Raw genomic sequence first — 57,671 nt, 5'->3', positions numbered from 1 at the left:
GCTAGAGCAGTCACCAATTAATGAGCGATGGGCTGTACTGGTAAACGAGTTCGGTGACATTGGCTTAGATGGGGCATTTTACTCGGACTTAGGCGTTGCCATTACAGAGGTGGCTGGTGGTTGTGTGTGTTGCACAACGTCGGCTGCGTTTCAGCAGGGGTTGAACCAATTAATTCGCCAACATAACCCTGACCGTATTTTTATCGAGCCGTCCGGCCTTGGTCATCCTAAGCAAATCATTCAACAACTGCGCGGTGATATTTATCGTGATGTGTTGTTGCTTAGTGGCGTATTTTGCGTCCTAGATGCTCGCACTCTTCATGATGAACGTTATACCAAACACGCTATTTTTAAAGATCAAATCGAGTCTGCACATGGCGTTGTATTAAGTCATGTGGACCGTTATCAGTCGCAGGATTTTGATGCTGTAGATCAATATTTAAGTCATTTGTTTGTGTCATCATCGCTCCCTGTGGTTTTTCAATCTGATCCAATGGAATTAGAGGCTGAAAAGTTAGATGTTGGTTTAAAGGACGTTGTGACTTCCCCCCGTTTTACCAATCACTCTTATATACGCGGTAGAGGTTTAAGCCAGAGTCATTTGCCTAGTTCCGATTTAGACAAAGAAACAAAAAAAGCGCTGAATTTTAGCGGACGCCATTACTATCAAAAACAACAAGATTCTATGCAGGTTTTGGGTTGGCATTGGGCCCTTGGTGAATACACTGACAGTGAAACGCTGTTGTCGATGATTCGTCTAATTGCATTGCAAGAGGGTGTTTACCGAGTGAAAGGTGTGTTTGCCCTCAATTCGCATGAGGCTGTTTTTGTCAATGTTGCGCGTGGCGAAGTTGTCTCGACTGTCGCCCCGTGGCGGGAAGTTAGTAAGATGGAAGTAATCGGTAGTATTGATGAAAAATGGCCTGATCAGGTAAAACTAAGCTGTGAGGCGTTAATTTAGCGTCATGATGCTGTTTTTTTTAGGTTCGCCTTATTGATTGCCTTTACTCAAAAAAAACTCAGTTTGAAACAAATAAATGCGGTCTTGGTTTATTTTGTCATTAACTTTGGCACCTTTTGTTATTGAGAGAATGTCTCTTATAGAGGAACCTTTCTAACATAAGAGGTTCCAATTGGGACAGATGGATAAAAACAATAAGAGGTCATAGGCCATGCCTGAATATAAAGCTCCGTTACGCGACATTAAATTCGTCACAGAAGAAGTTCTCGACTTTCATGGACACTACGCAAAATTGCCCGGTGCCGAAGAAGCGACGCCGGATATGGTGGCAGCGATTCTTGAAGAGGGTGCTAAATTTGCCGAGCGAGTGCTTTCTCCTCTAAACCGTGTTGGTGATCAACAAGGTTGTCAGTTTAAAGATGGTGTTGTAACAACACCTGAAGGTTTTAAAGAAGCCTATCAGCAGTATGTTGAAGGTGGCTGGCCTTCGTTGTCTCATCCTGAAGAAGTCGGTGGACAAGGTTTACCAGATTCTCTTGGTATGATGGTGACAGAAATGATCGCCACATCAAACTGGTCGTGGGGCATGTACCCAGGATTAAGCCATGGCGCGATGAATACCATCGAGCTACATGGTACGGATGAGCAAAAACAAACCTACTTAACAAAACTTGTTTCTGGTGAGTGGACAGGCACCATGTGTCTGACTGAACCTCATTGTGGTACTGATCTTGGTATGTTGAAAACCAAAGCAGAGCCACAAGATGACGGTAGCTACGCCATTACAGGTACTAAAATCTTTATCTCCGCAGGTGAACACGATATGGCTGACAATATTGTCCATATCGTATTGGCTCGCTTGCCTGACGCCCCTGCTGGCACGAAAGGTATTTCCCTGTTCATTGTGCCAAAACACAATGTTGACGACGCTGGAGAAGTGGCAGATCGCAACCAAGTGTCTTGTGGTTCTATTGAACACAAAATGGGTATTCATGGTAACGCGACTTGCGTCATGAATTTTGATGGTGCGAAAGGCTTTCTAATTGGCGAGCCTAACCGTGGCTTAAATTGCATGTTCACTTTCATGAACGCCGCTCGTCTTGGTACAGCGTTACAAGGTTTGGCGCATGCAGAGTGGGCGTTACAAAATTCTGTTGCTTACGCTAAAGACCGTCTGCAAATGCGTGCTTTATCTGGGCCAAAAGCACCAGAAAAAGCAGCGGACCCTATTATTGTTCACCCTGACGTACGCCGTATGCTACTGACCCAAAAAGCTTTTGCGGAAGGTGGTCGTGCTCTGATTCATTATTGTTCTATGCTTGTAGATACTATGAAAAGAGGCACAGCGGATGAAAAAGCTGAAGCCGACGAGCTTATGTCGTTGCTGACTCCTATTGCCAAAGCGTTTTTAACAGAAACCGGTTTTGAAGCGGCAAACCATGGTCTTCAGGTGTTTGGTGGTCATGGCTTTATTGCCGAGTGGGGCATGGAGCAGAACGTCCGTGATTGTCGTATTTCTATGTTGTATGAGGGAACAACAGGGATTCAAGCATTGGACCTTTTAGGTCGTAAAGTATTAATGACTCAAGGTGCAACACTGCGTCGCTTTACCAAAATCATTCACAAATTCTGTAAAGAACACAAAGGCGATAAACGCGTTAAATCGTACATCACAGCGCTCGATAAATTAAACGGCGAATGGGGCGATGTAACGATGAAGATCGGCATGAAAGCCATGCGTAACAAAGATGAAGTAGGTGCAGCATCCGTCGATTACCTAATGTTCTCAGGCTATGTTGTATTGGCTTATTTCTGGGCACGTATGGCGGTTACCGCACAAAATAAATTGGACGAAGGTACAGACGAAGTTGGTTTTTATACGGCCAAACTGCAAACAGCGACTTTCTACTACGATCGCTTGTTGCCACGTACTCGCGCCCATGCAGAAGCGATGTTGTCAGGTGCTGATAATTTGTTGGCAATGGAAGAAGATAACTTCTTATTCCTGAATGCCTAATTAGCGTAATAAATAACCATCCATGCATTTTTTAAGTGCATGGATAAGAAAGTTTTTGAAAGATTGAAGAGGTTGATATTATGAGTGAAGCAAAAGCAGTTTTTGAGGCTATGCTAGAGCGTTTCGATGCGGACGAAGCCGATGATATGGAAGCGGTGTTTCAATTTGACTTAGATGATGCTGACAGCTATCACTTAAGTATCGAGGACGGTAAATGCTCGATGGGAGAAGGTGAGCATGACGATCCGACGGTAACATTGAGTATGGATCTAGCCACTCTCAAAGACGTTATGAGTGGGGAATTAGATGGCATGGCAGCGTTTATGCAAGGTAAAATCCGAGCTGATGGTGACATTATGCTGGCGACTAAGCTGACTCAAATCTTCCCGCAATAGGGCGATTAAGTTTAGCGACCGCTTTAAAGCTCAACTGCCATCTGTGCGGTTGGGCTTTTGTTACTTCCCAACTCCTAAATAAAAAAAACAAATGGAGCTTTTTATGACAATGGATACTTCTTCTAATAGCAACGTAAATATTGGAAAAGCGCCAGGCAGCTACTTACCCGAATCGCTTAACCCCAATGGTTATGAGTCTTTAACTGATGTTCTTGCGTTAGCATCGAAAAAATATGCTGACTTACCTGCTTTTACCAGTGTGGGTAGAACCATCACTTATGGTGAATTGAATGAAAAGTCCGATCAATTTGCGGCTTATCTTCAACATGAAACCGATTTAGTCCCAGGCGATCGAATCGCCGTTCAACTTCCTAATGTTATTCAATACCCAGTTGTGCTGTTTGGTGCAATGAAAGCAGGTTTGATTGTAGTAAATACGAATCCACTCTATACACCGAAAGAGCTGGAGCATCAGTTTAATGATGCGGGTGTAAAAGCGCTGGTCGTGTTTGCAAATATGGCGCACAACGTCGGTAAAATACTGGCAAAAACCTCTATAAAACATGTGATTATTACCGAAATCGCTGACTTCCATTCTCCTGTAAAACGCTTACTTGTTAACTCTATTGTTAAGTATGTGAAGAAAATGGTGCCTGATTACCATATTCCTAATGCTCTTATGTTGAATGATGTACTGGCAAAAGGAAAAGGTAAATCGGTCTCTAAAGTATCAGTGTCGTCGGAGCAGATTGCTGTCTTACAATATACTGGCGGAACAACCGGTGTGGCAAAAGGAGCCATGCTGACTCATGCAAATCTAATCTCCAATATGTACCAGTTGGGTTCAAGACTGGGCTCTATTGTGGGTGAACGAACTGAGCTCTATATTGCTCCGCTTCCTCTGTACCATATTTATGCCTTTCTCATTCATGGTTTGACCTTATTAGAAAAAGGCGCACACAGCGTATTGATTCCAAACCCAAGGGATCTGCCAGGCTTCGTGAAAGAGCTTAAAAAATGGCGCTTCACAGGCTTTGTTGGATTAAACACATTGTTTGTTGGTCTATGTAACAATGCTGGCTTTAAAGAGCTTGATTTCTCCAGTCTTAAATTAACCTGTTCAGGTGGTATGCCGCTAACTCATGCCGCTGCAGATGAGTGGAAAAAGGTAACCGGCTGCCAAGTAGTAGAAGGTTATGGTTTAACAGAGACATCCCCAGTTGTTTCTTTTAACCCGATTGGCAAAGAGCGCATTGGTACCATTGGACTTGCTGTAGCTGAAACCGATATCAAGATTCAAAACACAGAAGGTGAAGCTTTGCCACAAGGTGAAGCTGGCATGTTGTGTGTGCGTGGCCCTCAGGTAATGAAAGGGTATTGGAACCGAGAAGAAGCGACTCGTGACGTGATGACGGAAGACGGCTTTTTAATCACGGGCGATATTGCGATGCAGCACCCTGATGGCTACTTGCAGATAGTAGACCGTGCTAAAGACATGATTATTGTTTCTGGGTTTAATGTTTACCCTACAGAAGTAGAAGATTGCCTATCTTCGTACCCAGATATTTTGGAATCGGCAGCCATTGGTGTGCCGGATGATAAGACCGGTGAAGCGGTTAAAGCCTTTGTTGTTTTGAGAGCCAATGTTGAGTCATTGGATACCAAAGAACTGCGCCTTTACTGTAAGGAAAATTTAGCCGCTTATAAAGTGCCTAAGTTCTTTGAAGTACGTAAAGAACTACCGAAAACCAATGTGGGTAAAGTGTTGCGTCGTGCTTTACGTGAAGAACAAGCCTAACCTTTGGTTAGGCAGATCACTAAAGTAGGAGTGCAGCATGCCGCCGGATAAGCGCAAGTTAATGCATCGCCGCACCATCGAGTCCTATGGCTATTTACGAGATGATGGTTTGTGGGACATCGAAGCGACGATGCAAGATATCAAGCCGTATGATGTTAACCGTGAATTTGATGGGACTTTGGTGCCAGAAGGCAGCCCTTTCCATGATATTACGGTTTGTTTAACGGTAGACGACACCTTTTTAATTAAAGAGGTGTCTGTTTCAATGGATTCTTTTCCCTTTCCCAGTTGCGGTGGTGCCGCACCCAGCTTCGAAGCTTTGAAAGGAACTCGTATAAAGGCTGGGTGGAGCCGTTGGATAAAGCAGACTTTTAGTGGGAAAGTAGGTTGCACCCATGTATTGGAATTATTACCTGTAGTCGCAACCACTGCTTTTCAAACCATGTGGCAGCCTTTGGGAAAAAAATACCCTCAGCATGTCCCCGCAACGCTTACCAAGTTAGTTAACAGTTGTCATGGTTGGTCAGAAGATGGCCCTATGGTACGTAAATTAGTCGAAGAGCAAGTATTGCATTTACCTTCAAAGGAGAGTCAGTAATGAGTGATTTTGTTACTGAAAATATTGAGTCTGGTGTGCAGATTCTGTGTTTCAATCGAGTCGAAAAGAAAAATGCGATTACCTTGGCTATGTATCAGGCGTTAACTAACGCCTTGCGCCGCGCAGAAGCAAACCCGGAAATAAAAGCCACCTTGATCCACGGTGCAGGGAATGATTTTTCGTCGGGTAACGACATTAATGAATTTGTGCAGATTGCTCAAACACCTGAGAAAATGGAAGCGATTATGGCTTTCTTGCAGGTATTGACCAGTTATAAAAAACCGCTCATCGCAGGTGTAGAAGGCAGAGCAGTAGGCGTTGGTGCGACTATGTTACTGCATTGTGATTTGGTGCTTGCCTCCCGTGAAGCGCGATTGCAGTTTCCTTTTGTGCAACTGGGCTTGGTACCAGAAGCAGCATCGAGCCATTTATTGCCTTTATTGGCAGGTCATCAAAGAGCCTTTGAAATATTGATACTTGGAGAAGTGGTGGATGCGACACAAGCTCATGAAATGGGTTTGGTTAATCACCTTTGTGAAGAGGGTGAGGCATATCGCGTTGCTCTACATTACGCCAATAAAGTGGCAGGGTTGCCTGTCGAGGCGGTGGCTTTGAGTAAAGACTTATTGAAGTACAGAGCCCAAGACGATGTACAAATGGCTTTGATGCGTGAGGGAAGAATTTTCAAAGACCGGTTGCGTTCAACTGAAGCGCATCAAGCTTTCATGGCATTTTTGTCCCGTAATAAATAGCATTTTTTGTTGTCTTAAGAGAAGCCACTAACAGGCAGAAGGTGACCTTGCCCTAGGGGAGGTCATTTTCATTGTTAACATAGTGGTCCTATACTTCTTAATCAGCGCCTTGTTACTCTTTCATATCTGCTCCTCTTTTTTGTCCCTTTTTACTTTCAATCTTTTTTCCAATTCATACTAAACTCAAGAAGCATCTTGTCTGTTACTGTTGTTTTTTGAAACCTCTATGCTTTAACGGATTAATGTGTGATTATTTTTGTCAGTTAACTGGCGCTTTTTTGTTATTGATGAAAAGCATTCTCAAACTACTATAGAGGTTAAATAAAGAGTTCTATTGATAAGGAATATCTGCATGATCTCGGCCAAATAAATATCCTTGGTTGAATGCATCAAACAGGATCGAAAAATAAATACGAGGGGCTTATGAAAATCTTAGTATCTGTAAAGCGAGTCATAGACTACAACGTCAAAGTTCGCGTCAAACCCGACCAATCAGCGGTCGATCTTACCAACGTCAAAATGTCCATGAACCCTTTCTGTGAAATCGCTGTGGAAGAAGCTATACGCCTAAAAGAAAAAGGGGTGGCATCTGAAGTCGTGGTTGTGTCTGTTGGTTCAAAATCTTGCCAAGAAACATTGCGCACAGCGATGGCGCTTGGTGCTGACCGCGCGATTCAAGTTGAAGCCGAAGATGGTTTGGATTCGTTATCGGTTGCAAAACTTATCGCTAAAGTGGCACAAGAAGAAGCTGCGGACTTGGTGATTATGGGTAAGCAAGCGATCGATTCTGATAATAATCAGACGGGTCAAATGGTGGCCGCGCTACTGGATTATCCTCAAGCAACATTTGCCTCAGAAGTTGTGATTGAAAACGGGGAAGCTCAAGTTACTCGTGAAATTGATGGTGGTCTGCAAACTCTAGCGATTACCTTGCCAGCGGTTGTTACGACAGACCTTCGTCTAAACGAACCGCGTTTTGCTTCTTTGCCAAATATTATGAAAGCGAAGAAGAAACCATTGGATGTTAAAACACCTGCCGACCTAGGTGTGGAAGTGGGTTCTAATGTCAGCATCGTTTCTGTTACACCACCACCGCAGCGTGCTGGTGGTATTAAAGTTGGCTCTGTTGCTGAATTAGTAGACAAACTTAAAAACGAAGCGAAGGTGGTGTCATGAGCGTTTTAATCATTGCAGAACACGATAATAAATCTCTAAAGCCTGCGACGTTAAACACGGTAACCGCAGCCACACAAATTAACGCGGACGTGCATTTATTGGTTGCTGGTTTTGAATGTCAAACCGTTGTTGAGCAAGCATCACAAGTGGCTGGGGTAACTAAAGTGTTAGTTGCTGATAATGCCGCCTATGAACATCAGTTGGCTGAAAATGTTTCTAAATTAATCGTTGAGGTTGCTGACGGCTATGAACATATTTTGGCTCCAGCAACAACAACAGGCAAAAATACGTTACCGCGTGTGGCTGCATTATTGAACGTAGCTCAGCTCTCTGACGTGATCAAAGTTGAATCTGCAGATACGTTTGTTCGTCCAATTTACGCGGGCAATGCTATTGCGACGGTAAAAACAACGGATGCTGTCAAAGTATTGACCGTTCGAGCTACGGGTTTTGATGCCGCTGCGAGTACGGGCGGTAGTGCTGAGCGTCAGGTGCTTTCGCAAGTAATTGCATCGGATCGTAGCCGTTTTGTGAAAGAGCAATTGGCTGAATCCGATCGACCTGAATTGACCGCAGCGAATGTGATTATCTCTGGTGGTCGAGGGATGGGCAACGGCGATAACTTCAAGTTATTGGAAGGGATTGCAGACAAGCTGGGTGCAGCTATTGGTGCTTCACGTGCGGCGGTGGATGCAGGCTATGTACCGAATGATTTACAAGTAGGCCAAACGGGTAAAACGGTTGCGCCAGATCTGTACATCGCGGTTGGCATCTCTGGTGCGATCCAACATTTGGCTGGCATGAAAGATTCTAAGGTGATTGTTGCCATCAACAAAGATGAAGAGGCGCCAATTTTCCAAGTTGCGGATTATGGCTTAGTGGCCGACTTGTTCGATGCCGTGCCTGAGCTAGAAAAAAGCCTATAACAGTTCGTAGAAACTAGTTTGTTTGTATTGCTTGAAAAAGAAGCAAAAACAGCGTGTAAATATCAGGTGACGATGGGAAAAAAACCACCGTCATCATAATAAAAATAATTGGAGACCAGCATGATTTTCGAAGGACAAGCAATCAAGGTTGCAGCCGATGATGCCGGCGTGGCAACTGTCACTCTGGACTTGGTCGGTGAGTCGGTTAATAAATTCAACAGTCTAACCTTGAATGAATTGGCTGAAGCCGTTAATGCCCTTAAACATATTGATGATTTGCAAGGCGTTATTTTTGCCAGCGCAAAAGACGTGTTTGTCGTCGGCGCAGACATTACGGAATTTACTTCTTGGTTCAAACTCGAAGAAGAGGATTTAACCGATAAACTTCGTCATGCTCATAATATCTTTAACGACATTTCTAACTTATGTTGCCCGACAGTTGCGGCTATTAACGGCATTGCACTTGGTGGCGGTATGGAGTTGGCCTTGGCCTGTGATTATCGTGTTATGGCGACGACAGCAAAAATTGGTTTGCCAGAAACTCAGCTAGGCATCTATCCAGGCTGGGGCGGTACAGTTCGTCTTCCTCGTTTAATCGGTGCAGACAATGCCTGTGAGTGGATTTGTGGTGGTGCCCAGAAGCGCAGTGAAGATGCTTTTAAAGATGGTGCTGTCGATGCCGTGGTTGCAGCAGATAAAGTGAATGAATCGGCTCGTCACCTCATTCAACAAGTGATGGATGGCAAGCTGGATTATCATGCACGTCGTAATGAATTACGCGCGCCAATGGTATTCACTCCTATTGAAAAAATGATGGTCTTTGAATCCGTTCGTGGTGTTGTCGGAGCGAAAGCGGGTAAACATTATCCTGCGCCAATGGCAGCGATTAAGACCATTGAAAAAGGCATTAGCCAAGAGATGGAAAAGGCCCTTGATACTGAAATCAAAGGCTTTGTAAAGCTAGCTAAAGGTCCAGTGGCGAAATCCTTGGTTAACTTATTCCTAAGTGATCAACAAATTAAGAAGACAGCGGGTAAATACTCGAAAGGTGCGACGCCTGTTAAGCAAGCCGCTGTATTGGGTGCGGGCATTATGGGTGGTGGTGTTGCCTATCAATCAGCCTCCAAAGGTACGCCGATTATCATGAAAGACATTCGCCCAGAAGCCCTAGAACTAGGCTTGAGTGAAGCGAATAAACTTTTCAATGGTCAAGTAGAGCGCGGACGTTTAACGACTGAAAAAGCGTTTAAAGCGATGAACGCAATTGTTCCTGCGCTGAGTTATGGCGAATTTGAACACGTTGACCTTGTGGTTGAAGCGGTTGTTGAAAATGTCAAAATCAAGAAGTCAGTATTGGCTGAAGTAGAAAGTAAAATCGCCGATGACGCTATTTTGACTTCTAACACGTCAACGATCTCCATTACGGAATTGGCAAAAGATTTGAAACGCCCAGAAAACTTCTGTGGTATGCACTTTTTTAACCCAGTACATCGTATGCCTTTAGTAGAAGTTATTCGCGGCGAGAAAACTAGTGATGCGGCTATCGCTAAAACCGTTGCTTATGCCCAAGCCATGGGTAAAACACCTGTTGTGGTAAATGACTGTCCTGGATTCTTAGTAAACCGTGTATTGTTTCCTTATTTCGCTGGTTTTTCTTTGATGATGCAGGAAGGGGCGGATTTCCAAGTGGTTGATAAGACCATGGAGAAATTTGGCTGGCCGATGGGGCCTGCGTATTTGCTTGACGTGGTGGGTGTTGATACGGCATTCCATGCGGATCAAGTAATGGCGGAAGGTTTCCCTGATCGCATGAAGCATGAAGGCAAAAATGCAGTAGATCGCTTGTTCGAGCTAGAACGTTTTGGTCAGAAAAATGGTAAAGGTTTTTATACCTACGAGGCAGATCGCAAAGGCAAACCGAAGAAGATTTTTGATGCCGAAATTAACGATTTGCTAGCACCTGTTATCACGTCTAATTCTGAGTTAACAGAAGACGATATTGTCGCTCGAATGATGATTCCTTTATGCATTGAAACGGTTCGCTGTTTAGAAGAAAACATTGTTTCTTCTGCTGCAGAAGCGGATATGGGATTGATTTACGGTATTGGTTTCCCTCCATACCTTGGTGGTGCTTTGCACTACTTAGACCAAATGGGACTGCAGGCATTTTGTGACCTTGCAGACAAATACAGCCACTTAGGTAAGTTGTACGAGCCAACCGCAAAAATGCGTGAAATGGCGAAGAACAACGACACTTATTACGGCGCATAATTTCCCATAGGCTAGAGGAGAATTTCCATGAAACTGAATCCAAATGATGTCGTCATTATCGACGCTGTTCGCTCACCAATGGGTAAAACGAAAAACGGTGTCTTTCGTAATGTGCGAGCCGAAAATTTATCAGCAGCATTGGTAAAAGAGTTGTTTAAGCGTAATCCGAATGTGGATCAAAAAGACGTAGAAGACTTGATCTGGGGGTGTGTAAACCAAACACTAGAGCAAGGCTTTAACATGGCCCGTGCTGTGTCTTTGTTGGCTGGTTTACCAATAACCACGGCGGCACAAACCGTTAACCGTCTATGTGGTTCGTCTATGTCTGCGATCCATACGGCAGCTCAGGCTATTATGACAGGCCAAGGAGATGTGTTTGTTGTTGGTGGTGTCGAGCACATGGGACACGTCAATATGATGCACGGCGTAGATGTTAACCCTGCATTGTCTAAACATATGGCGAAAGCCTCCATGATGATGGGGGTGACAGCGGAAATGCTAGGCAAAATGCATGGCGTGAGCCGAGAAGACCAAGATGCCTTTGCCGTGCGTTCACATCGTCTTGCTCATGAAGCGACTTTGCAAGGTCGTTTTAATAATGAAATCGTATCAATTGAAGGGCACGATGCGGATGGCAATAAGATCCTAGTGGAAGTGGATGAAGTCATTCGCCCTGAAACCTCTATGGAATCTTTGGCAGGGTTGAAGCCTGTTTTCATGCCAAAAGTTGGTACAGTAACAGCGGGTACGTCTTCGGCTTTGTCGGATGGTGCATCGGCCATGTTGATGATGTCTGCGAAGAAAGCCGAAGAACTGGGTTTAACGCCAATCGCTAAAGTGCGTAGCATGGCGGTAGCGGGTTGTGATCCTGCGATTATGGGTTATGGACCGGTACCTGCAACTAAGAAAGCATTGAAGCGTGCAGGTTTGACGATCGATGATATTGAGGTCGTTGAGCTAAACGAGGCATTTGCAGCCCAGTCTATCCCTGTACTGAAAGATTTGGGTCTACTAGATCTTGTCGATGATAAAGTGAACTTGAATGGTGGTGCGATTGCTCTTGGTCATCCGCTTGGCTGTTCAGGTACACGTATCTCAACGACATTGCTAAATGTAATGCGTGATAAAGACGCGACGGTTGGCCTTGCTACCATGTGTATTGGTATGGGGCAGGGTATTGCGACTGTCTTTGAGCGCGTATAAATAGACGACTATTGTGCTTGTCTGTTTTGCCTCGTCTCGGCTTCATTCATGACGTCGAGGAAGGGCTTTAATTAGTCTGAAATGGTAATTTCTGTCTTTAGCCCCGCCATGTGCGGGGCTTTTTTTGCTCTGGTGTTTTGTACGATACTGGTTGATGATAAGTGCCAATAACCAAGCGGTTTCGTGTGACTGAACGAGGAATGTTTTGTGAAAGTAGCAATATTAGATGATTATCAAAATAGCGTTAAAGACTTGGCATGTTTTGATGTTTTAAAAGGCCATGATGTGCATGTTTTTAATGAAACCTTTCTTAGCGTCAGTGATTTGGTTGCCAATTTAAAAGATTTCGATGCGTTGGTTTTGATACGTGAACGTACGGTCATTTCTGAAGAGTTGCTGGCTAACTTGCCTAATTTGAAACTGATTAGTCAAACAGGGAAGATTAGCAATCACATTGATGTCAAGCTGTGCCACAAATACGGTGTGGCTGTGGCAGAAGGTATTGGTTCACCGGTTGCTCCGTCTGAGTTATGTTGGGGTTTGATTATGTCGGCAAGTCGACATATTCCCGAATATGTTTCTCAGTTTTCACAAGGTCATTGGCAGCAGTCTGGCTCCTTGGGATTGGGACGAGTATTAAACGGGTCTGTTCTGGGGATTTGGGGGTATGGCAAAATAGGTCAACGTATCGCGCAATACGCGAATGCCTTTGGAATGAAAGTGCTTGTATGGGGAAGTGAAAGCTCAAGATCCTTGGCTAAGGAGCATGGTTTCCTTGCTGCTGAATCGAAAGCGGCTTTCTTTCAAACGGCAGATATTATTACCTTGCATTTGCGACTCAATGAGGCAACTAAAGGCATTGTGACGCAGGCGGATTTGGCTTTGATGAAGTCTGACTCTTTGTTAGTAAATACCAGCCGAGCAGAACTAATTGAAAGCGGTGCCTTGTATGCAGAAATGCTGGCTAACCCGAGTAAACGAGCGGCTGTCGACGTATTTGAAAGTGAGCCTGCCACGTTAGAAAATGAACCTTTGTTGTCTTTACCAAATGTGCTTTGCACTCCGCATATTGGTTATGTTGAAAAAGCCAGTTACGAGCTTTACTTCAAGATTGCGTTTGAAAATGTTGTGGCTTTTGCCAATGTTAAAGCAGAAAATTTGGTCGCTACTTCATAAAGTTAAGTTCGATTAATGCTATTATCTAAGCTGTCATTAGCCTGTTCGGCAAATGTTTTTAATCAACTGAAGTCATGAGTCATCATGACTTCAATGGATATTTTAAATCACATAGGATGTTTCATATGAAAGCTCTTCCATCAGCGCTGCTGTTAGCCGTGCCAGCTGTACTTTTTTCTAACTTGCTCGTTGCTCAAGATGTTTCTGAAGAACCTGTATGCGATGTCAAAGATATAACGTCTTTTTCTTATATGGAAAATCTTCAGCCTAATGCGGATGTAGATGTTGGCGCAATCTATAAAGCAAAAACCGAGGAGTTAATTGCTTTTGGTAAAGACAATAATCTAGAAGGCTTTCAAGTCATCAGCCAAGATGCATCTGTAAGCCCTAACTGTTGCGGTAATTATGGCTCGCAAATAAACATGAATTATACTGTGAGCTACAAACCTAGCTACGACGCTTTTAACGCGTTCCGTAAATTTTCTGGGATGGGCTCTGTCTCGACTTATCGTGTCGGTATGGAAAACTGTCCAATAGAGAAATAGGTTTACCGTCTTGCTCTTTAAGGGGAATTAAAGAGCAAGAGGCGATTTAGTATCTTATCTACTCTCGCGCTAGACTTTAAAATTACCAACTTCACTGTTAAGGGTTTTATACAAATCTGTTATCTGTGTGGACTGTGTTTTTATTAGAGCAGAGACATCTTTAACACCATCTGTTTGTTCCTTTAGTTGGACAAGGCTTTGGTTAATGCCGTCTGATAATGCGGCCTGTTCAAGTGTCGCTTGCGCTGTTTTTGAAGCCATTTGTTGTACTTTTTCGAATGATGTATTCAGCGAGTCAAATATGCTGATTACTTGTTCAAAGTTTGATGCAGTGTGGTCTGCATTACTGCGGCTATTTTGAGTCGCAATAGAAGATTCTTTCACGTTCATTTTAAGTTGTTCGATAATAGTTTCTATTTCATCAGTGCTGTTTTGAGTACGTGTTGCTAGGGTTCGAACTTCATCGGCAACAACCGCAAATCCTCGACCTTGTTCGCCTGCTCGCGCTGCTTCAATGGCGGCGTTTAATGCAAGCAAGTTGGTTTGTTCAGCAATGTTTCTAATGACTTCAAGAACGGATGAAATATTTTCTGAGCTTTTTTCAAGCTGATCGGCTCGTTTTAAGGATTCCTCAATATCACTAATAAGGCTAGAGATGGCGGTATGGGAAGTATTTACAGCTTGAATTCCTTTTGCTGTTAATTGGCTAGACGTTGTGGCTTCTGTTTCTGTGTCTTTTGCTACTTCTGCCATTTGTTGGTTTGCTATATTCATTTCTTGCCCTGCGCTTATCATAGAGGTTGAGGCATTCACTAGCGCATGAGTAATGTTGTTGGTCGTGTCTGAGGCGTTTTTTAATTCGGTCGTCATGCTGCCAAGAGCGGATGATTGTTTATGAATGTTGCTAATGATTGAGCGAAGTTGTTCTACAAAGCCATCAAACTCTTTGGCTAAATCTCCGAGTTCATCTTTAGATGTAGAGTCGATTCGTTGTGTTAAATCACCGTCACCTTCCGCAATTTCGCGTATGCGTAGGGCCATATTTTCAACGTTTTTGGTTATTTTTAGAGGGATAAAGTAACCAAGTAGCAATGCAATGACAAAAGCAATAGCGGTAATTATCATGGCAATTCTTTGGTTATTGGAAATCGCTTTTGCGTTCTTAGCTTCTATTTCTCTAGAGTGCTTTCTTACAGCGTTTCCTGCGCTATCTAGTAGGCTACGAATTGCCTCGAATTTTGTGTCTGCATCAATAATCTCTTGAGGGAGTTTGTTAGAAATTTGAGCTTCAGGTGAATCTAAATGAACAAGACTTTCTTGAAACCATTCATCAAATAATACATCAAACTTGCTATAAGCTTGTGTTAATTGTGGTTCATCCACTAGATGTCCACGGTAGGCTCTAAATCTTTCTAAAGCCTGGCTCGCATTTATATTAAACTCATCTTTATTTTCTTTACTATTTCCAACATGGTTGACGATTTTTTGTTGGGCTAAGCGTGCTTGATACAAGTCTCTGTCTGCATTTAATACTTCTGTTATCGCTTCTACATAAGTATTAAGTTCTTCGGCTGAGTCAATTTCATCTTTCGAATCTTGAATGTGCTCTCTTAATCGTTCGCCTGCTTCATCAAGCATATTACGAATAACGGCGAATTTTTTATCTAAACTCATCATCTTCTCTGAAAATTGCATGCTGCCTTTGGAGGTTGAAATGAGTTTTTCACTTGAATTTAGCCATTCATTGTAAAGTGTGTTGAATGACTCGAAAGGCGTGAGGAGGTCTTTTGGCTCATTTTCCAGATATTGTTTGTATAGTTGAAAGCGATCAAATACTTGTTGGGCGTTCTCTCTAAAATCTGCTTCGTCTGTTTCTTTTGGGCCTTCACCATCAAGCATTTTTTCCTGAGCTAATCTGGCTTGGTAAATATCTCTATCTGCGTTTAATACCTCTGAGATCGCCTCAAAATAATGCTCTGCTTGCTGCTTCATATTATTTTTTTGCATGCTACTCATTAGCATCATAAAAACAAAAAGAGATATTAGAATAATGGAAAGAAAGACGATGGGGAGCATCATCTTGATTCGAATAGAGTGGATGCGCATTTGTAATCCTTTATCAATCCTTAAGATGATTGAAGTCTAGGAAAGGAAGTTGATTAGCGCAAAAAAATAATGGTTACTTTTTGAACTAAATGAACATATTTATTCATTATGGTTTTTTAGGCTGAAAAAAGTTTGAATGAAGTAAAATAGGTGGCTATGAAGGCCTTTGCCACCTATTTTCAATTTGATTGATTTTTTTAATTAATGACGCACTTTTACTCTGTAAGCCAAGGTTGAGTGATTACCTCAGACGGTTTGCGTTCCATAATAACATTGCCATGGCGCACAGAAAGTAATACCTCACCTTGACGGCGCAGTACACTGTAATCGTCATGTCCTTCCAGTAAAATAAAGTTTGCGGCATTACCCACTTCAATACCATAACCTTGTAAGCACATGGTTTTGGCGCTGTTGTCTGTGATCATGTCCAGAGCGCGGGCGTAGTCTTGGTAACCCATCATTTGGCAGATGTGCATGGCGTAATCTAAGGTTCTAAGCAGCTTGCCATTACCCAGTGAATACCAAGGGTCGAAGATCGAGTCTTGCCCTAGACAGACGTTAATGTCGGCTTCACGTAATTCTTTGACTCTCGTTACGCCTCGGCGTTTCGGGTAGGTATCAAAACGCCCCTGCAAGTGAATGCTTTCGGTTGGGCAAGAGATAAAGTTAATGCCGGAGTTCTTCAATAATCTAAAAAGCTTCGAACAGTAGGCGTTGTCGTAAGAGTGCATGGCTGTTGTATGGCTTGCTGTGACTTTTGATCCCATATCATGGAATAGGGCCTCAAAAGCCAAGAACTCTAAGAAGCGAGAATTTGGATCATCGATTTCATCACAATGCACATCAACCAAGCGGTCGTATTTTTTCGCCAGCTCAATGATGATTTTGACGGACTTCTCTCCCAATTCACGAGTGTATTCAAAATGAGGAATACCACCGACCACATCGGCGCCAATCTCTAACGCTTCTTCCATTAGCTTTAGACCATTTGGGTACGACAGCATGCCATCTTGGGGAAAGGCAACCACTTGCAAATCGATTTTGTCTTTTAGCTCATCACGAATCTCACAAAGAGTACGAACGCCTATCAAGGTCGGGTCGGTCGTATCTGCATGAGTTCGAATCGCCTGCACCCCGTTTTGCACCAGAAGCTCAATAGTTGATAACGCTCGGCGACGTATATCGGCTTTGTTTAGCATTGGCTTACGTTGGCTCCAGCGTTCAATACCTTCGAATAAAGTACCGCTTTGATTCCATTCTGGTTCACCTGCTGTTAATGCTGCATCCAGATGAATATGTGGCTCAACAAAAGGCGCACAGACTAGATTTCCACTAGCGTCGATGGTATCTCCTGATGCTACTAATGTGTCCTGTTGAGTTTCAATTTTACTGAACTGGCCCTGATCAATATGAATAGAAAAGAGTTCTGGACGCTGGCGTAAGCGGGCATTAATGATGTGCATAAAAGGCCTCAGTGATTACTTAGTGCAAAGAAGATAAGTTGTAATATTACCCATTTAAGCTGTTATTGTTATGGGTAAATTGTATTCCTCAGCTATAAATTAGGCTGCAGATGATGGTCTAGACTATTATCTCCTTAGTTTTTATTTATTAGTTACTTACTATTTTTAAGTTTATAACTATAGTCAATCAAGCGTTATTGAAAAATAAAATGTTCTAAGCAGCAAGCAGGAGAGAGCGTTATGTCTAATGAAGGTAAGTGTCCTTTTAATCATGGTGCCGCAGGCGCAAATCAGTCATCCGGCCGTGGTACATCCAATAAAGACTGGTGGCCGAATCAGCTAAATTTGAATATTTTGCATCAGCATTCCCCGAAATCTAACCCAATGGGCGAAGATTTCGATTATGCCAAAGAATTTAATAGTTTAGACCTTGAAGCCTTGCGCCAAGATTTGTATGCCCTGATGACAGACTCCCAAGACTGGTGGCCTGCAGATTACGGACATTATGGTCCATTTTTCATTCGTATGGCTTGGCACAGCGCGGGTACATATCGTACTGCAGATGGCCGTGGCGGAGCGACGTCAGGCACTCAACGTTTTGCCCCCTTAAATAGCTGGCCAGATAACGTTAACTTAGATAAAGCACGCCGCTTACTTTGGCCTATTAAACAGAAATACGGCCGTAAGATTTCTTGGGCAGATTTGATGATATTAGCAGGTAACTGTGCTTTAGAATCCATGGGTTTTAAAACCTTCGGTTTTGCTGGTGGTCGCGTTGACGTATGGCAACCAGAAGAAGACATTTACTGGGGAACAGAAAAAACTTGGTTGGATGACGAGCGTTATACTGGCGACCGAGAGCTAGAAAATCCATTGGCTGCCGTACAAATGGGTCTAATTTATGTTAACCCAGAAGGTCCAGATGGTAAGCCTGATACATTAGCTTCAGCTCGTGATATTCGTGACACTTTTGGTCGTATGGCGATGAACGATGAAGAAACAGTTGCTTTGATCGCTGGTGGTCATACTTTTGGTAAAGCACACGGTGCAGGTGATGCCGCTCAAGTGGGTGCTGACCCAGAAGCTGCAGGTATCGCGGAGCAAGGTTTTGGTTGGAATAATTCTATGGGTACAGGTAAAGGTGCCGATACGATTTCAAGTGGTCTTGAAGGGGCTTGGACGAAGAGCCCAATTGCTTGGGACAACGGTTACTTTGAAAACTTGTTTGAATACGATTGGGAATTAACTAAGAGCCCTGCTGGCGCTTGGCAGTGGACACCAAAAGACGGTGCGGCAGCGAACTCTGTTCCAGATGCTCATGATTCCTCTAAACGCCATGCGCCCGTGATGTTTACATCGGATTTGGCATTACGTGATGATCCAATTTACGCGCCAATTTCGAAACGCTTTTATGAGAACCCTGATCAGCTAGCTGATGCCTTTGCACGAGCTTGGTACAAATTGACTCATCGTGATATGGGGCCTGTGTCTCGTTACCTTGGGCCTTTAGTACCACAAGAAGAGTTAGTCTGGCAGGATCCGATTCCGGCGGTGACTTACGAAAGTGTTAACGATCAGGATATTGCTGATCTGAAAGCAAAAATCCAAGCATCAGGCTTGAGCGTTGCTCAATTGGTATCAACGGCTTGGGCGTCTGCATCGACTTACCGTGGTTCAGATATGCGTGGCGGTGCCAATGGTGCTCGTATTCGTTTAGCACCGCAAAAAGATTGGGCTGTAAACCAGCCGGAAGAGCTTGCTAAAGTCTTGTCTGTATTAGAAGGAATTCAAGCACAGTTCAATAGCCAAAATTCAACTAAACAAGTGTCTATTGCTGATTTAATTGTTTTAGGTGGTTCGGTTGGGGTTGAGCAAGCGGCAAAAGCAGCGGGTCATAATGTGACTGTACCATTTACAGCAGGCCGAGCAGATGCGTCTCAAGAACAAACTGATGTGGATTCTTTTGCTTTCCTTGAGCCTGTTGCGGATGGTTTCCGTAATTACTTGAAAGGCAAGTACACGGTATCTGCCGAAGAAATGCTGGTAGATAGAGCGCAATTGTTAACGCTTTCAGCGCCAGAGATGACAGTTCTGTTAGGTGGTCTACGTGTCTTGAATGCCAATACTGGTCAATCCCAGCATGGTGTGTTGACGAAGCAACCAGAAGTTCTAAGCAATGATTTCTTTGTGAATTTGTTGGATATGGGAACCAAATGGTTTGCTACTTCTGAAGAAGAGCAAGAGTTCCAAGGCCGTGACCGTACAACTGGTAAGATACTATGGACTGCAACACGTGCGGATCTTGTGTTTGGTTCTAACTCTCAGCTTCGTGCTATTGCCGAGGTGTATGCTTGCTCTGATTCACAAGAACGTTTTGTGAAAGACTTTATTGCAGCATGGACCAAAGTAATGGAGTTGGATCGTTTCGATCTAGCTTAATCTCTTAGTTTCATTTATTGGTGTTACCAACACCCACCCCCGCTTCTTGACAACAGGATTGCGGGGTTTTTTTATTGCAAAGAGACTTGTCTGTTATTGAGCTTAAGCAAAATACATAAAGTAATCACTTTTTTGTCATTCAATTCTAGTACTCTGATTATTTTCGAGAGACGTTTTTATGAAGTTTGAAGGCTTAAAAGCAATTGCGGTGGTCGATGGCGTAAAAGGTCTGCTGGCTCTATGTTTAGCGCTAAGTGTCAATGTTATCGCTAAGCAGGACCTTCATCATCTTGCGGCCCAGCTAATGCAAAACTGGCCCATATCACCAAACAATTACTATGTGAATTTATCCTTAAACTTTATCGAAAAATTGACTCAGCAAGATCAAGTGTTAGTGATCACCGTAGCCCTTATGTATTCCTGTTTTCGTTTTGTTATTGCCTATGGGTTATGGCATAAGCTGAGATGGACGGAATGGTTCGCTTTCGTTAGCGGCTCACTCTATCTGCCTTTTGAATTACATGCTATCTACCAAAACCCTAGCCATGTTAACTTTGCGATATTGTTGTTTAATTTAATCGTTGTGGCTTACTTGTATTGGGTCCTAAAGCGAGGTGAGAAGGCATTATCGATCATGACTAAATAGAAGGTCTTTGAATGTTATGAATATTCGCCCATATGAAGAACAAGACAGAAAAGTAGTGATTGCTCTATGGAATCAATGTGGTTTAGTGGCTCCTCAGAACGATCCTAATAAAGATATTGATCGCAAGTTGAAGGTAGATGCCGATTTGTTTCTCGTAGGTGTCGTCGGCAATGAAGTGGTTGCTACAGTAATGGGAGGTTATGAAGGTCATCGTGGCTGGATTAATTATTTGGCCGTTAGTCCAGATCATCAAAGAAAAGGCTATGGACAAACCATTATGAAAGCAGTTGAAGGGTTAATCTTAGCCAAAGGTTGTCCTAAAATTAATTTGCAAGTGCGTAATACGAATCAAACCGTCATCGCATTTTACAACGCGATTGGTTACGGCAATGACCAAGTTGTCAGCTTAGGAAAGCGCTTCGAAAACGACAATTAATGTTGCCACTCAATTGGTTTGGTGTCTCCCATTTTGCCATCGCTGTTTAGTCTATACGCCAAAGCGACGAGTAAGGTTTGCGCCAATGTCATAGAGGAAGTGAGGGAACGAAATCCCAATACTTCTGCTTCTTTTACATCAAAACAAACGTCTGAAAGGGCGGCTAATGGACTGATTTTGCTGTCAGTAATGGCGATCACTTGAGCGCCAGCTTTAAAAGCGTATTCGCTGACATTAACGGTTTCTTTGGCGTAAGGGCTAAATGCCGTCGCAATGATTACGTCGTTTTCTCGAATATTGCTAGCTTGCTCAATGAGCATTCCGCCACCGCCATCAATAAGGTGGGTCGTTTTATTTAAGTGTCTTAAGCTGTAAGCAAAGTAGCTTGAAATTGGGAATGCACGGCGTAAACCTATGAGATAAATATTTTGAGCGTTTTCAAGTAGGTCGACCGCTTTATTGAGCATTTCTTGTGAGAAGTGGTGGTTCATGTGGTTCATGGAAAACGCATTGCTGCTGCTGAACTCTTCTAGAATGTGAGAAGCATCAATCGTGGTGCTGACAGTGCTTTTGCTCAATTTAACTCGCTCACTATAGCTGGATGTTTGTTCAACGAGAGCTTGTCTAAAAAGGTTTTGCATCTCACTAAAGCCATTGTATTCAAAAGCCGCTGCAAAACGAACGAGGGTCGAAGGAGGCACATCACATTGTTCTGCGAGACTTGCCACCGTTTCTAAAGCGACAGTATTGGGGTGCTCTAGTAAAAAGCGTGCTACTTGTTGTAAGCGTTTGCTTAAATCATCGTAGTTCCGACTAATGGCTTGCTGTAATTGGTCAAGAGAAGTTGGTGCGCCCAAACAGTGGCTCCTAAAATTGTGATCTAACTATGTATTCAATGATTCGCATTATAGCGATTTTTTATGATAAATACTTGCCGAGAGGCGATGCTGAGGTCGTTCACGACCCCAGCTTTTGTCAATAAATTATATTAACGGAATTCCCCAGCATATTTTTCAACGAGTTCTATGTTGTCTTTGGTAATGAAGCCAGGACCTGAGTTTACATCGTTACTCGGAATCAAACCGTAACGAGTGTAAAGCGTTAAGAAGCTGATAGGTAAGTAACCTTGTAAGTACGGCTGTTGGTCAATAGCAAAGTTAATTTTACCATCTTTGATCGCTGCCGAAATTTGCCCGCTTAAATCAAACGTTCCGAAGTAAATGTTTTTGATATTGCGATTTTTTTCTAGTGCTCGCAATGTCGGGTGAGCTGATGTTGGCCCTAAGGTAAGGATTGCTTCGGTATTTGGGTTCTTACGGAGGTAAGCTGATACTTTGGTTTCCACGTTGGTTGGATCGGATCCAGCGTCAATCATCTGGTTACCAAGCTCAACGCCTAAGCCTTTAGCAAAGCCCATGCAGCGCTCAACAGACGCAGGGTTGGTAATGTAGTGGTTAACACATAAGAAGGATTTCACTCCTTGCTTTTTCGCGCGTTGGCCTGCCCCGAATCCAGCGGCAAACTCAGGTTGCCCTACATGGAGCAACGCGCCTAATGCCTTAGATTGTTCCAGTGTACCGGAGTTCATGGTAATGAAAGGAATGCCTTTTTTAGAGGCCTTTTCTAGAGGTCCTTCCAAGGTATCGAAATCTGCAATAGAAAGCACAATACCATCAGGGTTAGTCGCAACGGCTTGTTCGACGATTCTTGCCATATCGGCTAAATCGCCGGTTGGCGGGTTACGGTATTCAACGGTGACATTCATGTCGGAAGCGGCTTGCTTCACTGCATTCTTGATCACGTTCCACCAAGAATCAGAATCAGGTGCATGGGAAATGAACACATAACGTTCACCTTCAGCGTGAGCCGCTGTGGGCATGGACATAACGCCTAGAGTCGCAGCGCCAGCGACGAGTATGGCTGTACCTTTCTTCAGGAATTTCTTCATTACGACTATCTCCGTTTCGTTTAATTATTTTTGTTATTACTTATTTTTGGATTTAGCAAATTCTAACTCTGATCTATTTTTGAGCAGAATTGGAATGATTTTAGAATGAATGTTTCATAATTGCAATATTTCGAAATTTTTTATTCTACAATGAATGTTTTTAGATAGTTAATTGTTTTTTATGGTTTTATTTTCATTTTATAAAGACTTTCTGATGTTTTTTGGGCAATTTATTTTGTATTTAATGTAAATTTTTATTTTGTCTATTGAATAGAATGAAATAAATATTCTATTATGGTTCCATTGTTGAAATGAAAAGACATTAAGCTCTATCGTGTTACTGAGTACGCTACTAAAGAGCAATTTGTACGAGAAGTAAGAGACGTAACGAGTTGTTAGGCAAGTAAGCTGCTCGCTAAACATGTTTAGAAATCACAAAAAAATAACTATAAAAAGTAAGGTGTGACGCTATGACTGATCAAACTCAATCGGTTGATTTATCTAAAATGGCAGAAGATAAATCAAGAGAAGAAAAATCAGCTGGAGATGAACGAGTTCGCAAGGTTCCCACGTGGAAGCGGTTGTTGCATCGGCCTGAATTTGGGGCGATTTCTGGTGCAATATTGGTATTTGTTTTCTTTTTCGTCACCGACGGAGACTCCGGTATGTTTGCCTCAGATGGCATTATGAATTGGACAACAGTTTCTGCGCAATTAGGCCTGATAGCTATTAGCGCTTGTTTATTAATGATTGCGGGTGAGTTTGATTTGTCGATTGGTTCGATGATTGGTTTTGCTGGCATGATGATGACGATTCCGGCTGTTTATTGGGGGTGGCCAATCTGGGGAGCGATTCTTTTTGCTTTTGCTGGTGCCATGCTAATTGGTTTTCTGAATGGCTACATAGTTGTTAAGACTGGTTTGCCTTCTTTTATTGTGAGTCTTGCATTCCTTTTCATGTTGCGTGGTTTGACCATCGCGCTTTCTATTCTATTCACTAATCGCACCATCGTGGGCGGTATCGACAAATACGCCGATGGAGATTGGCTCGCCGCGGTGTTTGGCGGTGTCATTGGTAAAAGCCTGTTTGCCTGGTTCGCCAATATTGGCTTGATTAGTTCTTACGATGATGGCACTCCAGTGGTTGAAGGTATTCCAATGGTGATTGTCTGGTGTGTATTCCTAGCCGTCGTTGCAAGTTGGGTTCTATTGCGTACGAAATACGGTAACTGGATTTTTGCGACGGGTGGCGATGACAAAGCGGCGCGAAACGTTGGCGTGCCAGTTGATAAGGTCAAAATCTCTTTGTTCATGTTTACGGCATTCACCGCAACGGTTTACGCGGCTTGTCAGGTGTTTGAATTTGGTTCCGCATCCGCTGACCGCGGTGTTTTAAAAGAGTTCGAAGCCATTATTGCTGTGGTCATCGGTGGTGCGTTACTGACCGGTGGTTATGGTTCAGTCATTGGTGCGTGTTTTGGCGCCTTGATCTTTGGTGTCGTACAAATGGGCATCTTCTTCACCGGTATCGATTCAGATTGGTTCCGCGTGTTTTTGGGAGCCATGTTGTTAATCGCGGTTTTGTTCAATAACTACATTCGTAAAAAGGTAACAGAGGCCCGACATTAGCGGCGAGCCCGTACTCGAGTTGACTTTTTAGAATCAGAATTTAGGAGAACAAAATGAGCGAATTTATTATTGAATTAAAAAAAGTGAGCCGCTACTTCGGTTCAGTTATTGCCATCAAAGACATCGACATGAAGGTGAAACTGGGTGAAGTTCACTGTTTGCTAGGTGATAACGGCGCAGGTAAATCCACCTTGATCAAAACTCTAGCAGGTGTTCACGCACCAAGCGATGGTGAGTATTTGTTTGAAGGCAAACCAGTGGTGTTCGAATCACCAGTAGAAGCCCTTGATTCAGGTATTGCGACCGTTTATCAAGATCTTGCATTAGTGCCTTTAATGAGTGTGACACGTAACTTTTTTATGGGGCGAGAAATCACCAAAGGGCGCGGGATTTTTAAGCGTTTTGATATTGAAACCGCTAATCAAATTGCTCAAAAAGGCATGGCCGAAATGGGCATTAATGTCCGTGACCCTTCCCAAGCGATTGGCACTATGTCAGGGGGGGAAAGGCAGTGTTTAGCGATTGCTCGTGCGATTCACTTTGGTGCCAAGGTTTTGATCCTAGATGAACCCACTGCGGCCCTTGGTGTGAAGCAATCTGCCAATGTTTTGAAAGTTGTCGCGAAAGCCAAAGCCCGAGGCTTAGCGGTGATTTTGATTACTCACAACGTTCATCATGCTTATCCCATTGCCGATCGTTTTACATTATTGAATCGTGGGCAGAGCCTAGGTTCCTTTATGAAATCTGAAGTGAGCCGCGAAGACGTACTGGAAATGATGGCAGGCGGCCAAGAGTTGGATGAACTTACGGCGGAGCTGGAAGAATTTAGCCGTTTGGATGCCACCGCATAAGGGACGACATCATGACAAAAAAACAAATGCGTGTTGGTTTGGTGGGTTCAGGGTACATGGGCAAAGCTCATGCGATTGCTTATCGAAATGCAATGGCGGCTTTTGCCATTCCCCACAGTCAATTGCACTGCGAAATGTTAGCCGATGCCACGGCTGAATTAGCTAAAGCGAAGGCTTTGGAGTTAGGTTTTAACCGCTCAACAGGGGATTGGAAGGCCTTAATTAACGATGTTGACATTGATGTGGTCGATATCTGCGCGCCGAACTTTCTGCATAAAGAAATTGCCTTGGCTGCTATCTCTGCTGGCAAGCATGTTTACAGTGAAAAGCCTCTCGCACTTAATGCTGCGGATGCCAAAGAAATGACCGAAGCGGCTCAAAAAGCCGGTGTGAAAACACTGGTTGGCTTTAATTATATTAAGAATCCAACAGTGCAATTTGCTAAGCAATTAATTGCTCGTGGAGATATCGGCGAGGTAGTGCATTTTCGAGGTGTGTTCAACGAAGATTATCTTGCTGACGCCAATTTGCCCTTTAGCTGGCGTTTACAAAAGCAATTTGCGGGAACTGGAGCGCTGAATGATTTAGCCTCACATCTTGTGCAATTGGCCACTCATCTCGTCGCTCCGATCACGTCATTGTGTGCCGATTTAAAAATCGTGCATCAACAGCGTCCATTGGCTCCAACGCTCGATGATTCGAAACCCGGTGTTGGCGAAGTCGAAAACGACGACCAAGCGCATATGATGGTGCGTTTTGCCAATGGTGCCCAAGGTACATTAGAAGCATCACGTATCGCATGGGGTCGAAAAAATGGTTTGTCATTCGAAATTACAGGCACCAAAGGAAGTTTAATTTTTGACCAAGAAACCTTGTCTGAATTGTCTTTGTACATTGCTGAAGGTAATCCTCAGACTCAAGGATTTAAACGTATTTTAGTGGGACCGGAGCATCCGGATTATCAAGCTTTTTGCGTGTCTGCAGGCCATGGTTTGGGCTTCAACGATATGAAAGCCGTTGAAATTCGAGACTTGTTTCAAGGTATTGTTAACGATGCGCCTTTATGGCCAGATTTTCGTGCTGCGACCCAGGTTAATATCATTCTCGACAGCGTGGTGGAATCCGTTGATAAAAAAGCTTGGGTCGAGGTAGAGCAATACGATGGAGATCAAAAATGAATAATAAAAAATTGGATGTTATTTGCTTAGGGCGTGCCGCGGTTGACCTATATTCGGAACAGATTGGTGCGCCATTAGAAGACGTGAGCAGTTTTAAAAAATACCTTGGTGGTTCGTCTTGTAATATCGCCTTTGGTACTTCTCGAATGGGGTTGAAGTCGGCCATGCTAACCCGTGTCGGTGACGAGCACATGGGGCGATTTGTGCGTCAAGAGCTTGCGCGAGCGGGTGTGGATGTTTCTCATGTGGTGACTGACAAAGAACGCTTAACCGGTTTGGTGTTGCTTGGTATTAAAGATAAAGACACCTTTCCATTAATCTTTTATCGTGAAAACTGCGCGGACATGGCGATCAGTGAAAGCGACTTTAACGAAGCCTATATTGCTTCAGCAAAAGCCTTATTAATTACTGGTACGCATTTTTCTACCAAAGGTACAGATCAAGCGGCTAGGACAGCGATCAAGTACGCCAAAGCCAATAATACAAAAGTGGTGGTCGATATCGATTATCGACCTGTGTTGTGGGGGTTGACGGGGAAAGGTGAAGGCGAAAATCGTTTTGTATCAAACGACTCTGTTACCCAGCATTTGCTGTCTATTATGCCTTTGTGCGATTTGGTGGTTGGAACTGAAGAGGAGTTTCACATTGCTGGTGGCTGTGAAGATACCATTGAATGTTTAAAGCGTATTCGTAAGGTTTCAACTGCAGAGTTTGTTGTGAAACGTGGTGCCTTGGGGTGTTCTGTTTTTAAAGGCGAGATACCTGATACGTTAGACGAAGGTATCACTCGTTACGGTGTCACTGTGGATGTTCTGAACGTACTGGGTGCTGGCGATGCTTTTATGAGTGGTTATTTGCGTGGCTGGATTCCGGGTGAAGCGACGGAAAAAGCCTGTGACTACGCCAATGCGTGTGGTGCGATTGTGGTTTCTCGCCATGGATGTTCGCCTGCCATGCCTAGTCTTGAAGAGCTGGATTATTACTTGGCTAATCGCAATGACATTCCAAGACCCGACCTTGATCCCGTGTTGAACTATTTGCATCGGGTCACCACTCAGCGCATGTTGCGTGAAGACCCTACAAAAGCATGGCAAGACATGTGTATTTTGGCTTTCGATCACCGACGCCAATTTGTCGATATGTGTCGTGAAGCGGGCGCGCCTTTGTCGCAAATCTCGAAAGCAAAGCAATTGATTCTACAAGCAGCTTATCAAGGATCTTCAGCTTTAGAAGGCAAGGTTGGTGGTACGGGAATCTTGGCGGATGGTACCTTTGCCCAAGATGTTTTAAATGATATCACTGGTAAAGATTTTTGGATCGCTCGACCAGTGGAGTTACCAAGTAGCCGCCCATTGCGTTTCGAATTAGGCAATAACGTCGGACAAGCGATTGCAACATGGCCGGCCAATCATATTGTGAAATGCTTGGTGTTTTATCATCCAGATGATGAAGTCAGTTTGCGTAATGAGCAGGAGCAAAAGGTTATGGATCTGTATCGCGCTTGCTGCACAACGGGCCATGAGTTACTAGTGGAAATCATTCCGCCTGTGGGGTCCGAGGTAAAAGACGATACTTTGTCACGGTCAATCGAACGTTTCTATAACTTGGGCATATTCCCTGATTGGTGGAAATTACCTTCTCCGAGTAAAGCGGCTTGGCAAAATATTAGTGACTTAATCAAGGCCAGAGCGCCGTATTGTCGCGGTGTCGTGTTGTTAGGCTTGGACGCGCCAGTAGATGTATTAAAAGCAGGCTTCGAAGCGGCTGCAGGACAAGACATTTGTAAGGGTTTTGCTATTGGCCGAACATTATTTTCTGAACCGGTTAAAGCTTGGTTAAGAAAAGACATTGATGATGCGATGCTTGTTGAGCGTGTAACGCAAAACTATTTAGAAATGAGTGCATTGTGGCAGCAGCGAAACGACAGCCAGATGATGAAAAGGAAGGAGGCATAATGGACACAATACGTCTAACAATGGCGCAAGCTTTGGTCAAACATTTGCAGGCGCAATTCAATGTGGTGGATGGTGTGGAAGTGCCTTTGTTTGGTGGAGCCTGGGCAATTTTTGGTCACGGCAACGTGGCAGGAATTGGTGAAGCTTTGGCTCAAGTCAAAGACGAGTTTACGACCTTTCGAGCTCATAATGAACAAGGCATGGCCCTAGCGGCTAGTGCCTACGCTAAGCAACATCGTCGCCAACGTATTATGGCCTGTACTTCTTCTATCGGTCCTGGTGCTCTTAACATGGTGACGGCTGCTGGCATGGCGATGGCGAATCGTTTACCTGTGCTGTTTTTACCGGGGGATGTCTTTGCCACGAGAACGCCTGATCCGGTATTACAACAGGTCGAGCATTTTAATGATCCTACCATGTCTGTAAACGATTGTTTTCGTCCCGTGTCGCGTTATTTTGATCGGATCAATCGACCAGAACAGTTGATTACTAGCTTGCCTGTGGCGATCAATACCATGTTAGATCCCACTACTTGTGGGCCTGCCACCTTGGCATTGCCGCAAGATGTGCAGACCATGGCGTTTGATTACCCTGTTAGTTTCTTTGCGAAAAAAGTTCATAAACTTCGTCGAAATCGTGCTGATGTTGATCAGTTGGCTGAGGCAGTTGCTGCGATTAAACAGGCGAAAAAACCACTAGTTTTAATTGGTGGTGGTGTGCATTACAGCTTGGCACTCGAAGAAGTAACGGCCTTGATTGAGCGATGTCATATTCCCGCTTGTGAAACGCAAGCAGGTAAAGGGGCTTTGCCTTGGGATCACGAATTGAATCTAGGAGCGGTAGGTGTAACGGGTTCTAGTGCGGCGAATGCTGCTGCGCAAGAAGCAGACTTAATCATCGCGATTGGTACGCGTCTGCAAGATTTTACTTCGGCATCGCGTACCTTGTTTGCCAACCCAGATCACATTTTATTAAGCATCAATGTCACTTCTTTTGATGCAGAAAAGCACAATTCCGTGCCTTTAATTGGCGATGCAAAAGTCACGTTGCAAGAGTTATTGGCCGAGGTTGAAGATTATCAAACGCCAGCGACTTGGAGTGATAAGGTGAAAGCCTTGAATCTTGATTGGCTCGCGGCAGTGGAGCAAGTGACCGCCTTGCCAAAACAAGCGAGCGATCATGATTATTTGCCAACCGATGCGAATGTGATTGGTGTGATTAATCGCACAGCAAGCGCCAACAGCACTTTAGTGCAAGCAGCGGGTGGTTTGCCTGGCGAATTGCACAAATTGTGGCGTACATCTTCAGACCTTGGTTATCACGTGGAATATGGTTTTTCCTGCATGGGTTACGAGCTAGCGGGAGGGTTGGGTGTGAAAATGGCAACACCTGATCGTGAAGTGATTGTGATGGTGGGGGATGGCAGTTATTTGATGCTGAACTCTGAAATCGCCACATCGGTGATGCTGGGCTTGAAGCTGATCATTGTTGTTTTAGATAACCGTGGTTATGCGTGTATTAATCGTCTGCAACAAGCATGTGGTGGCGAGTCATTCAATAATTTATTGCAGCACTGCCATACAGTAGAAGCAGGGGCACCAAAAACTGACTTTGCTGCTCATGCTAAAGCGTTAGGAGCGAACTCCGAGCAAGTTTCTTGTCTTGCTGATTTAGAAGAAGCGTTAGTTCGAGCTAAAGCCAGTGATAAAACTTATGTGATTGCTATCGATACGGACCCAATTTCAAGCACTCAAGAAGGAGGGGCTTGGTGGGATGTTGCTGTCCCAGAAGTGTCAAACCGTGAGCAAGTGATTGATGCCGAGCGTCAATACAAAATAGCGAAACAACAGCAACCTTATTAATTTTTCAGATCAGATTGTGGAGTGATCTCATGAACAGCACGAATAAAAATAATAATGCGACAACGGAATCAAAGATCAGAATTGGCATTAATCCTCTTACTTGGACCAATGATGATTTGCCATCTTTGGGGGCTGATACGCCTTTGGAAGTATGTTTGAGTGAAGCGCGTCAAGCTGGCTTTAGCGGTATTGAATTAGGCAATAAATTCCCTCGTGATGCTGATGTGCTTGGGCCTATCCTCAAGAAACATGATCTATCTTTAGTGTCCGGTTGGTACAGTGCTCGTTTGTTAGAGCGTAGTGTGGAAGAAGAAATTGAGGCCATGCAGGACCATCTTAACTTATTGAAAGCGTTGGGATCGAACGTCATGGTATTTGCTGAAGTCAGTGGATGTGTTCATGGGGACCAGTCAGTGCCTTTGTCACAACGTCCTCGCATGACCCAGAGTCAATGGCAGGAATACGCTAAACGTATGACGGCAGTCGCAGACTATATGGCGTCGGAAGGCGTAAAAATGGCTTATCACCATCATATGGGAACCGTGATCGAAACCGCTGAAGAAGTCGATAAGCTTATGCAAATGACCGGTGATAATGTGGGTTTATTGTTGGATACCGGACACATTACTTTTGCGGGCGGTGATGCTTTAGAAATGGCGAAAAAACACGCTAGACGTATCGTGCATGTGCATTGTAAAGACATTCGCCCAGCTGTTTTGAAGGACAACCTTAATCGCGATAGCGCGTTTTTGAACGCTGTTCTAGAGGGGGTTTATACCGTGCCGGGAGATGGCAGTATTGATTATTTTCCTATTTTTGAAGTACTGAAAGAAGCAGGTTATCGCGGCTGGATTGTAGTGGAAGCAGAGCAAGATCCGGCTATTGCGCATCCATTAACCTATGCGACAAAAGGCTACGAGTATTTGTCTGCGAATTTAGATAAGGCAGGTTTTCACTTTTAATTTGCCACTTGTCATTCATGTACTTTAAAAAAACAAAGAAGAGAGAAGAAAATGTCTAATAACGTTATGGGTAACTTCATCAATAACCAAATTGTAGAAAGTACTTCCTCACGACAAGCAAACGTTTTTAATCCCGCAACGGGTGAAGTGTCATTACAGGTTTCCTTGAGTACGGTTGAAGAAACGCAAGGTGCGATTGCAGCGGCACAGACGGCTTTTGAAACGTGGTCTCAGGTGACACCATTAAATCGCGCTCGTGTGTTGTTTAAGTTCAAAGCTTTAGTAGAGCAACATAGTCATGAGCTGGCGGAGTTGATTTCTAGCGAACACGGCAAGGTGTATTCGGATGCAATGGGTGAGTTGACTCGTGGTCTGGAAGTTGTTGAATTTGCATGTGGTATTCCTCATCTACAAAAAGGTGAGCACAGTTTGAATGTTGGTCGTGGTGTCGATAGCTATAGCCTGATGCAGCCACTAGGCGTTTGTGCGGGTATCAGCCCATTTAATTTCCCTGCCATGGTGCCAATGTGGATGTTTCCTGTGTCCATCGCTTGTGGAAATACCTTCGTGATGAAGCCGTCTGAAAAAGACCCAAGTACCATTATGCGTCTTGCTGAGTTGTTAAAAGAAGCCGGTTTGCCGGACGGTGTGTTTAATGTCGTTAATGGCGATAAAGAGTCGGTTGATGTCTTGCTGACCGATGAACGCATTCAAGCGGTGAGCTTTGTTGGTTCTACCCCAATCGCTGAATACATTTATGCTACTGCCAGTGCTCACGGCAAACGTGTTCAAGCGCTGGGCGGTGCAAAGAATCATATGTTGGTGATGCCAGATGCTGATCCTAGTCAAGTAGTGAATTCGCTAATGGGGGCCGCTTATGGCTCAGCTGGTGAGCGCTGTATGGCTATTTCGGTTGCGGTGTGTGTTGGTGATGATGTTGCTGATAATCTGATTTCCAGCTTGAAAACAGAAATTTCAAGCATGGCGGTAGGGCCAGGTTTGTATAAGCAATTTGGCATGGAAGAAGAGCCGCACATGGGGCCACTCATCAGCAAAGAACATGCGCAAAAAGTACGAGATTACATTACTTCAGGTGTTGAAGAGGGCGCAACTTTGGTGGTGGATGGCCGTGATTTTGTCCGTAAAAATCACGAACAAGGCTATTTTGTCGGACCAACCTTATTTGATCAGGTTAAAGCGGGCATGCGCATTTATGACGAAGAGATCTTTGGCCCAGTTTTGTGTGTAGTCCGAGTGGATTCGTATGAAGAAGGTTTGGCGCTCATTAATCAACATGAATATGGCAATGGCACAGCGATTTTTACTCGCGACGGCGACACAGCGCGTCAGTTTACCGAGAAAGTTCAAGTTGGCATGGTAGGTGTAAACGTGCCTATTCCTGTGCCAATGGCGTTCCATAGTTTTGGTGGTTGGAAGCGTTCTTTGTTTGGACCTTTACATATGCATGGTCCAGACGGTGTTCGTTTTTATACTCGTATGAAAACCATTACAGCGCGTTGGCCAACTGGTCTGCGTGCAGGCGCTGAGTTTTCCATGCCAACCATGAAATAAGCAATGTCGAGGTTTTGACCATGTCCTTATTAAGTAAAAAACGCCAGCTAGAAGGTGAAACACAAACTCAATTAGTGACGCCAGAAAGTGCTAATTGGCAGTATGTTGGCTTTGAAGCCCATCAACTGAAAGCGGGCGAATCCGTTACGATTCAAACCGAAACCGATGAAGTATGCGCTGTGATTTTATCAGGCAAAGCGAACGCCAGTACCAAGCAGGAAGCGTGGAAAAACATTGGAGATCGTATGAGTGTGTTCGAGCAAAAAGCACCTTATTCGGTGTATTCGCCAGCACAAGACGAGATTCGTATTGAAGCCATAACCGATGTGGAAGTGGCTTTTTGTAAGGCGCCAGGCAAAGGCGGATTCCAAGCGAAATTGATCACACCGGAGCAATGCCAATACGAAACGCGGGGCGTCACCAGCAACACTCGCCATGTGTGTAATATCTTATTCGGCAACGAACCAGCTGATAGCTTATTAGTGTGTGAAGTGATTACGCCTAGCGGAGGCTGGTCAAGCTATCCACCACACAAACATGATACCGATGCGGCTCCTGCTGAAACTCAGCTGGAGGAAACCTATTATCACAAGATTGATCCGCCACAAGGCTTTGCTTTTCAGCGAGTTTATACGGATGACAGAAGTATTGATGAAACTATGGCTGTGGAAGACGGAGATCTCGTGATGGTGCCAGAAGGCTATCATCCTGTAGGTGTGCCACATGGTTATCAATCCTACTACCTGAACGTTATGGCAGGACCAAGTCGTAATTGGATTTTTCATAATGATCCGGATCATGAGTGGATTATTGAGCGTGACAAGAAAGTTTAAAGCACACACATTATTAAATAAAAATAACAGCTGCTATCGAAACTATTGTTGGTAACTTAAGAAATAACCCCACCCTAACCCTCCCCTTGAAGATAAGGGGAGGGGACAAAAGTACCAAGTTAGTACCAAGTTCTGCCCCCTTTAAAGGCATAAGGGAGGAGGCAAAAGTGCTAAGCTCCTCCCCCTGCTAAGGGGGAGGTTGGGAGGGGGTATTCGGTGATGCCAATATTGTTTTAGAGAGCAGTAAAAATAACATTGAAGGGATAATAAAATGCTTAATTTTGCTTTGTTTGGTGCTGGTCGAATCGGAAAGATGCACGCCCAAAATATTCAGGCGTTTGCTCAATCGAACTTAAAATATGTGTTTGATGTCTATGCGCCAGCGGCGGAAGCGGTAGCAAAAGCAACCGGTGCTCAGGTAGCGGATAGTGTAGAAGTGGCCTTGGCTGATCCTGACGTGGATGCGGTTTTGATCGCAACCAGTACGGATACTCATGTGGACTTGATCATAAAGGCAGCTAAAGCCGGTAAAGCGATTTTGTGTGAAAAGCCCATTGATTTGGATACGGCTACGGTTAATGCGTGTTTAGAGCAAATTAAAGATTGCCACGTGCCGATTCAAATTGGTTTTAACCGTCGTTATGACCCAAGCCATGCGGCTGTGGTAAAAGCGGCGCAAGATGGCAGTATTGGTAAGTTAGAGCAGATTATCATTACCAGTCGAGATCCAGGCATGGCGCCAGTAGAGTATCTGAAATCGTCTGGCGGCATTTTTCGCGATATGATCATTCATGACTTTGATATGGCACGTTTTGTCTTAGGTGAAGAGATTGTGGAGCTGCAAGCCTTTGGTAGTGCCATGGTGGATGAAAAAATCACTGAAATCGGTGATGTCGACAGCGTAATGGTCATCATGAAAAGCCAATCTGGTCGCTTGATACATATTAATGGCTCTCGTCGTGCAATTTACGGTTACGATCAACGTTTGGAAGCATTTGGCTCCGAAGGCATGGTGATTTCAAATAACCAAACGCCAACCTCGGTAACGCGCTTCACCAAAGACACAACGCAAGTAAAAGACCCGCTTTATAATTTCTTTATTGATCGTTATGTGGATGCCTATAACCTGCAGCTAACCTCTTTCATCGAAAACGTATTGGCCAAGAAACCTGTCTCTCCAAGCTTCGAAGATGGACGTCGTGCGCAAATGCTTGCTGATGCAGCGCAAACATCATTGGAAACAGGGCAGAAAATCACACTGACCTGGTAATGGTTTAGGTAAATCTATTAGAAAGGGTAGACTTGCCCTTTCTAATATTTAAGATGAACTGTGTTGAGCGTCTATTTATTCTAAAGAAGCAATAGATTGCTCGACTTTTTGTCTGATGTCATCGGGAAAAGGGATTGCTGATTTAGCGGCTTTGGAGAAGCAAACATAAGTGACATCCGCTTCAACAACAATTTCATTGGCAGGAAGTTTGACGATGGTCTGTTTCATGGTGATGCTGCGATTACCAATCTTGGTATAGTGGGTCTGTACTTCGAGTAGGTCACCGAAATTGGCTTCAGATTTGAAGTTGATATTGATATTAACAACAGGCCAAACAAAATCTTCTTGCATCCAGTCGTCGCGCTCGAAAAACTCATCGAAAAAAGCCCAGCGTCCTTCTTCTATAAACTCCAAATAACGTGCATTGTTAACGTGCTGAAAAAGGTCTAAGTGATAGCCGCGTACTTTGATTTGTGTTTTGTTGAGCATGGTTACTCCCTATTAAAAAAAGCTCGATTGGAAAAGGTTACGATGCTTTAAAAGGGAAACAAATAACAAAATCGCTCGACTTTACTAACAGAGAAAAGGGGCGATGCGGTTAGCTTGGTCGAACTGAGTGTCTCCAAACGGGTGGCGCATGGAAGGTCAGGTGCTGTTTTTTGTGGGTTTTGTCAGGTGTATGTTCCAGTAGTTCTGAAATAGCATCGGCCATGGCGGTTAGCGGTTGTGCAAAGGTGGTAAGCTGGTAGCCAAGCCAACTTGACTGTTCGATATCATCAAATCCGACTATACAGATGTCTTCTGGAATGCGTAAGCCAAATTCATTTCTTGCGACATCCATAAAACCACAAGCGATCAAATCGGTAACGCAAAATACGCCGTCCGGTCTGTCGCGCGAGGCTAATAAACGTCTAGCAGCTTCGACACCTGTTTGATAGCTGGTAGGCCCAGCTCGAAGCAAAGTACAAGCTTGTTCGGCGTTGTTTGCAGCTTGAATAAACAGGGTTTCCCGCGTCAATATGCTTGGTGATTGAATAGTCGATGAGACCACGGCAAGGTTATTACATCCGGCTCGAAACAGCATGTGATGGGCATCGGCCATAGCGGATTGATAGTCGATACTGATGTGATCTGTTCCTTCAAACTGGCCTGCACGGTTAACAAGAATAACGTGTTGACCGCTTTGTACGCAGGTTTCGATCAAGGTAGTTTGTGGTGTGCCAGATAAGACAATGGTTGCCGAAGCGCGATAATTTAATGTTTGTCGTAATGCGGCATCTGCGCTGGCCTCGCCACCAGATGTATTGATTACCATCACAGCTCGACCTGCCAATTGCAAACGCTGGGTGAGAGCATCGAGTAAGCTAGCTTGATAAGGGGCGTTTAAGTTAGCACCAAGAATACACACGGGGCGGCTTTTCTCGTTGGACAAACCACGGGCAAGATGATTAACGTGATAATTTAACTCCGCAGCAGCGGCCAGTACACGTTCACGAGTGTCTTTGGAAACACTCGCACCCGGAGTAAAGGTGCGAGAAACAGCAGACCGAGAAACGCCAGCGAGTTTGGCGACTTCTGCGGCGCTGGCGATATTTTTCGGTTGTGTTTTTTTCATGCTTTTCTCATGTCCTGACCAAAGCCTGCGTCACGTAGCATCTTTTCCATGCTGGCGGCACGTTCTGCTAGATGAATTAGCGCCGGTTTTGGGGTTTCATACCATTCATCTGGATGAAGCTCGCGTTTTTCGCGAATATGGGCAATAGCAGAGTCCAGCGTCGGATATCGATCAGGGTATTCTAAATGCAAAAACAAGGCGACTATAGTCACTGAACGGCTGCGTCCACCACGGCAGTTCACCAAGATATTGCCTTTTTCACGAACTTTGTAAGAGGCTTTTTCAGGCAGTACCTGATCCAGTGCTGAGCGCATTAAGTGGTAACCTGCCAAGACCATGGATTCTGGGTTTCCTGGGCCATCGATCATGCCAATTTTGTAATAGCGAACCGGCGCCCAACCATGTTTTAGTAGGTGCTCTGGTGGATTAGGCTCTTGCGAACTTACTAGGTCAATGTCTAGGTTTATCGCGCAGTTAAGCACCACTTTTATATTGTGTTTCTCAAGCAATTCTGCGTCAGCCACACTTGTCGAGCCGCCAATGTAGATATCCACTTCCCAACCAGGAATCTTGCTTTCAATAAGGCTCATTGGCGGCCGAGGATAGCGTTTTTTTACTTTTTCTGTCGTCATACTTGTCTCTTTCATTGTTTAGGGCCAACAAACTAGGCGATCAGGCCAAGCTGATTTGATTTTTGTCTATTTGTTTCAGGGGCCAGAGTTATCATGGTGGCACTGGAAAATTGTTCCGAGACACCGGGTGCCACAGCGAGAATTTCACCGCCCTGAGCTATTTCTTCATGGTTCTGGGGGTAAAGCCCTGTGCGTCCGCCAGCTTCACGGACCATGAGTAAACCGGCTAAGCAGTCCCATGCATTCATATGTGATTCAGCGTAGCCATCAGTTCTGCCTTCCGCTACCCAAGCCAATGCCAACGCGCCAGATGCGCCACGACGAATATTGGTGCCACTTTCCAATAATGAAGAAACAATTGCCAAGTAGGTTTCTTGGGGGACTCGTGTAGACCATCCTAATTCAAAGGAGGAGCTATGGGTATTCGTTATACTAGAAACTCGCAGTGGTTGGCCGTTTTTTCTGACGTAGTGTCCTTTACGCGCTAAATACATTTCGTTTGTCGCAGGGTTATAAATCGCCCCAAGCAGGGTTTCGCCATTGTGAACAAAAGCTATGGAGACACAGAAATGGTCTATGCCACGAGCGAAGTTGGCTGTGCCATCAATAGGGTCAACGACCCAGAGAGACGGATTGCTCACTGAGCCTCCGGTTTCTTCGCCAAGTAACCCATCTTCAGGAAAAAGGCGATAAATGGACTGGCGAATGTGTGCTTCCACTAGCGTATCGGCTTCCGTCAAAAAGTCTTGTTGGCCCTTCATGGTGAAGTCACCCGGGGTTCTAGCACGATAGCGTTCCAGAGCTAATGCGCCTGCGCTAAGAGCAATGTCATGCAGGGCGGCCTCGCGGTATTCTAATTCGCTTTCTTTGATGTTGTTGAGGGTCAAGGAGGAATCCTTTTCGATTTGTTATATATAAATCAGTTGGGAAAAAGTCGTCCCAACTGATTTCATTGTTAGTGATTGCCAAAGTAAGTAGGCTATCGCTTAGTTTTTGAAGCTTAGGCTCCACAGATCTTGCCAATCTTGACGGCTTTCCCAATCCGATTTTGCTGTGGATGCGTCGTAGCCCATGATTTGGTTACGCACTTTGTCTATCCCTGATGGCTCATTATCCGGTAATTTTATCGTCTGGTTGGTGGACATTTTTCCATCAACGCCCTGTGGCGCGATGCCTTCCGCTGTCATCATGTAATGAATAAAGAGTTTCGCGGCATTAGGGCTTTTTGTCCCTGTGGTGATAAAGCCTAAGCCTGGGTAGCTCCAGCCACTAAATGGCACCATGTCGGCACACAGTCCAAGCTTCATGCCATTTTTATTGTTTCTGAATTTAGCAGCGCTGACCATGCCCACAAAACTGTCTTTCACGTCTGGCGCGCCAACCGCGTTGGCGGCTTCGGTATCTGAACTTGTGACCAAGGGGCGGTTTTCAGCCAGAGCTTTAACAAACTCGGCAGTGGCGCTGTCTTCATTGGTTTGTAATGGCTTGCCAAATTCAGCTTGGTAGGCGTCGGCCATGGCTTTGTCGTGGTGTGTGGCGAGCTGGTTAAACCAGTCGGTATAAGAGGGTTTACCAAGAGGGTCCTGCATGGCTACTTTGCCGCGCCACTCTGGTTTGGTCAGTTGCCAGATATTGCTGATTGGGCATGAGTCATAAAGGCCTGTGTTGTAAGCCCAAATATTCGGTGCTAAAACCACCGTAAGTGGATTTTGGTAGGTCGCAGGAATGTGTTTTGCTAGATCGCTCGGCACCCAGCTGGTGACATAACCTTTTGATAAAAGTTGCTCCATGCCAGCTGGCGCATCGGCCAGAATAGCAACATCGGCTTTCACATTTCCGGCTTTGGCTTCACGGCTAACAATCTCAAGTATCTGTGAGGCTTTGGCTTTTATTCCTGTCGCTTGAATGCCGTATTTTTGGCTGAAGGATTTTGCTTGTTTGACGATTTTACCTGTGGAGTCATAAACGGTCAGTGGTGCTTCTTGTTTCGCTGCTGCGATTAATGCTTGAAGATCAAACGAGTCTGCTGCTGAGACAGAAGCTGACCCAAGTGTGGCTAGGCTAACGGTTAATGTGATAAGGCTTTTTTTCATGGTGAAAGTCATAACATTGTCCTTAGAGTGTCGTTTAGTTTGAGTCTTCTATGCTTGTTTTGCGTATGGCTGATTAGTGTGTGTAGGGTTAGACCTGAGCAGTAAATGGCTGTAATCAAGATCCGACTCGGGCAGAACAAGTCGTTTTCCGTTGTGATCAAAAAAATGCAGTGATTGCATGGGTAAAAGGACGTTTACAGGTTCGCCTTCACGCCAAGCCGGGCGAGACTGAGTGGAATGAAATAATCTGTCCTCGCCAAAACTCAGTTCAATAACCCAACTGCCACCAGTGGGCATGATGTTTTCAATGATCATTGGCAGAGTATGAGGTGTGGCGGTGTTGTTCAGCACGATTTCCTCAGGGCGAATCGCACAGACGCTTGTAAATTCGTTGGCAGAAATTCTGCTTTGAATATGATTGGCAAGACTGACGTGTTCTGTGGTTGCTGCTTTTAAATCAACAATATTGATCTTCGGATTACCAATAAACTCTGCAACAAATCGATTGCTCGGTTCGGCGTAAATTTCATCGGGTGTGCCTATTTGTTGTAGTTGTCCTTTATTCATGACTGCAATGGTGTTTGCCAGCGTCATGGCTTCCCATTGGTCGTGACTAACAAAAATGATCGTGGTGCCAAAGGTTTGGTGTAAACGGCGTAGTTCGGCGCGCATTTCTAGGCGTAGAGTGGCATCAAGATTTGATAACGGCTCATCCAATAGCAAAACACCCGGGTTCACCGCCAGCATGCGAGCTAAGGCAACGCGTTGTTGTTGACCGCCAGACAATTGGGACGGATAACGATCTGCGTATTCGAGAATGCGTAACTTGCTCATCACATCCAAGCAGCGTGCTTTGCGTTCTTGGGCTGGGACGTTTTGTAAGCGTAGGCCAAAGTCGACATTGCGCTCTACGGTCATGTGAGGCCAAAGGGCGTAGTTCTGAAAGACTAAACCGATACGGCGCTGCTCCGGTGGAATAAAGCAGGACTGGTGAACCGAATCGACCACCAAATTGTCTACGGCAATTTCGCCACTCGTGGAATGTTCGATCCCCGCAATCATGCGCAATATTGTTGTTTTTCCGCAACCAGAGGGACCAAGCAAACACATGAATTCGCCGTCTTCCACGGTCAGTGATACTTGGTCAACGGAAGGTTCAGTATTGCCGTCGTAGCATTTCGTTAGATTAGTTAATGTGATTGTAGGCATATTAATTCTCCAGACCTTGTGCCAAACCTGTACCAGAGATCTTTTGGATCAATACGGTGCCAAGCCAAGCGATAAGCGCAATCATCAAGACCACCGCATTGGCGGCTTGGTCGTAGTTGTAATCGAGTAAACGCAGTGAATAAGTGGTGAGAACATCCGTAGATGGAATCGCCAAAATAATGAATAGGCTGACGCCTTTAATACCGGAAATGAATGGCAGTAGAATTCCTGTTGCCAATGGCCCAGCTTGTATTGGAATAATGATTTTGGTCATGCGGCTAAACCAGTTAGCGCCAGCAATACGCGCCGCTTCTTCCGGTTCTTTGCCTAGCTGAGTCATGGCGGCGATGCCAGATCGACTTGCAAAGGGCATTTTGGAAGCCACTAGAGCAATAATTAATATGGCTGGCGTGCCGTACAGTGCTGGAATCGGGCCACGAGCCACGGCGAACAAAGATAAAAACGCCGCCGCAAAGGCAATACCGGGAACTAAATAAGGTAAGAAGGTAATTTGGCGTAAGAACGAGCCAACGCCTTTGAACGAGCAACGTAACACCGCATAACCGACTAACAAGCCTAAGACGCCTGAGATCATTGAAGAGGAACCGACAATCACGATGGTATTCCACGCGGCTTGCCAGAACTCTGGTGTCAGCAATATGCCATTGCGTAGGGCAACCGTGTCTAAATTACTGCCAATCCAATAGTCAAAGGTGAAGTTTTCTAGGTTGAAGCGGCCAGGCAAAATCATGATAGTCGATAAGAACAGCGTCAGTAATGGCAGCACCACACCAATGAATACAAATGCACCAGCAAGACCAGATGCCGGTAAACGCATGCGACCAAGTTTGCGCAGTCTATCCATGTTGCCTTTACCGCCAACAGTGACGAAGCGTCGAGCCTCTTTCATCATCCGTACATCAATTAGCAAGGTAATCACGCCGATGATCATAATGACGCCAGCAATGACCGCAGCTACGCCGTTTTGTCTAGTGTCTAAGGCGCGATAAAGTCCAGTTGCTAAGGTGTCGTAGCGCACTGGTAAACCTAAAATATAAGGTACCGCGAACTCGCCAATACAATCGGCAAATATCAATAAAGCGGCAGACATCAAGGCTGGGCGAATTAAGGGTAATACGATAGAGAAGGCGATGACTCGTGATGGCGCACCGAGCACGCGAGCACTGTCTTCCATTTGTGAATCAAGTCGACGTAACGCATTGCCGACAATCAAGATGACCAAAGGCGTGTAATGCAAAACCAAGATAAAAACGATGGGGAAATAACCGTAAGCCACACTGTTTGAAGTGGTAATGCCCAAGGACTCTAGCCAGCCAGGCTGTCCGCCAACAGTGCGGTTTTTAAAAATCGTCGTCCAAGCGAGAGCGAACGTCCACGTCGGTAACATAAAAGGCACAATCAGCGCCGTGGCGAACCAAGCGCGTCCTGCCATATTGGTGCGGTTCACTAACCATGCTAGAGCGACGCCTATTGTCATTGAAAACACCACAGTGCCAGCCGCAATGGCTAACGTGTTATACAACGGTTGCCATAACAATATTTCAGAAATGCGTGAAAACAGGGTGCGAACGATATAATAAAGAGTGAAACTGCCTTCGTCTTGGTGGGTTCTGGCTTCGTCTCCGGATTGCACAATAAAAGAATCCACCAGAATGGAGAGCACAGGTGCAAGAATCAAATAGGCAAAGAAAATAGCCAGAACTAGACCAATCAAATTGGCTGGCTCATGTCGGGCAACAGCAAATGAATGCCTTGCGCGTCGCCAAAGGTTTGGCTTCTTTTGCTCTGCAGCGTTGAGCAAGGTGGTCATAAGTTATTCCTTAGAAAAACATGTAATTTCCTAAACAATAAGCTTCCTCTATGACAAACCGATGACATTTTGCACATACGTGCAAAAAAGTTTCTTTGTCTTCATGATCACTCTGATGAAGGAGAGTGACTGATTCGATTGAGCACACAGAGATCTCTTGCTACTTTAGTTTTCAAGTCACGGGGAAATGTATTGCCGAACAAAATAAAAAAAGGAAAACAGCATGTTAAGAAAAGACAAAACCGGTTTAGTGGTGATCGACGTGCAGGGAAAGCTTGCAAGTATCGTCCATGACAGCGAGGCGTTTATTGCCAATTTGGTTAAATTAGTAAAAGCCGCCAAGTTATTGGGAATGCCGATTCTGTGGTTGGAACAAAACCCAGAAAAACTGGGGGCAACCGTGCCAGAGTTACGTGAGGTTTTGGATACCGTTAAGCCAATAGCTAAGTATTCTTTTAGTGCTTGTGGTGAGCCTGATTTTATCGATGCGGTTAAAAAGGCCAAGATGAACTCGTGGCTGATTACCGGTATCGAAACGCATATTTGTGTTTATCAAACGGCGCTAGGTTTGCTAGACCTGGGTTATGACGTGGAGTTGGTGAGTGATTGTGTGTCCTCACGAACGATAGAAAACAAAGTCATGGCGCTCGACAAATTGGCACGCAAAGGTGCAGAAGTGACTAGCCTTGAAATGTGTTTGTTTGAATTAATTGGTGATTGTCGAGCGGATGAGTTTAGAGGGGCACTTAGTTTAATTAAGTGATTTACCCCACCCAATCTCCCTCTTGGCAGGGGGAGGAGTTTAGAGCTTTTTATTCCCTCCCCTTGTGTCTTTGAAGGGGAGGGCTAGGGTGGGGTTATTTTGTGTTTAATTTACCTTGATTAGTCTGCTTTGTGGTTTAATCCAGCAATGGTTTTTATTGATACTCAATACCTTTCCCTTTAGGCAGGCTGCATGAACATAGATAAATCGAAAAAACGTATCGCGAAGAAAGTAAAAATGGGTTTCAAAGGTTATCCGCAACTTTCTATTGCATACTTTGGTGATACAGAAGAAATCGCCACAGAAGTGATTGTGACCTTTACCGCAGAAGAGGGCGCTGAGCCACAGGATCAGCGTTTTGTGGGGCAGAGTGATGTACGTGAAGACGAGGTGATTCAATCAGCCTTGGTCAAAATTATGGAACGTACTGACGCGAAAACAGTGTTGGAAGTAGAAGGTGTTTCGACGAAGAGCTAAGGCTCTTTTTTTATTTTCAATACATGGGAATAGATGCTTGACCTTGGAGTATTCTCCAAGGTCTACACTCTTGTTATAGATTCATAACTGGAGAGATGTATGCATCATTCATCAGGTCAACATAAAGAAAATTGCCAATCTCATTCTTCATGTCAGTGTCATCAATCAAAAGATCATTCATCACACTCGCATCTGGAAGCAAGCGGGTCTTGCTGCTCGACATCGAGAGAGGTTTCCTCTTGTTGCGCAAGCGACAATAGCGGAAAAAAAGCAAGCTCATGTTGTTCTTCTGATGACGAAGACGATGCCTCTTTAGCACACGAACTTGGCAAACAAACATATCGTTGGCGAGTCAGCGGCATGGATTGCGCGAGCTGTGCGCGTAGTATCGAAAAAGCGGTCGCTTCTTTAGATGGTATTGTGAGCACAAATGTTGTTTTTTCGACTGAAAAATTAAGCGTTGAGGCGAATGCTGATGTCTCGGATAAGGTTCAGGACGCAGTGAAAGGGTTAGGCTTTCGCTTAATTTCTTTGGACGAAAGTGCTTCTAATCCAGCTAATTCACAGACTATTCTCAATCAAAAAACGACCTCATGGTTATCTCGTCAGCCATTCTTCGAATACGGTCCCATTGTGGGTTTAGCGCTGTTGATGTTAGTGAGCTGGGGCCTAGCGCAACTTAATCCAGTGTTTGGCGAGACGGCGTTTATTGTCACCACCTTGGTTGGCTTGGTGCCCATCGTGAAAAAATCATGGCGTATGATGCGAAGCGGTTCGCCTTTTGCCATTGAAACTCTGATGAGTGTCGCAGCGATAGGTGCGTTATTTATTGGCGCTACCGCAGAAGCCGCGATGGTGCTGTTGCTCTTTATGATTGGCGAGTGTTTGGAATCCTTTGCAGCAAATCGCGCACGTAAAGGCGTTAGTGCCTTGATGGCGCTGTTGCCAGAAGAAGCCTTGATTATCAAAAATGGCGTTCGCCAAAAAATCGCTATTGCGGATTTACGTCCAGGGGATGAAATCGAAGTCTCACCAGGTGAACGTTTGCCAGCCGATGCTGAACTCTTGTCAGAGATGGCAAGCTTCGATGAAAGCGCCTTGACGGGTGAGTCCGTTCCAATTGAACGATTACGCGATGAAAAAGTCCCAGCAGGGAGTTTGTTGGCCGATCGAGTTGTGCGACTCAAAGTGGTGTCGCAGCCTGGCAATAGCGCCATAGATCGGATTTTACAGTTAATCGAAGAAGCGGAAGAGCGTCGAGCACCGCTTGAGCGTTTCTTAGATAAATTCAGCCGTATTTATACGCCAGTGATTATGCTGGTTTCTGTCTTGGTGATCTTGATTCCGCCTCTGGCTTTCGCTCAACCTTGGGATACGTGGATTTATCGCGGCTTGGCTTTGTTATTGATTGGTTGTCCTTGTGCTTTGGTGATTTCTACGCCAGCGGCGATAACCTCTGGTTTAGCGGCGGCGACTCGCCGTGGTGCTTTGATTAAGGGCGGCTTGGCGTTAGAGCAACTTGGTCGAGTCAAAACCATTGCTTTTGATAAAACCGGTACGCTAACTGAAGGCAAGCCAAGTGTGACGGATGTGGTGACTTTTAATGGCTCTGAGATTAATCATTCATTGGCAGTGGCAGCGTCTGTCGAAATGGGGTCTCATCATCCATTGGCGAAAGCCATTGTGGATTATGCTGAACAGCAAGGTGTTGCTCTTGTTCACGCTGATAATCGAAAAACCTTGGCAGGTGTTGGGGTAGAAGGAGACTTTGCGGGTAAGAAAATCAGCATAAGCGCACCAAGTAAGTTAGAGCGAGCGCTAGATAATCGTATTCAACAGCAAGTGACTAACCTTGAAGAAGAGGGAAAAACGGTCGTGGTTGTGCTTGAAGAGGGTGAGCTTATTGCTTTAATCGCATTGCGAGATAGATTGCGTGACGATGCCAAGGCGGCGCTTAAAGACCTAGCCGCTTTGGGCATTCATGGTGTGATGTTAACAGGTGATAATGCCCGTGCCGCGGCGGCGATTGCGGCCGAATTGAACATAGATTATCGAGCGGATTTATTACCAGAAGACAAAGTTACGGCGGTCACTAAGCTGAATCAGCAGCAAGCGACCGCCATGGTGGGCGATGGCATCAATGATGCGCCAGCGATGAAGGCGTCTTCTATAGGTATTGCCATGGGAAGCGGCACAGACGTGGCGTTAGAAACCGCGGACGCAGCACTGACGCATAACCGCTTGCAAGGCTTGGCAGAGATGATTCGTCTATCGCGCGCGACGAATGCCAACATTCGTCAAAATATCACCATTGCTTTGGGCTTAAAAGCGGTGTTTCTGGTGACGACTTTGTTGGGTATAACGGGACTATGGTTGGCGGTATTGGCTGACTCTGGTGCGACTGCTTTGGTCACAGCAAATGCTTTGCGGTTATTGCGAAATAACCCGTCAAATAAAAACAATTAGCTAATATTACAGTGACTTAGGGGGATTAAAATGAACCCTAAGTCATGAATATTTCATTTATGTTAATGAAATGGGCAAGAAAAAATTAATCCACTTACAAAGCGCTAAGTTTTGTTCTGCAAGTGCATTTTTATAGAAAGTTGGTGGTAGGATTTCGCACCTTGTGTTTGATGTTGGTCGTAGAAAGGGCGCTATTGCAGGTTTTAAACCAAGCAAAATAATGCCCAAACTGCGGTTAGCCTATATCAATGTCTGATGATGACGAGGTGTTTTGGTCTGTCTATTCGAGAATAGGTAGTCAGCACGTCTTATCATCCAACTATAAAATAATAGATGTTGTTTGCTTTATGAAAAATCAAAATACAGCTCCTGAAAATTCCCTTTCTGCTCCGTTCGTTTATCCGAACATGAAAATCGCGTTTATTTTATTGATTACCTGTTTCGCTGCATGGGGCGTCGCTGCCAACATGACCGATCCATTGGTAAAAGTGTTTAGTAAAATCTTTACTATGAGCACCTTTGAATCCGCTTTAGTACAGTTCGCTTATTACGGTGCGTATTTCTGTTTGGCGATTCCTGCGGCGTTTATTAACGCCCGTTACTCTTATAAAGCGGGTGTGTTGACGGGTTTAGGCTTGGCTATTTTAGGCGCCTTGGCTTTTTACCCTGCCAGTGTTTCGATGACGTATGGTTTCTTTTTGGCTGCTTTGTTTATTTTGGCGGCTGGCCTGTCTATTTTAGAAACCTCGGCGAATCCTTTTGTGATGACCATGGGGCCAGAAGGCAGTGCAGCGCGTCGTTTGAACTTGGCTCAGGCGTTTAACCCTGTTGGTACTAATATCGGTGTATTTCTTGCGGCGACTTTGATTCTTCCCAACTTAAACACGGCAACGGCTGAAGAAAGAGCCAGCATGGCGCCAGAGATGTTGCTTAGCATTCGTGCAGATGAATTAAACAGTGTGATGACGCCTTATGTCGGTATGGCGTTTGTGTTGATGATTATCTGGGCGCTTATCTATTTTATGCGTGTGCCAAAATCGGCGAACAAGGTCAATATTGATGAAGTGCAGAAGATCGATTTTGTGGCGACATTGGGTCGATTGATCGGTAGAAAACAATACCGTTGGGGTGTGGTTGCGCAGTTCTTTAACGTGGCAGCGCAAACTTGTACGTGGACCTTTACCATTCAATATGTGCAAGAAACGCTGGGTGGTTCTGAAGCCAGTGCGTCTGATTACTTGCAGTACAGTTTGATTGTTTTCTTAGTATCCCGTTTTGTGATGACATGGTTGATGGGCTTTTTCCGTCCCGCTGTATTGTTGAGTATTTTGGCTCTGTTGGGCAGTGTGTTGTGTCTTTATGCTGTCATGGTGCCAGGTGTAACCGGTGTTTGGGCAATTGTGTCTATTTCAGCTTGTTTATCTTTGATGTTTCCAACCATTTACAGCATCGCATTGGATGGTCTTGGCGGTGATACAAAATTCGGTTCTGCAGGTTTGGTCATGGCTATCTTAGGTGGTGCCGTGATGCCATTGATCCAAGGCGCGACTATTGATGAGTATGGCGCGATTTTTTCATATGTTGTGCCTGCCGTTTGCTTCTTGGTTGTGGCTTTATACGGTATGTTCTCAGTGAAAAACACGTCTATTTAATCATTGATTGTCGTTAAGACGAAAGGGCCTCGCTGATGCGGGGCTTTTTTTTGCTTGTGACTTTGTGGGCTTACTTCTTTATGATTCTGTACAATAAAATCAGTCTGGAAAGAGTTTGTATTTCGTTTAGGTGGATGAATAGGGATTTTAGAGGTTATGTATTTGTCAAATAGAGCGGAAATATTAGAAGAAGAAAGCCGTATATTTGCTCATTGTGTTACGCAGTGTGAATTACATCATCATGATGCTCACGAATGCTTGTGGGTGGTGAAAGGTCGTATTCGTGTTCAGGTCGTGGATGAAATACTACTTTTGCAGGAGGGGGATGTACTTTTTATTAATAAAGCACTGCCTCACGCTACTCAGTCGACTGAAGGCGATAATCTAGTACTTTGCTTACAGCATAACTTTGCAGGATTGGCTCTGGATACGCTTCCGATGAAAAAGTGGAGTTTGGTGCAGAAAAATACGCTGCCCACTATTAAGCGTTTGTTGGCGCATTTATGGTGGGAGCAGCATTATAAAGCGGATCATTGGCAGCAGGCGCAGAGCAGTTTGTTGGCTCAGCTTGGTTTGCTGTTTACTCGTTACTTTCCTTCAACGAATACAATTAATACGGGCTCTATGGAGTCCACCTTATTGATGAATGATCTTTTGCGTCAGATAACCTTGCGCTACCAAGAACACCTTTCCCTATCTTTGTTTGCTGAGGAGCGAGGCCTGTCCGAAGCTTATTTAAGTCGCTATTTTAAAGCCAAAGTGGGCGAGACTTTTTTGCGCTATTTGACGCTTTACCGGCTAGAAAAAAGCTTGTCAGATTTGGCCCAGAAACCTAAGAAAACCATATCTGATATTGCTTTGGACCATGGCTTTCCTTCCGTGAAAGCCTTCAATATGGCATTTCGCCGTGAATATGATTGCACCCCAACCGAATTCCGCCTTAAGAGAGAATCGGTGAATTTAGTGAGTACTGGTCAAGCCTACGCTGGGGTAGATTTGGTTTCATTGAAGCAGCGAATTATGCCGTGGTTGGATAAATCTTTTTTGTATCTTTAACTATTTTCTCGCGCTTTTAGCTTTGCTGGTGACTTGGTGAAAAGATCGCTTTCAGAGTTTTTTTGTTCGGAGTGATTCAAGTCATGTCAAAAAATGGCTAACGAGTAGGTCAAAAATCGGATAGCACGTTTGATATTAATTCTCATAATGAAACCAAACAATAAATACAAAAAAGGTGTCATTATGAAAAAGTTGTCGTTTTTCGATAAATTAAGTTATGGATTTGGTGACTTGGCTAGCAATGTGGTTTTTACGGCTGTTGGCACCTATCTGATGTTTTTCTATACAGATGTGTTTGGAATTTCTGCTGCTCTGGTCGGAACCTTATTCTTTATTACCAGAATGTGGGACGCTATATCTGACCCAATAATGGGGATGATTGGGGATAGAACCAAAACTCGGTTTGGTAAGTTCCGCCCTTATTTACTCTATGTTCCTATTCCTTTGGCGATAGTCGCTGTTCTAACTTTCACGACCCCTGATTTGGATGAATCTGGCAAAATCATTTGGGCATTTGTTACCTATATCCTGTTAATGACATTTTATACTGCCATCAACATTCCATATTCTTCTTTGCCAGCCACTATATCCGATAGCCCTGTAGAGCGAGGTCAGATGGCATCATTCCGCATGGTATTAGCTTTTACAGGCGCATTATTGGTAAATGCGAGTACGTTACCATTGGTGGAATTTTTTGGAAACGGTAACAAACAACAAGGCTTTCAACACACCATGATGTTACTAAGTGCCATTATGGTGGTGATGTTTTGGCTGTGTTTCTCTCGCGTCAAAGAGCGAGTACCAATGATCAAGCAGCGTTCCTCCTTAAAAGAGGACTTTGCGGTGGTGATTAAAAACCGCGCTTGGTGGGTCACCATTTTAATGGGTATTCCACTGTTTACTTTTACCATCATGCCTTTTGCTGTTGGCATGTATTATTTTACTTACATTGTTGGAGATACTAGTAAGGCTGGTATGTTCTTTACAATGGCAAGTTTGGGCATGATTGCTGGTTCTGCTCTTATGTCTCAGTTAGTTAAGCGTTATTCAAAGCGAAACTTAGTCATTACTGGGGCATGTTTGAGTATGTGTTTGATCGGTAATTTATACTGGGTTGATCCATCAGATATCTATTTGATCTATGCCATTATCTTTTTCAATCAGTTGTCGAAAGGGATTGCCGCTTCTTCTTTGTGGGGGCTAGTTGCTGATACTGCAGATTATATTGAATGGAAGTCTGGTCGCCGTGTCGTGGGCTTGTCGACCAGTTCAGCAACGTTTTCTCATAAATTTGGCATGGGATTAAGTGGCGCTTTGGTTGGGATCGGTTTGAGCTTTGCAGGTTATCAAGCTGGCGCTGAGCAAACGGCAGAATCCATACAAATGATTTTACTTTTCATGAGTGTGGTTCCTGCTTTTGGTGCTGGTTGTGTTGCGTTTATTGCTTATTTCTATCCGATTACACAGGAAATAGAGGGCACTATGCAATCTGAATTGCGAGTGACTCGTGAGTCGAATCAAGCAAGTTAAGGGATACTGAGGTTTATTTTATGAATGAGTTATTTCGTAAAGCTCCATTTTTTTTAGATGATAAGGCGATTGAGTGGGTTAATAAAACCTTTGCCGAATTGTCTCTAGAGCAAAAAGTAGGGCAGCTGTTTAATCTTATTGTAAGGGCAAACTCTGCAGAAGAGCTGTCTCTTATTGAGACGATTCAACCTGGCGCTGTAACCAAGTTTGTTGGACAAGATCTTGATACTGAAGTCACTATGATGAACCAGTTGCGTAGCCATTCAGCTGTGCCACTTTTGGTGAGTGGTGATCTTGAGGGTGGAGGTATGAGTTTCCCGTTCGGTGCTCAAGTTCCGAATCAGCTTGGTCTTGCGGGGTTAAAAGATGAGAGTGCAGTGGAATATTGTACTCAGGTGATTGCTCAAGAAGCGAAACTGTTAGGTATTAATTGGTCTTTTACGCCTGTGGTCGACATTAATGCTAAGTTTCGCAGCGCGGTTGTGGGGACTCGATCTTACGGCAGTGACGTGGACCTTATCGAAACCATGGGTTGCTCTAACATCACGACTTTTCAAAAAAATGGTATCGCGGCAACCGCTAAACATTGGCCAGGTGAAGGTTTTGATGATCGTGATCAACACTTAGTGACCACGGTTAATCCGCTGACTATGCCGGAATGGCAAGAGCGTTATGGTCGACTTTATCGCAGTGCTATTGAGAGCAATGTGATGTCGATTATGTCGGCACATATTGCTTTACCTGAATATGTAAAGGCTCATGAGAATAACCCTGAAGAGTGGTGGCGTCCGGCTAGTGTGAGTAAGTTGCTTAATGAGCAGCTATTACGTGATGAACTGGGCTTTAATGGTTTGATCGTATCTGATGCTTCTGTCATGGCCGGGTTGAGTAGTTGGGCGAAACGTGAAGACGTGGTGGCGGAGATCATTGAAAACGGTTGCGACATGCTGCTGTTCTGTAAAGACCCATTGGAAGACTTCGCCTATATGCTTAAAGCCGTTCGTGAAGGTCGGGTTTCGGAAAACCGTCTAGAACAGTCTGTAATGCGAATTCTGGCGATGAAAGCGGCTTTGGGGTTGCAACATGAGCAACCAGAAATCAGTGTTGATAAGTTTAACGCACTGTTGGCTTCTGACTACGCTGATAAAATTCCAGAGTTAAATCGTCGTACTGTGCATTTAGTAAAAATCGCCATGATATTTTGCCAATTAATCCTGCTAAACAAAAACGGGTATTGGTGATATCGACCGGAATAAATAATATTTTTGTACCTTTTCCTCTACCGCTTGAGGTACCTAAAATGCTAGAAGATGAAGGTTTTGAGGTAACGGTTTTTGAAGCTGGAATGGCATTGGATACAAAAGACTATGATTGGGTGCTTTACCTAAGTGCTGATGAATCTATGTTGGTAAAATCGCATATCTATATTGATTGGATGGCTTTGCATGGGGGCTTCGGTAACGCCATGTACCGCCCATGGGTCGACCTGCCAACAGTTATGGTATCTTTTGGACATCCTTATCTTTTATACGATGCACCTAAAGTGCCTGTCTATATTAATGCTTATAGCCCTTTATTAGAGGTTCAAAAGGCTGTGGTAGATGGGTTATTAGGGCGTTTAGCCTTTAATGAAACTGCCGCCATTGATCCGTTTTGTGGGTTAGAGCAATTGCATTTTTGATAGTTTGAAAGAGGCAACAGAAATAGCATTAAGCATAATGCTATTTCTGTTGTAGTGACTTGGCTTAGATCTTTTCAGATGACTCTTTCATTAAGTGTTCTCTGAGGATTGGGCCAATAATATCGAGAGGCTCAGAATCCAGCATGTCTTGATGTCGGCAAGGAATATTATGAGCCTCTATTGCACCTGTTACTCTTGATGTCCAAGCGTTTGATTGGTGTTCAAGGATGTTCCCCATTGAACCATTTGCGCTTTCATCCGCTACAAAAAATAGCAGGTCTGCTTCTACCGTTTTTGGTTTAAAGTGACTTGCTAATTTAAGATTATTTTCAATAATTATTTGAACTCTATCCATGATGTCTGCTTGGCTTTTTTGAATGTCTTGTACCACAGCCATGGAAGAATCATCGTAATCTCGCCATAAGAGAGAGGCTAACTCTTCTTTGTTAATCGGTAGTTGTTCTAACGTACTAAGGTCATAGCCAAGGAATAGCAGAGCCGCTCTGACAATATCGGCTTCATTCTCAGGTTGTTGGTAGCCAACTTTATACGGATAGCTGTCCAGCATACACAAAAAGGACACGACATTATTCTCAGCTTGCAGTTTTTCAGTAATTGCATGAGCAACCAAACCACCAAAAGACCAACCTAATAAACGATATGGCCCTTCAGGTTGAATGCGCTTTATTTGTTGTATGTACTCTTCTGCCATTTCTTCGATGGATTCTGGCAAGCGGGAAGCATGACGTAACCCCGTTGCTTGTAAACCATAAACAGGTGTTGATTTAGGTAAATGACGTAATAGCCCAGCATAACCCCAAGCTAGGCCAAGTGCCGGATGGATGCAAAATAGTGGCTTTTCTGTACCGCTGGATTTAATTGGCAACATGCCAATCATGGGGTCCCAGTCATCGCTATGACTTAGATAGTCAGAAAGCTCTGCAATGGTTGAGGCTTTAAATAGAACGCCAAGAGGTACTTCAATGAGCAGGTTTTTCTGAATGTGATTCAAAATTTTTGTGGCTGATATAGAGTCACCGCCAATTTCGAAAAAGTTGTCATGAATGCCGACCAATTTCAGTCCAAGCGTTTCGGCCCATAGATTTGCTAACATCTCTTCGAGCTGGTTTCTGGGTTTCACATAACTATTAGAAGCCTGCCAAGTCGGCAAAGGGAGGGCCTTGCGGTTTACTTTGCCGTTTGGTGTTAATGGCATATCGTTTAGTAAAATGAAGTGAGCTGGAACCATATAATCCGGCAGGACTTTTATTAATTGGTTACGTAATATGCCCGTGTCTAGTTGGCTGTCGACCGGTATAACATAGGCGACCAGTTGCTTATCTCCGTTTGGAGATGTTTGTGCTACGACGACGGTCTGACTCACTTCACGACACGTGAGTAAAGCAGATTCTATGTCACCGATTTCGATACGGAAGCCACGAATCTTAATTTGGTGATCGTCACGGCCTTGGTATTCCAGTATGCCGTCTTGTCGCCAGCGAGCTTTATCTCCTGTGACATACAGGCGGCTTCCTTCGCTACCGTAGGGGTTAGGTAAAAAACGTTCGTTTGTTAAGTCTGGGCGTTGGTAATAACCTAGCGCTAAACCTTCTCCTGCAATATACAAGTCCCCTGTGACACCAACCGGCGTTGGTTCCATAGCGTGGTCTAATACATACATTTGGGTATTCAGGATAGGTTTACCAATAGGTGGTTGACGAAGATCTGCCTGATTAACAAGCGGCATAATACTTGACCAGATAGTGGTTTCTGTTGGTCCATAGAGGTTGATAACAGGGTGTCCAAGCTTTGCCATCGTTTGAGCTAAATGGCCTGGTAAAGCTTCTCCTCCAACTAAAGGTTTAATGCCATGCAATTCATTGCTGTAGGTTGGCAATAGTGCCTGCCAAAGAGAAGGCGTGGCCTGGAGTAGAGTGACGCCTTTATTAACCGCAAGTTCCGTTAAAGCTTGAGGATCACGAACCGTTTTTCTATCGGCAATGACAACAGATGCACCTACGGTCAATGGTAAGAATAACTCAAGGATAGAAATGTCGAATGAAATGGTTGTCACTGCTAAGAATTTATCTTTGCTTGTAAGGTTGAGCTCTTTTTGCATAGCGTATAAAAAATTCATCAAAGCGCTATGCGGAATTTCTACACCTTTAGGTCGCCCCGTAGAGCCAGATGTGTAGATTACATACGCCGAGCTGTTCTTTGAAATAGTCAGCCCCGTAGGGTGAGAGACACTTGGGTCTAATGAAATATCGGTGTGTTGATCGTCTATTAATATGCAAGGAGTTGTGGTCTTAGGAAGTTGTTCTTGAGCACTGTGGCAACTGAGTATTAATTTGGGTTGCGCGTCCTCGAGTATGCTGCGAAGACGTTCCTCTGGAAAATCAGGGTCCAAGGGGAGATACGCCGCGCCGGCCTTTAGGGTACCTAAAAGGGCAACGAGCATATCCATGTTGCGAGTGAGTGCAATCGCGACTAAATCACCAGGGCGAACTTGCTCTTTTATGAGTTTGTTGGCCCAAGCATTAGAGAGTGCATCGAGCTGCAAATAGTTTAACGAGCCTTGACCCGAAGAGACGGCAGGCGCAAGCGGGCTACATTTAGCCTGCTTTATAAAGCTCTCCACAACGGATTCTTGCGGTATTGGGGCTACGGTATCGTTCCAACTGTGTAAAATTTTATAGCGTTCACTTTCGCTTAATAGCGCCGCCTTACTGATAGGGCTGCTTGGCGCAAGTATCATGCTGTTTATTAGGTTCTCAAATTGCACTAAATGGTTTTCTAACTCTTTTCGAGTATACCGAGTTGGATTGGCATCAAATTCAATTTGTAGGCCATTATTATCGTTGCGATCGAAGACGAAAACGGTGAGATCATCTATTAAAGCATTGCTCAAGTTGTGCAAAGAGGTCGAACAATTGCCAAATGTTAAATCATAGTTAAAGGGTTCAATGTTGACACCCAGTGAAGCAATTTGCTGTCCTGCAGACATTAGTCCTAGGTCACGCTTTAGGTCTTCATAGCGATATTGCTGATGACGGAGGGCTTTTAGTACTACTTTAGAGACTTGGGTAATTAATTCATCTAATGTTATTTCAGTTGATAAGCTTAGTCGGATAGGGACGGCGTTGGCCATCATACCTGGGGTGTTGCGTTGGGCGCGTTGGGTTCTCGCTGTAACCGGCATAGCAAACACTAAATCATTCGAGCCTGTCATTCTGTAAAAATACGCGGCAACAAGTGCGATGAGGGTTTGCGGTAGGCTGGCATTAACCTGTTGTCCAACAGTGCTTAGCGTGTCTTTTAGTGTTTGCGATATTGTTAACGATTGACGTAATGGTTTTTGATCTTGGGAAGGGTCGATTCTTTGTGATAGTGATGTGGGGTCAGGCAAGTCAATTAGGTTTTCTAGCCAGTACTGACGGTCTTTCTTATAGCGTTTAGAAGACTTATATTCATTCTCGCTTTCTATGAGTGTTGCCAGAGAGCCAAAAGGGTTGGCTCCTGCGTCCTGGTTGTTAATCAGTGCGTTGTATATCTGAGCGAGTCTAAGGGTCAATAAATTACCCCCAAAACCGTCTAAAGCGACATGGTGGCAGCGGTGGTACCAGTAGTAATGGTTATTGGCTATTTTAATAAGGGCGCTGCGCCATAATTTATCACCCGCTTTGGTAAGGGGTTGCATCATATCCTCTGTCATCCACCTCATCGCAGCTTGATGTGGGTCGTCGTTATCGCTCATATCCAGTAACGAAAAATACCCTTCGTCATTTTGATGGATTATCTGTGAGGTTGTGTCATTTTCTTCAATAATTTGGCAGCGAATGCAATCGGCTTCGCGGATGAGCTGGCTGATGGCTGAAGTAAAGTGAATGACGTCAATGAACCCTTTCAATTCAAGGTATTCGGCAATATTAAAGGCAGTGTCTTTAGGGGCTAGTTTCTGGGCGATCCATTGCCCTCGTTGGGCAGTAGAAAGAGGTAGGGCAAATGATTGTTGAGAAATAGGTTCTTTTGAACCATAGCAATTACTATGACTTTTAATCATTTGTTTGCTCCTGCAAAAAAAATAGTCCATTTGAAGCGTGTGATTAAAGTACGCTTAACATTTACTTAAATTAACATAAAGTTACCTTAGTATTAAGCTGTTAAGTAATAATTTACATAAGAATAAGTGTAAAAAATAGAAGGGGAGTGGTGCGTTGTTTTAACGTATTAAACTTACGTTTTGACGCTTAATATGTTGGTTCACTTGCAAGAAAAGCAGTGCTCCAGACAAAATGCCAAAGCTTGCTAAACCTGACCATACCCAGCCGTGATGTATGCTGGTGGAAGACAATAGCCAGCCGGTGGTGATGTTGCCGATAAAAGCGTAAACACCTCCCACACACGAATACAATCCGTAATGGCTACCTAGTTCTTTGGGAGAACAAAATTTAGGGACATAAGCACCTAACAGCGGGAACACTAACATTGAGCCAAGGCTAAAAAACACGGCACAAAGGATAAAGGGCAGTGCCGGTAACGAAGAGAAACTAAGGTTGAGCCACAAATAGCTAGAGCCCATCATAGCCATGCCTAAGCCGATTCCGCGTGCTGTTCCCAAATAGGATTCTACGAACCGACTGACAGGCATTTGCATTAACACGCCCAAGATAGAAGAAGTAGCGAAAACCCAAGTGATAATGCTGACATCTTGAGTGATGGCACGTATTTCGTGAGGAACAGCAATATACAATTGATGAAACAGTAAGTGGTAAACGGAAGAGCACAGGACAAATTGCATAAAGGCTTTGTGTGTAAGCATTTGTCCCCATTGTTGCCAAAATTTTGAGTGGGCGTGTGTGGTGTTTCTTTGTGATGCCAACTCAGGTAAATAACGCCATTGAATGACCAGTAAGACAGTAAATAAAGCCGCTGAAATGACACCAACTAAAGCGAAATCGAAATAAAGAAGAGATAAACCTACCAATGGCCCTAGCAGCATTCCTGCTCCGGATGTGACGTTTTGCAGCGCGAATACTTTGTCTCTAGCTTTTTGCTCTGGGTATTCGGAGGCTAAATAAGCTTGGCTGCTTGGTGTAAAAAGGGCGCCAGCAAAGCCAGAACAAAATGCCCCTAAGATTAGGACGGGAACCGTTTGACCAATACCAAGTAAAGTAAAACCAATGATACGTACAGCGCAGCCTAATAGAATAAGGCGTTTGTAGCCTAATCTGTCACCTAAAGTTCCGCCTACCAGAAACATGCCTTGTTGGCTTAATACTCTAAGCCCTATGATCACGCCCACATACCAACCACTGATGCCCAAATTATGCTGCAAATGATCGGCTAGATAAGGCAGTAACATGTAAAAGCCAAGATTGAAAGTGAAGCCGTTGATGACCAAAACTCGTCCTGCTGGAGAGAGTAAGTGCCAATCTTTTAGTAGGTGTTTCGAAAACATGATGTTGTGACTGTAAGCCTTAATGGAATAATACCTTGAAGCAAGGGTTTTGCTGTCTTAAGAAGAATCAGATAGCACCTTCAGCGATGCTTATTATCTTTTTTCTCGTTCCTGACAGGTTATTTGATTCTGAGGTTTTGCTGGAGGAAGTTGTCCGCGTATTTCTAATCGTGCGTACAAAAGGGATACCGGCAGAGTCTTTTGTGATGTCTGCGTTGACGTTATAGACATTTTTAAC

General features: G+C 44.4%; 46 protein-coding genes (2 of these 46 running past the window's edge). 32 read left to right on the top strand and 14 right to left on the bottom strand.

Annotated features, from left to right (window positions below; genetic code table 11):
• From C1X04_RS12300 to C1X04_RS12245, 12 genes are all read left to right on the top strand, one after another.
• Positions 1-961, top strand: partial view of a GTP-binding protein gene (locus C1X04_RS12300; RefSeq protein ID WP_137170084.1) — the 3' portion only. It extends 77 nt beyond the left edge of the window; 961 of the gene's 1,038 nt are visible here — the last part of the coding sequence; the start codon falls outside the window, past its left edge; its stop codon occupies positions 959-961.
• 211 nt (positions 962-1,172) lie between these two features.
• On the top strand, positions 1,173-2,978 hold the full coding sequence (locus C1X04_RS12295; protein ID WP_110573725.1) for an acyl-CoA dehydrogenase C-terminal domain-containing protein: 1,806 nt from the start codon (positions 1,173-1,175) through the stop codon (positions 2,976-2,978).
• 80 nt (positions 2,979-3,058) lie between these two features.
• Complete coding sequence (locus C1X04_RS12290) at positions 3,059-3,373, top strand: SCP2 sterol-binding domain-containing protein (protein ID WP_110573723.1); 315 nt, start codon at positions 3,059-3,061, stop codon at positions 3,371-3,373.
• Between the two features lie 103 nt (positions 3,374-3,476).
• Complete coding sequence (locus tag C1X04_RS12285; RefSeq protein WP_137170083.1) at positions 3,477-5,171, top strand: AMP-binding protein; 1,695 nt, start codon at positions 3,477-3,479, stop codon at positions 5,169-5,171.
• Positions 5,172-5,208: 37 nt separating this feature from the next.
• A complete protein-coding gene (locus C1X04_RS12280) occupies positions 5,209-5,769 on the top strand; it encodes a DUF2889 domain-containing protein (protein WP_137170082.1) in 561 nt (186 codons plus the stop codon).
• Entirely contained in the window at positions 5,769-6,521 is a 753-nt protein-coding gene (locus C1X04_RS12275) for an enoyl-CoA hydratase-related protein (RefSeq protein ID WP_137170081.1), read from the top strand. The genes C1X04_RS12280 and C1X04_RS12275 overlap by 1 nt, the downstream gene beginning before the upstream one ends.
• A gap of 423 nt (positions 6,522-6,944) precedes the next feature.
• The gene (locus C1X04_RS12270) at positions 6,945-7,697 is read left to right on the top strand and encodes an electron transfer flavoprotein subunit beta/FixA family protein (RefSeq protein ID WP_110573715.1); all 753 of its coding nucleotides are present in this window, start codon (positions 6,945-6,947) and stop codon (positions 7,695-7,697) included.
• On the top strand, positions 7,694-8,623 hold the full coding sequence (locus C1X04_RS12265; RefSeq protein WP_137170080.1) for an electron transfer flavoprotein subunit alpha/FixB family protein: 930 nt from the start codon (positions 7,694-7,696) through the stop codon (positions 8,621-8,623). Before C1X04_RS12270 ends, C1X04_RS12265 begins: the two co-directional genes overlap by 4 nt.
• Positions 8,624-8,743: 120 nt before the next feature.
• The gene (gene fadB / locus C1X04_RS12260; protein ID WP_110573711.1) at positions 8,744-10,894 is read left to right on the top strand and encodes a fatty acid oxidation complex subunit alpha FadB; all 2,151 of its coding nucleotides are present in this window, start codon (positions 8,744-8,746) and stop codon (positions 10,892-10,894) included.
• A gap of 27 nt (positions 10,895-10,921) precedes the next feature.
• Positions 10,922-12,097: an acetyl-CoA C-acyltransferase FadA gene (fadA, locus tag C1X04_RS12255; RefSeq protein ID WP_110573709.1), complete on the top strand. Its 1,176-nt coding sequence runs from the start codon at positions 10,922-10,924 to the stop codon at positions 12,095-12,097.
• 207 nt (positions 12,098-12,304) lie between these two features.
• Complete coding sequence (locus tag C1X04_RS12250; protein WP_137170079.1) at positions 12,305-13,273, top strand: D-2-hydroxyacid dehydrogenase family protein; 969 nt, start codon at positions 12,305-12,307, stop codon at positions 13,271-13,273.
• 125 nt (positions 13,274-13,398) lie between these two features.
• Positions 13,399-13,818, top strand: a complete 420-nt coding sequence (locus C1X04_RS12245; protein WP_137170078.1) for a hypothetical protein — start codon at positions 13,399-13,401, stop codon at positions 13,816-13,818.
• Positions 13,819-13,887: 69 nt separating this feature from the next.
• Here C1X04_RS12245 and C1X04_RS12240 read toward each other — a convergent pair whose 3' ends face one another.
• Positions 13,888-15,825, bottom strand: a complete 1,938-nt coding sequence (locus C1X04_RS12240) for a methyl-accepting chemotaxis protein (protein WP_254682258.1) — start codon at positions 15,823-15,825, stop codon at positions 13,888-13,890.
• Between the two features lie 314 nt (positions 15,826-16,139).
• Positions 16,140-17,387, bottom strand: coding sequence for a cytosine deaminase (codA, locus tag C1X04_RS12235; protein WP_137170076.1), 1,248 nt, complete (start codon positions 17,385-17,387; stop codon positions 16,140-16,142).
• Between the two features lie 240 nt (positions 17,388-17,627).
• On the opposite strand from codA, the gene katG reads away from it, so the two are divergent.
• The 3 genes from katG (at position 17,628) to C1X04_RS12220 (ending at position 20,908) form a co-directional block, all read left to right on the top strand.
• Positions 17,628-19,826 (top strand): catalase/peroxidase HPI, encoded by a 2,199-nt coding sequence (katG, locus tag C1X04_RS12230; protein WP_137170075.1) that lies wholly within the window; start codon positions 17,628-17,630, stop codon positions 19,824-19,826.
• A 178-nt stretch (positions 19,827-20,004) separates the two neighbouring features.
• A complete protein-coding gene (locus C1X04_RS12225) occupies positions 20,005-20,472 on the top strand; it encodes a DUF2127 domain-containing protein (RefSeq protein WP_137170074.1) in 468 nt (155 codons plus the stop codon).
• 16 nt (positions 20,473-20,488) lie between these two features.
• Positions 20,489-20,908, top strand: a complete 420-nt coding sequence (locus tag C1X04_RS12220) for a GNAT family acetyltransferase (protein ID WP_110573694.1) — start codon at positions 20,489-20,491, stop codon at positions 20,906-20,908.
• Here C1X04_RS12220 and C1X04_RS12215 read toward each other — a convergent pair.
• Together C1X04_RS12215 and C1X04_RS12210 are read right to left on the bottom strand one after the other, a co-directional pair.
• Complete coding sequence (locus C1X04_RS12215; RefSeq protein WP_110573692.1) at positions 20,905-21,765, bottom strand: MurR/RpiR family transcriptional regulator; 861 nt, start codon at positions 21,763-21,765, stop codon at positions 20,905-20,907. The genes C1X04_RS12220 and C1X04_RS12215 overlap by 4 nt on opposite strands.
• 131 nt (positions 21,766-21,896) lie before the next feature.
• A complete protein-coding gene (locus tag C1X04_RS12210) occupies positions 21,897-22,856 on the bottom strand; it encodes a sugar ABC transporter substrate-binding protein (RefSeq protein WP_175404941.1) in 960 nt (319 codons plus the stop codon).
• 470 nt (positions 22,857-23,326) lie between these two features.
• Here C1X04_RS12210 and C1X04_RS12205 point away from each other — a divergent pair, with 470 nt between their 5' ends.
• The 9 genes from C1X04_RS12205 to iolG all read left to right on the top strand — a co-directional run bounded on the left by C1X04_RS12205 (position 23,327) and on the right by iolG (position 34,967).
• Entirely contained in the window at positions 23,327-24,484 is a 1,158-nt protein-coding gene (locus C1X04_RS12205; protein ID WP_254682257.1) for an ABC transporter permease, read from the top strand.
• A gap of 53 nt (positions 24,485-24,537) precedes the next feature.
• Positions 24,538-25,335, top strand: a complete 798-nt coding sequence (locus C1X04_RS12200; RefSeq protein ID WP_110573690.1) for an ATP-binding cassette domain-containing protein — start codon at positions 24,538-24,540, stop codon at positions 25,333-25,335.
• Between the two features lie 11 nt (positions 25,336-25,346).
• Complete coding sequence (locus C1X04_RS12195; RefSeq protein ID WP_137170073.1) at positions 25,347-26,513, top strand: Gfo/Idh/MocA family protein; 1,167 nt, start codon at positions 25,347-25,349, stop codon at positions 26,511-26,513.
• The gene (gene iolC, locus C1X04_RS12190; RefSeq protein WP_137170072.1) at positions 26,510-28,468 is read left to right on the top strand and encodes a 5-dehydro-2-deoxygluconokinase; all 1,959 of its coding nucleotides are present in this window, start codon (positions 26,510-26,512) and stop codon (positions 28,466-28,468) included. The genes C1X04_RS12195 and iolC overlap by 4 nt, the downstream gene beginning before the upstream one ends.
• Complete coding sequence (gene iolD, locus C1X04_RS12185; protein ID WP_137170071.1) at positions 28,468-30,330, top strand: 3D-(3,5/4)-trihydroxycyclohexane-1,2-dione acylhydrolase (decyclizing); 1,863 nt, start codon at positions 28,468-28,470, stop codon at positions 30,328-30,330. Before iolC ends, iolD begins: the two co-directional genes overlap by 1 nt.
• A gap of 29 nt (positions 30,331-30,359) precedes the next feature.
• Positions 30,360-31,292, top strand: a complete 933-nt coding sequence (gene iolE / locus C1X04_RS12180) for a myo-inosose-2 dehydratase (protein ID WP_137170070.1) — start codon at positions 30,360-30,362, stop codon at positions 31,290-31,292.
• A gap of 51 nt (positions 31,293-31,343) precedes the next feature.
• On the top strand, positions 31,344-32,864 hold the full coding sequence (locus C1X04_RS12175) for a CoA-acylating methylmalonate-semialdehyde dehydrogenase (RefSeq protein ID WP_137170069.1): 1,521 nt from the start codon (positions 31,344-31,346) through the stop codon (positions 32,862-32,864).
• Between the two features lie 20 nt (positions 32,865-32,884).
• The gene (gene iolB, locus C1X04_RS12170; protein WP_137170068.1) at positions 32,885-33,697 is read left to right on the top strand and encodes a 5-deoxy-glucuronate isomerase; all 813 of its coding nucleotides are present in this window, start codon (positions 32,885-32,887) and stop codon (positions 33,695-33,697) included.
• A 271-nt stretch (positions 33,698-33,968) separates the two neighbouring features.
• Entirely contained in the window at positions 33,969-34,967 is a 999-nt protein-coding gene (gene iolG / locus C1X04_RS12165) for an inositol 2-dehydrogenase (RefSeq protein WP_137170067.1), read from the top strand.
• A gap of 75 nt (positions 34,968-35,042) precedes the next feature.
• Here the strand turns inward: iolG and C1X04_RS12160 are convergent, their stop codons facing one another.
• From C1X04_RS12160 to C1X04_RS12130, 7 genes are all read right to left on the bottom strand, one after another.
• Positions 35,043-35,456: a thioesterase family protein gene (locus C1X04_RS12160; RefSeq protein WP_137170066.1), complete on the bottom strand. Its 414-nt coding sequence runs from the start codon at positions 35,454-35,456 to the stop codon at positions 35,043-35,045.
• A gap of 109 nt (positions 35,457-35,565) precedes the next feature.
• Positions 35,566-36,582 carry a substrate-binding domain-containing protein gene (locus C1X04_RS12155; RefSeq protein WP_110573673.1) on the bottom strand — a complete coding sequence of 339 codons (1,017 nt, stop codon included), beginning with the start codon at positions 36,580-36,582 and terminating at the stop codon, positions 35,566-35,568.
• On the bottom strand, positions 36,579-37,214 hold the full coding sequence (locus C1X04_RS12150) for a dual specificity protein phosphatase (RefSeq protein ID WP_110573671.1): 636 nt from the start codon (positions 37,212-37,214) through the stop codon (positions 36,579-36,581). The genes C1X04_RS12155 and C1X04_RS12150 overlap by 4 nt, the downstream gene beginning before the upstream one ends.
• 32 nt (positions 37,215-37,246) lie before the next feature.
• Entirely contained in the window at positions 37,247-38,101 is an 855-nt protein-coding gene (locus tag C1X04_RS12145; RefSeq protein WP_137170065.1) for an inositol monophosphatase, read from the bottom strand.
• A 99-nt stretch (positions 38,102-38,200) separates the two neighbouring features.
• Entirely contained in the window at positions 38,201-39,319 is a 1,119-nt protein-coding gene (locus C1X04_RS12140; protein WP_137170064.1) for an ABC transporter substrate-binding protein, read from the bottom strand.
• A 36-nt stretch (positions 39,320-39,355) separates the two neighbouring features.
• Positions 39,356-40,516 (bottom strand): ABC transporter ATP-binding protein, encoded by a 1,161-nt coding sequence (locus C1X04_RS12135; protein ID WP_137170063.1) that lies wholly within the window; start codon positions 40,514-40,516, stop codon positions 39,356-39,358.
• A 1-nt stretch (position 40,517) separates the two neighbouring features.
• Complete coding sequence (locus C1X04_RS12130; protein ID WP_110573664.1) at positions 40,518-42,347, bottom strand: iron ABC transporter permease; 1,830 nt, start codon at positions 42,345-42,347, stop codon at positions 40,518-40,520.
• A gap of 223 nt (positions 42,348-42,570) precedes the next feature.
• On the opposite strand from C1X04_RS12130, the gene C1X04_RS12125 reads away from it, so the two are divergent.
• From C1X04_RS12125 to C1X04_RS18690, 8 genes are all read left to right on the top strand, one after another.
• A complete protein-coding gene (locus C1X04_RS12125) occupies positions 42,571-43,110 on the top strand; it encodes a hydrolase (protein WP_137170062.1) in 540 nt (179 codons plus the stop codon).
• Positions 43,111-43,302: 192 nt separating this feature from the next.
• Positions 43,303-43,587, top strand: a complete 285-nt coding sequence (locus C1X04_RS12120) for a hypothetical protein (RefSeq protein ID WP_137170061.1) — start codon at positions 43,303-43,305, stop codon at positions 43,585-43,587.
• 99 nt (positions 43,588-43,686) lie between these two features.
• Positions 43,687-46,053, top strand: coding sequence for a zinc/cadmium/mercury/lead-transporting ATPase (locus C1X04_RS12115; protein WP_137170060.1), 2,367 nt, complete (start codon positions 43,687-43,689; stop codon positions 46,051-46,053).
• Between the two features lie 347 nt (positions 46,054-46,400).
• A complete protein-coding gene (gene fucP / locus C1X04_RS12110; RefSeq protein ID WP_110573656.1) occupies positions 46,401-47,705 on the top strand; it encodes an L-fucose:H+ symporter permease in 1,305 nt (434 codons plus the stop codon).
• A gap of 156 nt (positions 47,706-47,861) precedes the next feature.
• The gene (locus C1X04_RS12105) at positions 47,862-48,761 is read left to right on the top strand and encodes an AraC family transcriptional regulator (RefSeq protein WP_137170059.1); all 900 of its coding nucleotides are present in this window, start codon (positions 47,862-47,864) and stop codon (positions 48,759-48,761) included.
• 183 nt (positions 48,762-48,944) lie between these two features.
• Positions 48,945-50,291: an MFS transporter gene (locus C1X04_RS12100; protein WP_110573652.1), complete on the top strand. Its 1,347-nt coding sequence runs from the start codon at positions 48,945-48,947 to the stop codon at positions 50,289-50,291.
• Positions 50,292-50,311: 20 nt separating this feature from the next.
• Positions 50,312-51,532 (top strand): glycoside hydrolase family 3 protein, encoded by a 1,221-nt coding sequence (locus C1X04_RS12095; protein ID WP_254682256.1) that lies wholly within the window; start codon positions 50,312-50,314, stop codon positions 51,530-51,532.
• 59 nt (positions 51,533-51,591) lie between these two features.
• On the top strand, positions 51,592-51,972 hold the full coding sequence (locus tag C1X04_RS18690) for a hypothetical protein (RefSeq protein WP_254682255.1): 381 nt from the start codon (positions 51,592-51,594) through the stop codon (positions 51,970-51,972).
• A 64-nt stretch (positions 51,973-52,036) separates the two neighbouring features.
• On the opposite strand, the gene C1X04_RS12090 is transcribed toward C1X04_RS18690, so the two are convergent.
• From C1X04_RS12090 to C1X04_RS12080, 3 genes are all read right to left on the bottom strand, one after another.
• Positions 52,037-56,035, bottom strand: a complete 3,999-nt coding sequence (locus C1X04_RS12090) for a non-ribosomal peptide synthetase (protein WP_175404940.1) — start codon at positions 56,033-56,035, stop codon at positions 52,037-52,039.
• 159 nt (positions 56,036-56,194) lie between these two features.
• Positions 56,195-57,433, bottom strand: a complete 1,239-nt coding sequence (locus C1X04_RS12085; protein WP_137170057.1) for an MFS transporter — start codon at positions 57,431-57,433, stop codon at positions 56,195-56,197.
• 67 nt (positions 57,434-57,500) lie between these two features.
• On the bottom strand, positions 57,501-57,671 hold the final stretch of the coding sequence (locus C1X04_RS12080; RefSeq protein WP_137170056.1) for an ABC transporter ATP-binding protein. It continues 684 nt past the right edge of the window; 171 of the gene's 855 nt are visible here — the last part of the coding sequence; its start codon lies beyond the right edge, outside the window — the gene reads right to left on this strand; it ends in the stop codon at positions 57,501-57,503.

Source organism: Marinomonas sp. FW-1 (assembly GCF_005222245.1).
Taxonomy (GTDB): domain Bacteria; phylum Pseudomonadota; class Gammaproteobacteria; order Pseudomonadales; family Marinomonadaceae; genus Marinomonas; species Marinomonas alcarazii.
Note: the sequence above shows the minus strand (reverse complement) of the source record. Positions and strands in the feature narration are given on the sequence as shown.

Bases quoted from the DNA above. Each gene is read 5' to 3' on its own strand.
- C1X04_RS12295 (WP_110573725.1), top strand. From the start codon at position 1,173: ATGCCTGAATATAAAGCTCCGTTACGCGACATTAAATTCGTCACAGAA.
- C1X04_RS12290 (WP_110573723.1), top strand. From the start codon at position 3,059: ATGAGTGAAGCAAAAGCAGTTTTTGAGGCTATGCTAGAGCGTTTCGAT.
- C1X04_RS12285 (WP_137170083.1), top strand. From the start codon at position 3,477: ATGACAATGGATACTTCTTCTAATAGCAACGTAAATATTGGAAAAGCG.
- C1X04_RS12280 (WP_137170082.1), top strand. From the start codon at position 5,209: ATGCCGCCGGATAAGCGCAAGTTAATGCATCGCCGCACCATCGAGTCC.
- C1X04_RS12275 (WP_137170081.1), top strand. From the start codon at position 5,769: ATGAGTGATTTTGTTACTGAAAATATTGAGTCTGGTGTGCAGATTCTG.
- C1X04_RS12270 (WP_110573715.1), top strand. From the start codon at position 6,945: ATGAAAATCTTAGTATCTGTAAAGCGAGTCATAGACTACAACGTCAAA.
- C1X04_RS12265 (WP_137170080.1), top strand. From the start codon at position 7,694: ATGAGCGTTTTAATCATTGCAGAACACGATAATAAATCTCTAAAGCCT.
- fadB (WP_110573711.1), top strand. From the start codon at position 8,744: ATGATTTTCGAAGGACAAGCAATCAAGGTTGCAGCCGATGATGCCGGC.
- fadA (WP_110573709.1), top strand. From the start codon at position 10,922: ATGAAACTGAATCCAAATGATGTCGTCATTATCGACGCTGTTCGCTCA.
- C1X04_RS12245 (WP_137170078.1), top strand. From the start codon at position 13,399: ATGAAAGCTCTTCCATCAGCGCTGCTGTTAGCCGTGCCAGCTGTACTT.
- C1X04_RS12240 (WP_254682258.1), bottom strand. From the start codon at position 15,825: ATGCAAAAAAATAATATGAAGCAGCAAGCAGAGCATTATTTTGAGGCG.
- codA (WP_137170076.1), bottom strand. From the start codon at position 17,387: ATGCACATCATTAATGCCCGCTTACGCCAGCGTCCAGAACTCTTTTCT.
- katG (WP_137170075.1), top strand. From the start codon at position 17,628: ATGTCTAATGAAGGTAAGTGTCCTTTTAATCATGGTGCCGCAGGCGCA.
- C1X04_RS12225 (WP_137170074.1), top strand. From the start codon at position 20,005: ATGAAGTTTGAAGGCTTAAAAGCAATTGCGGTGGTCGATGGCGTAAAA.
- C1X04_RS12220 (WP_110573694.1), top strand. From the start codon at position 20,489: ATGAATATTCGCCCATATGAAGAACAAGACAGAAAAGTAGTGATTGCT.
- C1X04_RS12210 (WP_175404941.1), bottom strand. From the start codon at position 22,856: ATGAAGAAATTCCTGAAGAAAGGTACAGCCATACTCGTCGCTGGCGCT.
- C1X04_RS12205 (WP_254682257.1), top strand. From the start codon at position 23,327: ATGACTGATCAAACTCAATCGGTTGATTTATCTAAAATGGCAGAAGAT.
- C1X04_RS12200 (WP_110573690.1), top strand. From the start codon at position 24,538: ATGAGCGAATTTATTATTGAATTAAAAAAAGTGAGCCGCTACTTCGGT.
- C1X04_RS12195 (WP_137170073.1), top strand. From the start codon at position 25,347: ATGACAAAAAAACAAATGCGTGTTGGTTTGGTGGGTTCAGGGTACATG.
- iolC (WP_137170072.1), top strand. From the start codon at position 26,510: ATGAATAATAAAAAATTGGATGTTATTTGCTTAGGGCGTGCCGCGGTT.
- iolD (WP_137170071.1), top strand. From the start codon at position 28,468: ATGGACACAATACGTCTAACAATGGCGCAAGCTTTGGTCAAACATTTG.
- iolE (WP_137170070.1), top strand. From the start codon at position 30,360: ATGAACAGCACGAATAAAAATAATAATGCGACAACGGAATCAAAGATC.
- C1X04_RS12175 (WP_137170069.1), top strand. From the start codon at position 31,344: ATGTCTAATAACGTTATGGGTAACTTCATCAATAACCAAATTGTAGAA.
- iolB (WP_137170068.1), top strand. From the start codon at position 32,885: ATGTCCTTATTAAGTAAAAAACGCCAGCTAGAAGGTGAAACACAAACT.
- iolG (WP_137170067.1), top strand. From the start codon at position 33,969: ATGCTTAATTTTGCTTTGTTTGGTGCTGGTCGAATCGGAAAGATGCAC.
- C1X04_RS12160 (WP_137170066.1), bottom strand. From the start codon at position 35,456: ATGCTCAACAAAACACAAATCAAAGTACGCGGCTATCACTTAGACCTT.
- C1X04_RS12155 (WP_110573673.1), bottom strand. From the start codon at position 36,582: ATGAAAAAAACACAACCGAAAAATATCGCCAGCGCCGCAGAAGTCGCC.
- C1X04_RS12150 (WP_110573671.1), bottom strand. From the start codon at position 37,214: ATGACGACAGAAAAAGTAAAAAAACGCTATCCTCGGCCGCCAATGAGC.
- C1X04_RS12140 (WP_137170064.1), bottom strand. From the start codon at position 39,319: ATGACTTTCACCATGAAAAAAAGCCTTATCACATTAACCGTTAGCCTA.
- C1X04_RS12135 (WP_137170063.1), bottom strand. From the start codon at position 40,516: ATGCCTACAATCACATTAACTAATCTAACGAAATGCTACGACGGCAAT.
- C1X04_RS12130 (WP_110573664.1), bottom strand. From the start codon at position 42,347: ATGACCACCTTGCTCAACGCTGCAGAGCAAAAGAAGCCAAACCTTTGG.
- C1X04_RS12125 (WP_137170062.1), top strand. From the start codon at position 42,571: ATGTTAAGAAAAGACAAAACCGGTTTAGTGGTGATCGACGTGCAGGGA.
- C1X04_RS12120 (WP_137170061.1), top strand. From the start codon at position 43,303: ATGAACATAGATAAATCGAAAAAACGTATCGCGAAGAAAGTAAAAATG.
- C1X04_RS12115 (WP_137170060.1), top strand. From the start codon at position 43,687: ATGCATCATTCATCAGGTCAACATAAAGAAAATTGCCAATCTCATTCT.
- fucP (WP_110573656.1), top strand. From the start codon at position 46,401: ATGAAAAATCAAAATACAGCTCCTGAAAATTCCCTTTCTGCTCCGTTC.
- C1X04_RS12105 (WP_137170059.1), top strand. From the start codon at position 47,862: ATGTATTTGTCAAATAGAGCGGAAATATTAGAAGAAGAAAGCCGTATA.
- C1X04_RS12100 (WP_110573652.1), top strand. From the start codon at position 48,945: ATGAAAAAGTTGTCGTTTTTCGATAAATTAAGTTATGGATTTGGTGAC.
- C1X04_RS12095 (WP_254682256.1), top strand. From the start codon at position 50,312: ATGAATGAGTTATTTCGTAAAGCTCCATTTTTTTTAGATGATAAGGCG.
- C1X04_RS18690 (WP_254682255.1), top strand. From the start codon at position 51,592: ATGCTAGAAGATGAAGGTTTTGAGGTAACGGTTTTTGAAGCTGGAATG.
- C1X04_RS12090 (WP_175404940.1), bottom strand. From the start codon at position 56,035: ATGATTAAAAGTCATAGTAATTGCTATGGTTCAAAAGAACCTATTTCT.
- C1X04_RS12085 (WP_137170057.1), bottom strand. From the start codon at position 57,433: ATGTTTTCGAAACACCTACTAAAAGATTGGCACTTACTCTCTCCAGCA.